Origin of the sequence: Azospirillum sp. TSH20, assembly GCF_003115935.1 — a bacterium.
GTDB lineage: Bacteria > Pseudomonadota > Alphaproteobacteria > Azospirillales > Azospirillaceae > Azospirillum.
In genome coordinates this window covers 1-57671 of the sequence record NZ_LGQU01000069.1, presented here as the reverse complement: position 1 = coordinate 57671, position 57671 = coordinate 1, and the positions used below count along the sequence as shown (strand labels likewise).

General features: G+C 69.3%; 46 protein-coding genes (1 of these 46 running past the window's edge). 28 read left to right on the top strand and 18 right to left on the bottom strand.

What is annotated here, in order from left to right:
* On the bottom strand, positions 1 to 3508 hold the 5' portion of the coding sequence (locus TSH20_RS19195; RefSeq protein ID WP_109076208.1) for a NahK/ErcS family hybrid sensor histidine kinase/response regulator. 35 nt of this gene lie to the left of the window's left edge; only the first 3508 of its 3543 coding nucleotides appear in the window; the start codon lies at positions 3506 to 3508; its stop codon lies beyond the left edge, outside the window.
* A 506-nt stretch (positions 3509 to 4014) separates the two neighbouring features.
* Between TSH20_RS19195 and TSH20_RS19190 the strand changes: the two genes are divergently transcribed.
* On the top strand, positions 4015 to 4266 hold the full coding sequence (locus TSH20_RS19190; protein WP_109076207.1) for a hypothetical protein: 252 nt from the start codon (positions 4015 to 4017) through the stop codon (positions 4264 to 4266).
* A gap of 95 nt (positions 4267 to 4361) precedes the next feature.
* Here the strand turns inward: TSH20_RS19190 and TSH20_RS19185 are convergent, their stop codons facing one another.
* The 3 genes from TSH20_RS19185 to TSH20_RS19175 all read right to left on the bottom strand — a co-directional run bounded on the left by TSH20_RS19185 (position 4362) and on the right by TSH20_RS19175 (position 5827).
* The gene (locus tag TSH20_RS19185) at positions 4362 to 4652 is read right to left on the bottom strand and encodes a hypothetical protein (RefSeq protein WP_109076206.1); all 291 of its coding nucleotides are present in this window, start codon (positions 4650 to 4652) and stop codon (positions 4362 to 4364) included.
* Between the two features lie 92 nt (positions 4653 to 4744).
* Positions 4745 to 4993: a hypothetical protein gene (locus tag TSH20_RS19180; protein ID WP_109076205.1), complete on the bottom strand. Its 249-nt coding sequence runs from the start codon at positions 4991 to 4993 to the stop codon at positions 4745 to 4747.
* A 330-nt stretch (positions 4994 to 5323) separates the two neighbouring features.
* Positions 5324 to 5827, bottom strand: a complete 504-nt coding sequence (locus TSH20_RS19175) for a hypothetical protein (RefSeq protein WP_247871703.1) — start codon at positions 5825 to 5827, stop codon at positions 5324 to 5326.
* Positions 5828 to 6131: 304 nt separating this feature from the next.
* Here TSH20_RS19175 and TSH20_RS19170 point away from each other — a divergent pair, with 304 nt between their 5' ends.
* The 3 genes from TSH20_RS19170 (at position 6132) to TSH20_RS19160 (ending at position 8267) form a co-directional block, all read left to right on the top strand.
* Complete coding sequence (locus TSH20_RS19170; RefSeq protein ID WP_109076203.1) at positions 6132 to 6776, top strand: DUF47 family protein; 645 nt, start codon at positions 6132 to 6134, stop codon at positions 6774 to 6776.
* A gap of 10 nt (positions 6777 to 6786) precedes the next feature.
* The gene (locus tag TSH20_RS19165; RefSeq protein ID WP_109076202.1) at positions 6787 to 7800 is read left to right on the top strand and encodes an inorganic phosphate transporter; all 1014 of its coding nucleotides are present in this window, start codon (positions 6787 to 6789) and stop codon (positions 7798 to 7800) included.
* A gap of 131 nt (positions 7801 to 7931) precedes the next feature.
* A complete protein-coding gene (locus tag TSH20_RS19160) occupies positions 7932 to 8267 on the top strand; it encodes a hypothetical protein (protein ID WP_109076201.1) in 336 nt (111 codons plus the stop codon).
* Positions 8268 to 8304: 37 nt separating this feature from the next.
* On the opposite strand, the gene TSH20_RS19155 is transcribed toward TSH20_RS19160, so the two are convergent.
* The 5 genes from TSH20_RS19155 to rimO form a co-directional block, all read right to left on the bottom strand.
* The gene (locus TSH20_RS19155) at positions 8305 to 11115 is read right to left on the bottom strand and encodes a response regulator (protein ID WP_109076200.1); all 2811 of its coding nucleotides are present in this window, start codon (positions 11113 to 11115) and stop codon (positions 8305 to 8307) included.
* A gap of 174 nt (positions 11116 to 11289) precedes the next feature.
* Positions 11290 to 11541: a hypothetical protein gene (locus tag TSH20_RS19150; protein WP_109076199.1), complete on the bottom strand. Its 252-nt coding sequence runs from the start codon at positions 11539 to 11541 to the stop codon at positions 11290 to 11292.
* A gap of 121 nt (positions 11542 to 11662) precedes the next feature.
* A complete protein-coding gene (locus tag TSH20_RS35320; RefSeq protein ID WP_167393469.1) occupies positions 11663 to 11830 on the bottom strand; it encodes a hypothetical protein in 168 nt (55 codons plus the stop codon).
* A gap of 79 nt (positions 11831 to 11909) precedes the next feature.
* On the bottom strand, positions 11910 to 12257 hold the full coding sequence (locus TSH20_RS19145; RefSeq protein ID WP_109076198.1) for an HNH endonuclease: 348 nt from the start codon (positions 12255 to 12257) through the stop codon (positions 11910 to 11912).
* A 39-nt stretch (positions 12258 to 12296) separates the two neighbouring features.
* Positions 12297 to 13616, bottom strand: coding sequence for a 30S ribosomal protein S12 methylthiotransferase RimO (gene rimO, locus TSH20_RS19140; RefSeq protein ID WP_109076221.1), 1320 nt, complete (start codon positions 13614 to 13616; stop codon positions 12297 to 12299).
* A gap of 466 nt (positions 13617 to 14082) precedes the next feature.
* Here rimO and TSH20_RS19135 point away from each other — a divergent pair, with 466 nt between their 5' ends.
* Positions 14083 to 14535: a MarR family winged helix-turn-helix transcriptional regulator gene (locus tag TSH20_RS19135; protein ID WP_109076220.1), complete on the top strand. Its 453-nt coding sequence runs from the start codon at positions 14083 to 14085 to the stop codon at positions 14533 to 14535.
* A 55-nt stretch (positions 14536 to 14590) separates the two neighbouring features.
* On the opposite strand, the gene TSH20_RS19130 is transcribed toward TSH20_RS19135, so the two are convergent.
* Genes TSH20_RS19130 through dnaE form a run of 3 tightly spaced genes read right to left on the bottom strand, consistent with a single transcriptional unit; the run spans position 14591 to position 19922 of the window.
* Positions 14591 to 15550: a heparan-alpha-glucosaminide N-acetyltransferase gene (locus TSH20_RS19130; RefSeq protein WP_109076197.1), complete on the bottom strand. Its 960-nt coding sequence runs from the start codon at positions 15548 to 15550 to the stop codon at positions 14591 to 14593.
* Positions 15547 to 16434, bottom strand: a complete 888-nt coding sequence (locus tag TSH20_RS19125; protein WP_109076196.1) for a hypothetical protein — start codon at positions 16432 to 16434, stop codon at positions 15547 to 15549. The genes TSH20_RS19130 and TSH20_RS19125 overlap by 4 nt, the downstream gene beginning before the upstream one ends.
* On the bottom strand, positions 16431 to 19922 hold the full coding sequence (gene dnaE / locus TSH20_RS19120; protein WP_109076195.1) for a DNA polymerase III subunit alpha: 3492 nt from the start codon (positions 19920 to 19922) through the stop codon (positions 16431 to 16433). Before dnaE ends, TSH20_RS19125 begins: the two co-directional genes overlap by 4 nt.
* Before the next feature lie 109 nt (positions 19923 to 20031).
* Between dnaE and TSH20_RS19115 the strand changes: the two genes are divergently transcribed.
* The 7 genes from TSH20_RS19115 (at position 20032) to TSH20_RS19085 (ending at position 27628) form a co-directional block, all read left to right on the top strand.
* Entirely contained in the window at positions 20032 to 20700 is a 669-nt protein-coding gene (locus TSH20_RS19115) for a hypothetical protein (RefSeq protein ID WP_247871701.1), read from the top strand.
* A 96-nt stretch (positions 20701 to 20796) separates the two neighbouring features.
* Positions 20797 to 21678, top strand: a complete 882-nt coding sequence (locus TSH20_RS19110) for an EamA family transporter (protein WP_109076193.1) — start codon at positions 20797 to 20799, stop codon at positions 21676 to 21678.
* Between the two features lie 203 nt (positions 21679 to 21881).
* On the top strand, positions 21882 to 24068 hold the full coding sequence (locus TSH20_RS19105; protein ID WP_158282019.1) for a hybrid sensor histidine kinase/response regulator: 2187 nt from the start codon (positions 21882 to 21884) through the stop codon (positions 24066 to 24068).
* A gap of 90 nt (positions 24069 to 24158) precedes the next feature.
* Positions 24159 to 24479: a DUF2892 domain-containing protein gene (locus TSH20_RS19100; RefSeq protein WP_109076191.1), complete on the top strand. Its 321-nt coding sequence runs from the start codon at positions 24159 to 24161 to the stop codon at positions 24477 to 24479.
* Between the two features lie 195 nt (positions 24480 to 24674).
* Positions 24675 to 26444, top strand: coding sequence for a gamma-glutamyltransferase (gene ggt, locus TSH20_RS19095; RefSeq protein ID WP_109076190.1), 1770 nt, complete (start codon positions 24675 to 24677; stop codon positions 26442 to 26444).
* A 236-nt stretch (positions 26445 to 26680) separates the two neighbouring features.
* Positions 26681 to 27076 (top strand): hypothetical protein, encoded by a 396-nt coding sequence (locus tag TSH20_RS19090; protein WP_085092067.1) that lies wholly within the window; start codon positions 26681 to 26683, stop codon positions 27074 to 27076.
* A gap of 129 nt (positions 27077 to 27205) precedes the next feature.
* Positions 27206 to 27628, top strand: a complete 423-nt coding sequence (locus tag TSH20_RS19085; protein WP_247871700.1) for a hypothetical protein — start codon at positions 27206 to 27208, stop codon at positions 27626 to 27628.
* A 31-nt stretch (positions 27629 to 27659) separates the two neighbouring features.
* Here TSH20_RS19085 and TSH20_RS19080 read toward each other — a convergent pair whose 3' ends face one another.
* Entirely contained in the window at positions 27660 to 28721 is a 1062-nt protein-coding gene (locus TSH20_RS19080) for an HD domain-containing phosphohydrolase (RefSeq protein WP_109076188.1), read from the bottom strand.
* Positions 28718 to 29218, bottom strand: a complete 501-nt coding sequence (locus tag TSH20_RS19075; RefSeq protein WP_109076187.1) for a response regulator — start codon at positions 29216 to 29218, stop codon at positions 28718 to 28720. The genes TSH20_RS19080 and TSH20_RS19075 overlap by 4 nt, the downstream gene beginning before the upstream one ends.
* Before the next feature lie 297 nt (positions 29219 to 29515).
* On the opposite strand from TSH20_RS19075, the gene TSH20_RS19070 reads away from it, so the two are divergent.
* The 5 genes from TSH20_RS19070 to TSH20_RS19050 all read left to right on the top strand — a co-directional run bounded on the left by TSH20_RS19070 (position 29516) and on the right by TSH20_RS19050 (position 39397).
* A complete protein-coding gene (locus tag TSH20_RS19070; protein WP_109076186.1) occupies positions 29516 to 30238 on the top strand; it encodes a response regulator transcription factor in 723 nt (240 codons plus the stop codon).
* Positions 30239 to 30456: 218 nt separating this feature from the next.
* Positions 30457 to 32154 carry a response regulator gene (locus TSH20_RS19065; protein WP_109076219.1) on the top strand — a complete coding sequence of 566 codons (1698 nt, stop codon included), beginning with the start codon at positions 30457 to 30459 and terminating at the stop codon, positions 32152 to 32154.
* Positions 32154 to 35657 carry a PAS domain S-box protein gene (locus TSH20_RS19060; protein WP_109076185.1) on the top strand — a complete coding sequence of 1168 codons (3504 nt, stop codon included), beginning with the start codon at positions 32154 to 32156 and terminating at the stop codon, positions 35655 to 35657. The genes TSH20_RS19065 and TSH20_RS19060 overlap by 1 nt, the downstream gene beginning before the upstream one ends.
* A gap of 198 nt (positions 35658 to 35855) precedes the next feature.
* Positions 35856 to 37937 (top strand): methyl-accepting chemotaxis protein, encoded by a 2082-nt coding sequence (locus tag TSH20_RS19055; RefSeq protein ID WP_247871392.1) that lies wholly within the window; start codon positions 35856 to 35858, stop codon positions 37935 to 37937.
* Between the two features lie 218 nt (positions 37938 to 38155).
* A complete protein-coding gene (locus TSH20_RS19050; protein WP_199232013.1) occupies positions 38156 to 39397 on the top strand; it encodes an MFS transporter in 1242 nt (413 codons plus the stop codon).
* A gap of 8 nt (positions 39398 to 39405) precedes the next feature.
* Here the strand turns inward: TSH20_RS19050 and TSH20_RS19045 are convergent, their stop codons facing one another.
* Positions 39406 to 41286, bottom strand: a complete 1881-nt coding sequence (locus tag TSH20_RS19045) for an FHA domain-containing protein (RefSeq protein WP_109076184.1) — start codon at positions 41284 to 41286, stop codon at positions 39406 to 39408.
* Between the two features lie 183 nt (positions 41287 to 41469).
* Here TSH20_RS19045 and TSH20_RS19040 point away from each other — a divergent pair, with 183 nt between their 5' ends.
* The 3 genes from TSH20_RS19040 to TSH20_RS19030 all read left to right on the top strand — a co-directional run bounded on the left by TSH20_RS19040 (position 41470) and on the right by TSH20_RS19030 (position 44727).
* Positions 41470 to 42885, top strand: coding sequence for a D-alanyl-D-alanine carboxypeptidase (locus tag TSH20_RS19040; RefSeq protein ID WP_247871391.1), 1416 nt, complete (start codon positions 41470 to 41472; stop codon positions 42883 to 42885).
* A 145-nt stretch (positions 42886 to 43030) separates the two neighbouring features.
* Complete coding sequence (locus tag TSH20_RS19035; protein ID WP_085092076.1) at positions 43031 to 43681, top strand: chemotaxis protein; 651 nt, start codon at positions 43031 to 43033, stop codon at positions 43679 to 43681.
* A gap of 74 nt (positions 43682 to 43755) precedes the next feature.
* Entirely contained in the window at positions 43756 to 44727 is a 972-nt protein-coding gene (locus tag TSH20_RS19030) for an endonuclease/exonuclease/phosphatase family protein (RefSeq protein WP_085092355.1), read from the top strand.
* Between the two features lie 26 nt (positions 44728 to 44753).
* Here TSH20_RS19030 and TSH20_RS19025 read toward each other — a convergent pair whose 3' ends face one another.
* The 3 genes from TSH20_RS19025 to hyi all read right to left on the bottom strand — a co-directional run bounded on the left by TSH20_RS19025 (position 44754) and on the right by hyi (position 47985).
* Complete coding sequence (locus tag TSH20_RS19025) at positions 44754 to 46031, bottom strand: glycerate kinase (RefSeq protein WP_109076182.1); 1278 nt, start codon at positions 46029 to 46031, stop codon at positions 44754 to 44756.
* A gap of 238 nt (positions 46032 to 46269) precedes the next feature.
* Positions 46270 to 47154 carry a 2-hydroxy-3-oxopropionate reductase gene (glxR, locus tag TSH20_RS19020; RefSeq protein ID WP_109076181.1) on the bottom strand — a complete coding sequence of 295 codons (885 nt, stop codon included), beginning with the start codon at positions 47152 to 47154 and terminating at the stop codon, positions 46270 to 46272.
* Positions 47155 to 47190: 36 nt separating this feature from the next.
* The gene (gene hyi / locus TSH20_RS19015) at positions 47191 to 47985 is read right to left on the bottom strand and encodes a hydroxypyruvate isomerase (protein WP_109076180.1); all 795 of its coding nucleotides are present in this window, start codon (positions 47983 to 47985) and stop codon (positions 47191 to 47193) included.
* A 285-nt stretch (positions 47986 to 48270) separates the two neighbouring features.
* Here hyi and TSH20_RS19010 point away from each other — a divergent pair, with 285 nt between their 5' ends.
* From TSH20_RS19010 to TSH20_RS18975, 8 genes are all read left to right on the top strand, one after another.
* Positions 48271 to 50316 (top strand): NADPH-dependent 2,4-dienoyl-CoA reductase, encoded by a 2046-nt coding sequence (locus TSH20_RS19010; protein ID WP_109076216.1) that lies wholly within the window; start codon positions 48271 to 48273, stop codon positions 50314 to 50316.
* A gap of 148 nt (positions 50317 to 50464) precedes the next feature.
* A complete protein-coding gene (locus TSH20_RS19005; protein ID WP_109076179.1) occupies positions 50465 to 51289 on the top strand; it encodes a GntR family transcriptional regulator in 825 nt (274 codons plus the stop codon).
* On the top strand, positions 51289 to 52341 hold the full coding sequence (locus tag TSH20_RS19000; RefSeq protein ID WP_109076178.1) for a Gfo/Idh/MocA family oxidoreductase: 1053 nt from the start codon (positions 51289 to 51291) through the stop codon (positions 52339 to 52341). Before TSH20_RS19005 ends, TSH20_RS19000 begins: the two co-directional genes overlap by 1 nt.
* Positions 52342 to 52607: 266 nt before the next feature.
* Positions 52608 to 53249 carry a TerC family protein gene (locus TSH20_RS18995; protein ID WP_109076177.1) on the top strand — a complete coding sequence of 214 codons (642 nt, stop codon included), beginning with the start codon at positions 52608 to 52610 and terminating at the stop codon, positions 53247 to 53249.
* A 514-nt stretch (positions 53250 to 53763) separates the two neighbouring features.
* A complete protein-coding gene (locus tag TSH20_RS18990; RefSeq protein WP_109076176.1) occupies positions 53764 to 54768 on the top strand; it encodes a TRAP transporter substrate-binding protein in 1005 nt (334 codons plus the stop codon).
* Between the two features lie 83 nt (positions 54769 to 54851).
* A complete protein-coding gene (locus TSH20_RS18985; RefSeq protein ID WP_109076175.1) occupies positions 54852 to 55391 on the top strand; it encodes a TRAP transporter small permease in 540 nt (179 codons plus the stop codon).
* Positions 55382 to 56665 (top strand): TRAP transporter large permease, encoded by a 1284-nt coding sequence (locus tag TSH20_RS18980; protein WP_109076174.1) that lies wholly within the window; start codon positions 55382 to 55384, stop codon positions 56663 to 56665. The genes TSH20_RS18985 and TSH20_RS18980 overlap by 10 nt, the downstream gene beginning before the upstream one ends.
* 365 nt (positions 56666 to 57030) lie before the next feature.
* A partial coding sequence (locus TSH20_RS18975; RefSeq protein ID WP_146207487.1) for a DUF4347 domain-containing protein occupies positions 57031 to 57671 on the top strand: 641 nt, incomplete at its 3' end.

The following is a 57671-nucleotide window of genomic DNA, read 5'->3' as shown; positions in this document are numbered from 1 at the left end:
CCCCGTTCAGGAAGCGGCGCAAGGACGCCGGCTTCACCGGTTTGTAGAGCACGCCGCAGCCGCAACGCTCCGCCTCGGCCCGCACCGCTTCGGAACGGTCGGCGGTCAGCAGCAGCCCCTTGACCGGACGGTCCCACAATTCCCGCAACCGCTCCAGAACCGCAAGCCCCGTCTGGCCGTCACCGACGTGATAATCGACGCAGACCACGTCGGGAAGCGCCCCGTCGAAGGGAGCGAGCGCCGCCAGCGCCCCGGTGACGTCCGACGCCGTCGCCACCCGGCAGCCCCATTGGCCGAGCAGGGCGCGCAGGCCGGCGAGGATCGGCTCCTCATTGTCGATGCACAGGACCAGCAGCCCGGCGGACAGGGCGGCGGGGGTGGAGACCGGGCGGTCGACCGGGGTGGCGCGGGCCTGCTCCAACGGCACCTCCACCGCGAAGCCGGTGCCGCGCCCAACGGTGGAGCGCAGGGTGACGGGATGGCCGAGCAGCCGGGCGATGCGGTCGACGATGGCGAGGCCGAGGCCAAGACCCTTGTCGGCCGGGTTGCCGCCGCCATTCTCGCCGCCCAGCCGGCGGAACTCCTCGAACACCTCGCGGCGCTTGGCCTCGGGGATGCCGGGGCCGGTGTCCCACACCTCGATGCGCAGGCGGTCGCCATGAACAGGGTCGCGGCGCCGCCGGCAGCCGAGCAGCACCCGACCCTTCGGCGTGTAACGGATGGCGTTGGACAGGAAGTTCTGCAGGATGCGGCGCAGAAGCTGCGGGTCCGACCGCACCACGGCGCCGCATCCCACCACCTTCAGTCTCAACCCGCGTTCCTGCGCCAGGGCGGAGAACTCCACCCCCAGCCCGCCCAGCAGCTCGTCGATGGCGAAGCTGCGCATCTGCACCCGGACATTGCCGGCGTCCAGCGAGGAGATGTCGAGCAGCCCGCCCAGCAGCATCTCGGTCGAGCGCAAAGAAGCGGCGGCGTTGTCGATCATGCCGCATTCGGCCGACCGCTGCTCGGGCGTCGGCAGGGCCCCTCGCATGCTCTCCTCCAGCGCCGAGACGAACAGGCGGGCGGCGTTCAACGGCTGCAGCAGGTCGTGGCTGGCGGCGGCGAGGAAACGGGTCTTGCTGGCGTTGGCCGTCTCGGCCTCCGCCTTCGCCTGCTGGAGGGCGTCGGTGCGCTCCTGCACGCGCTGCTCCAGGCTTTCGTTGGCCTCGCGCAGGGCCTCGGCGGCGCGGTAGCGCTCGGTCACGTCGGTGTAGGTGGAGACGTAGCCGCCTTCCGGCAGCGGGTTGGCGACAATCTCCAGAACCGTGCCGTCGGGGCGGCGGCGCTCGTAACGGTAGGGCCATTGCTGGTTGGCGGTGTCGCGGTTGGTCAGCAGCGCCTTCATGTCGTGGGCGCTGTATTCGCCGCGCCGCTCGTTGAAGCGGACGAGGTCGGCGAAGGGCACGCCCACCCGCACCATGTCGGCCGGCAGGTCGAGCAGTTGCAGATAGCGCTGGTTCCAGGCGGCGATGCGGTAATCGGCGTCGATCACGCAGATGCCCTGGCCGATGTTCTCCAGCGTCGCCTGCAGCAGTTTCCGGTTGAAGCGCAGCGCCTCCGACGCCTCGTCCAGCATCGCCATGGCGTCGCCGCGCGACAACGAGCGGCCCTGCAGCGAGGCGGCCATCACCACCCGCGCCGACGCGGCGCCGATGGCGCCGGCGATCAGCGTCTCGGTGAAGCGGACGGCGTCGAGGTCGGCCGGGCCAGCCTCGCCCTTGCGGCCGGCGGCATAAGCGTCGAAGGCGGCGTTGCCGCGCTCCGCCCCGACGAAGCGGATGGCGAGCGCGCGCAGGTCGGCCAGCTTGGCGAGAGCCTGCGGGGTGTCGTCCTCGTCCCGGTCGGCGGTGGCGGTGGTGTAGAAGACGGCCTGGGTGCGCTCCACCGCGCTGGGGCGGGCCAGCAGCGATCCGGCGACGAAGGCGACCAGGTTGGCGAGCAGGCTCCACAGGCTGGCGTGGGAGATGGGGTCCAGCCCGTCGATCCCGAACAGCGCCTGCGGGCGCAGCCAGCCGATGCCCCAGGGACCGAAATCCAGGAAATCGGCCGACACCGGGATGATGCCGCCCATCGACGGCACCAGCAGCGTGTAGACCCACAGCAGGAAGCCAGCGCCCAGCCCCGCCAGCGCCCCCACCCGGTTGGCGCGCGGCCAGTAGAGCCCGCCGAAATAGGCCGGCCCGAACTGCGCCACCGCGACGAAGGACAGGAGGCCGATGACGGTCAGCGGGTAATCGCGGTCGACCAGCCGGTGCATGATATAGGCGAGCAGCAGGATCCCCAGCACCGACAGCCGCCGCACCAGCAGCAGCGTGCCGACCATGTCGCGCCGGCCGACGCGGGCGGCGAAGCGGGGACGGCTGAGCAGCAGCGGCATCACCACGTCGTTGCACAGCATGGTGCTGAGCGACACCGCCGCGACGATGACCATGCCGGTTGCCGCCGACAGGCCGCCGATGAAGGACAGCAGGCTGAAGCCGCCGGCCCCCGCCGCGATGGGCAGGGTGATCATGAAGGTGTCGGGGTTGATGCCATCTCCGAAGGTGATCAGACCGGCCACCGCGATGGGGATCATCAGGGCGCTGAGCGCCAGCAGGTAGGTCGGGTACATCCAGGCGGCGGCGCGCAGATGGCGGGGGCTGTCGTTCTCGACCGTCATCACATGGTACATCTGCGGCAGGCAGAGGAAGGCGATGATCGAGATCGCCGTGTTCGACCACCAGGTCGGGTCGGTGAAGTCGGGCGACAGCAGCGGGTCGGCCTGCGGCCGGGCGAGCAGGTCGGTGTAACCGTCGAACATGCCCCAGACGATGAAGGCCGCCACCGCCACGAAGACGGTCAGCTTCACCAGACTCTCGAAGGCGATGGCCAGCATCAGACCGCGGTGATGCTCGCTGGCGTTGATGTGGCGGACGCCGAACAGGATGGTGAAGACCGCCATCGACAGCGCCACAGCGAAGGCGGTGTCGCCCCAGATCGGCGGCGGCAGGGCGGCCGGGGCGGCCAGCGAGGGCGCCGTCAGCACGTCGAAGCTGGCGGCCACCGCCTTCAGCTGAAGCGCGATGTAGGGCAGCACGCCGACCAGCGCGGTCAGCGTCACCAGCGCCGCCACCGCCTGGCTCTTGCCATAGCGGGCACCGATGAAGTCAGCGATGGAAGTGACGTTCTGCGCCTTGGTGATGGCGATGGTCTTGGTCAGCACCGGCCGCGCCGCCAGCAGCAGGATCATCGGCGCCAGATAGATCGGCAGGAAATCGAAGCCGCTGGCCGACGCCCGCCCGACCGAGCCGTAGAAGCTCCAACTGGTGTTGTAGATGCACAGAGTCAGCGCATAGAGGATGGCGGCCGTCCGCGGCGACGCCGACAGCAGCCCACCCCCGGCGGTGCGGCGGTCGCCCCACCAGGCGATGGCGAACAGCACCCCCAGATAGGCCGCCGAAACGGCCAGCACCAGCCAACTCTGCACGACCGACGGACCTGTTGTGGGAGGGAAGGAATCTCCCTCTCCCGTCCCGGGAGAGGGCATGGGAGCGAGCCTATCTCAATGCTCCAGCCGCCAACAACGGCCGGGCTCGATGTTGCCCAAAAACTGTGCAGCGCTGAACGAAGGTAGGGGGCGCACATGGTTCGGCGTTCGAACTATTCTGCGCCTGCCGGACGCCGCCGTCCCGGTCGCCGCTGGTGCGACGGCCGGCGTTCCTGCTCCCGGCCTTGGGCATCCGCTCAGGGTCGGGATCGCTGAAGCGGCCGTTTCCGTCTCCTCCCTCGTACGGGGACGGCCGCTTCCGCGCTTCCCGTTTTGGACCGGAAGCGTGGGGCAAACGGGGGTCCCGGTCGGTTTACTGCGTCGTCCTCGCTGGGAAAGCGCCACGAACGGTCCAATCTATGGCAAGATGGTCCATCGTGAGGGAGACCGGCCGTCGGTGCCGGACCCGGTGCGTGGCCTGAAACGGAAGACGGACGCCCAACAGAATGCTGATCGACGCCTATTTGGGATTCCGGGTCGGGGACGTGGTCCTTGACCGTGCGGAACTGGCGGCCGGCACCGCCACCATCAAGGAAATCCACGTCGTTCCCTGTGACTGGGCGCATGGCCTGACCGGCATCGCCGTCATGGAGAATGGTGCCGAGCGTTTCATCGTCCAGTTGAAGAAGGTGCGCCCAGCCGAGGAAGAGGTCGAGACCGAAAGCAACGTCCGGCCGCTGCGGCATCGCGCACGCTGAACGGCTCCCGCAATCGCCGAAAACGAACAGGCCCGCCGCCCCGGATCGGAGCGGCGGGCCTTCGTTTTCTCGGCGCCGGCGGAGTCGCCGGCCGCTCAGTGGCGAAGCTGGACGCGCCCGCCGTTCCTGCGCGCGTCGTCGACGCTGGCGATGACGGGAAGGCCGCGCAGGAAGGCGGCGCCGGTGTCGGTCGCCTCGAACAGGACATGGCCCTGGCGGTCCTGGCCGCGGAAACGGGCCTCGGTCGCCATGCCGGCATTGCGGACGGCGGCCGACAGTTCGGACACGGCCCTCCAGATGCGGGCGCGGTGTTCGGCGGCGCTGGCGCAACCGGTCGCATCCGCGACGGCCAGCGTTACGGTGAAGGAATGAAGCTCGATCGCCATGGTGGCACCACGGAACTTGGAGTGCGGGATTGGAAAACCCGGATCGTTCCGGCCATCGCCGGATACGGTGCCGGCCCTAGGGATCGAGAAACTCAGTCGTAACGGGGAAGCTTCGACAGGACGATGTCGCTGATGAGGCCGCGGAGCTGGCTGACCGGGAGCTGTTCGACCGGAATGCAGACGGCGCGGGCGTAGGTCTCGCACACGTGCCAGGCGTGGTCGGGTTCGACCAGGATGTGCCGGGCAAGATCTTGGTCATCGGCGTTCGCCCGACCGGGGAGCGCCTTTTCACAAGCCAGGACGGTTTGAACCATGTCGCTGGCCAGACTGTGCAGATTCATGGATGGCACCTTCCCATGTTCGGGAATTTGTTGGGAACACGAACAGACTAGACCTTCGGACCGGTTTCCACAACGGTGCCTATGACGTTCGGCTGTGACAATTCAACGATGGTGCCACATCGCACGTCCCGGCGCCCGTTTCGGCGAAAACGCTTTGACGATGCCGCCGCAGGCCGGCCGATACCAGCATGAACATAGGTCGGGGCGAATTATTCCGCCTGTGACCGTTTCGCGGGTCTGACGCGGCAAATTCCGGCCCGATCCTTCGGCAATCCCCTCTTGCGCCGGGAGCGGTTTTGCCCATGGGGTGGAGGCGGCGATTGCCGCCGGTCAGGTCCGGATCAGGCCGTCCTGCTTCGGCGGGGCCGGGGCCGGGGTTGGAACCGGAGCCGGGGTGGCGGGCGGCGAAAGCTGCCAAGTGTCCAGCGCGCGCCTCAGCGCGTCCAGCCCGGCGCCGGCGGAGGATTTCGCCTCGTCGGCGGCGCGGGTGATGGCGGCGCAGAGCGCGGCGCGGCGTTGCGGGTCGTCGCGGCTTTCCTCCAGCGCACGGCCGAGATCATCGGTCGTGTCGCCGCCCCTGGCATCGGGCTGCGCCGTTTTCGGGTCGATGCCCAGCAGCGGCAGCAGATATTCCCGCCCCTTCTCGCGCGCCACCGCCACCGCCTTGTCGCCGAACCGCTCCGCCGCCGCCAGACCGGTGTCCCAGGCGCCGAGCGCGGCCGAGACGGTGGGGCTGCAGCGGCCGGCCGGTTCCTCCGCGGGAGGTGCCGCGGGAGGTGCCGTCTGGGCGTGCAGCGGCGCGGCGCTCAGCAGCAGGGCGATGATTGCTGGCAACGCAAGGTATCGGAATTGATTGGTCGGGCACGTCATGCGGGAGGACCTGCGGTCGAAGAGGGGGCTTCGGGAGATTTGGGGAGGCGGCGGGCGGCTTTCCATGGCCCCCCTCATGGCGCGCGGTCCGGCCGGTGCGGTGGCGGGAAAAGCGGCGAAATGCCGCGACCTGTGGCGATTTTGCTACCGAATGACGTTTTCATGGCGTTTACATGACATGCCGCCGCTGCACCGCACCGCGAAGCGTGGTAAGAGCAGCCCGAAATCTCACCAGTCCCCTATCCAGATACAGGCGAGTCACCGTCCCATGCTGCTGCGCGCATTCCGTTCGCTGATGCCGAAGGAGGAACGCTTCGTCGACCAGTTCGTCGAGCAGGCCCGTCACATCGTGGCCGCCGCTGCTGCCCTGGAAGCGGTGATGGACGCAGGACCGGACGACCGCACGCAGAAGATCGCGGCGCTGAAGCGGGTGGAGAAGGACGCCGACCGCGTCGCCAAGGATGCGGGGCGCGACCTGCACCGCGCCTTCATCACGCCGTTCGACCGGTCGGACATCCTGTCGCTGATCAACGCGCTGGACGACGCCATCGACCTGATGGACGAGGTGCCGCGCCATGCCGGCCTGTACGGCGTCGAGGTGTTCGACGAGCCGATGCGCCGCTTCGTCGCCCTGATCCGCCAGCAGGCCGACGTGCTGCTGGAACTGATGCCGCTCCTGGGCGCCATCGCCCGCAACGCCGAACGGATCGACCATCTCTGCGGCCGGCTGTCCGATCTGGAGGACGAGGCCGACGACGTGCTGCGCGAGGCGCTGAAGGCGCTGATCGCGGAGAAGCCGGACATGATCGCCTTCCTCGGCCGGCGCGAGTTGTACGAGATGCTGGAGGCGGTGACCGACCGCTGCGACGACGTCGGCGACCTTGTCGCGGGCATCACGCTCGATCAGGTCTGAGGCCGCGTCGATGGAGGCCCTGCAACTCGGTCTGCCGGCGATCGTCCTCATCATTCTGGTGGCGCTCGCCTTCGACTTCATCAACGGCCTGCACGACGCGGCGAACTCCATCGCCACCGTGGTGTCGACCCGCGTGCTGTCGCCCAAGCTGGCGGTCCTGTGGGCGGCCTTCTTCAACTTCATCGCCTTCCTGTTCTTCGGCCTGCATGTCGCCACCACCATCGGCACCGGGCTGGTCGATCCGCTGGTGATGGACCCGGCGGTGATCCTGGCGGCGCTGATCGGCGCCATCGGCTGGAACCTGATCACCTGGTATCTCGGGCTGCCGTCCTCCTCGTCGCACGCGCTGGTCGGCGGCATCGCCGGGGCCGGCATCGCCAAGGCGGGATTCGGCGCCATCGTCGCCAGCGGCTTCACCAAGACGGCGGTCGCCATCGTGCTGTCGCCCGGCATCGGCCTGCTGCTGGCGCTGTTCCTGATGCTGGTGGCGTCCTGGGCGCTGCGCCGGGCCGCTCCCTTCACGGTCGACCGCCAGTTCCGCCATCTGCAACTGGTGTCGGCGGCGCTCTACAGCCTGGGCCATGGCGGCAACGACGCGCAGAAGACGATGGGCATCATCGCCGTGCTGCTGTTCAGCCAGGGCATGCTGGGCGATACCTTCCACGTCCCCTTCTGGGTCATCATCGCCTGCCAGCTGGCGATGGGGATGGGCACGATGATGGGCGGCTGGCGCATCGTCCGCACCATGGGCTCGCGCATCACCGACCTGAAGCCCTATCAGGGCTTCTGCGCCGAGACGGCGGGCGCCATCACCCTGTTCGGCGCGACGTGGCTGGGCATTCCGGTGTCGACCACCCACACCATCACCGGCGCGATCGTCGGCGTCGGCTCCGCCCGCCGCACCTCGGCGGTGCGCTGGGGGCTGGCGGGCCGAATCGTCTGGGCCTGGGTGCTGACGATTCCCGCCTCCGGCATCGTCGCCTGGCTGTCCTACCTGCTGGTCGCCGCCCTGCTGCGCCCGTAAGGGCGCCTTTCCGGGGGGAGAACGCCCGCAGAACGATGGGGCGAACGGATAAGCCCTTCGTGATGCAGCGCGGCCTTGACCCGCAAGGGCGGGAACGGCAGGATCGGTGCGGTGGAGACAGGATACCGGTCATGCCGCATATCGAACGCACCGATCAAGGTGAGCAGTATGTGTTTCCCGGCACCGAACGCCGGACGGTCCCCGGCTTGCCCTATGCGGCGGAAGCCGACGGCCAGCTGACCCTGCATTTCTACGCCCCGCCCGAGAAGTCCGAACGCCGCCCCCGCCCGACCTCGGCGCGCGCGTTGTCGTCCACGCCCCTGCCGGTGACGGCGCTTCCGGCCAACGCGGCGATGCCCCCCGCGATGGCGCAGGCGCAGACGGCGCCGGCGGCGACCGACTCCGCGCCGCAGAGCCTGTTCGGCCGCCGGCTCGCCCATTTCCCGCGGGTGTTCGACCAGCCCTGAGCGGTTTCAGGCTGAGCGGCTTCAGGCTGCGCCGACCTCAGGCGGTGCCGGTGCGGCTCCGCGTGGCGTCCAGCATGCGGGCGACCTGACGCAGCAGGACCTCGCGATCATAGGGCTTGCCGACATGCCCGTTCATCCCGGCCTCGCGGCATTCGCGCCGTTCCTCCTGGGACGAACCGGCGGTCAGCGCCAGGATCGGCAGGTCGCCGCGCGGCGGCGGCATCGCGCGGATGGCGCGGCTCGCCTCCAGCCCATCCATGCCCGGCATCTGCACGTCCATCAGCACGAGGTCGTAGTCGCCGGCTTCCACCGCCTCCACCGCCGCGGCTCCGTCGGCCACCAGATCGATGGCGTAACCGCTGTCGCGGAACAGGGCGGCCAGCAGTTCGCGGTTGATCGGCAGATCCTCGGCGATCAGCAGGCGCGGCGGTCCGGGGGAGCGTTCTTCGGTGGCAGGGGCGGTCGGATGGGCGGCGGGACGGGCCGCGGGGGACGGGGAGGGCCGACCGGTGGCCGTTGCCGGACGTGCGGCGCCGCCTTGCCGGGCGGCGATGCGGGCGAGCTGTCGGTGCAGGTCGTCGATGGCGAAGGGCTTGGCGATCATCGCGACGTCGGGGCCGAAGGCGGACGGGGTGCCGGCGGCATGGGCGGCGAAGCCGGAGGCCAGCAGCACCGGCAGGCCGGGGCGCATGCGGGCGGCGTGCCGCGCCAGTTCCGTCCCGTCCATGCCCGGCGGCATGACGACGTCGCTCAGCAGCAGGTCCAGCGGCTCAGGCCCGTCCAGCACCACCAGCGCTTCGTTGGCGTTGGCCGCCGCGATCACCCGATGCCCCCAGCCGCGCAGCAGCCCGGCCACCATGTCGCGCACCGTCGGGTCGTCATCCACCAGCAGGACCGACAGCGGCCCGGAGGACGGCGCCCAGGACGGAACGGAGGCCGGACCGGGAGGCGGCGCGGCAGAGTCCAGGGTGGTATTCAGGGCAGTATCCAGGGCGGTCTTCGGGGCAATGTCCGGGACGGAATCCGGGGCGGGGGGCCTGACCGGCGGCGTCCCTGTCTCCCTGGGGGCCGGCTCCGCCGGAAGCAGGCGGCTCGCCGGCAGGCGCACCGTCACCGTGGTGCCGACGCCCAGCGTGCTGCGCAGAGAGAGGGTGCCGCCATGCAGTTCGACCAGCCGTTTGGTCAGGGGCAGGCCCAGCCCGGCGCCCTCCACCTCGCGGTTGGCGGCGTTCCCGGCACGGGCGAAGGGCTCCAGTACGCGGTCGAGATCCTCGGCCGGGATGCCAAGCCCGGTGTCGATGACGCGGATCACCGGCGCGCCGTCGTCCAGCGCGGCGGACAGCGTCACCGACCCGCCCGACGGCGTGTATTTCACCGCGTTGGCGATCAGGTTCAGCAGGATCTGGCGGATGCGGCGGTCGTCGCCGTGCAGGTTGCGCACCGCCGGTTCCACCACCGCCGACAGAAGCACGCCGGCGTGCTCGGCCCGCGGGGTCAGCATGCGCACGGCGAAATCGGCGGCATCCTCCAGGTCGCAAGGTCCTTCCTCGAGCGTCAGCGCCCCGGCTTCCGCCCGCGCGTGGTCGAGGATCTCGTTGATCAGTTCCAGCACATGCTGGCCGGAATCGCGGACATTGGCGGCATATTGCCGGTAGGAGGGCGTGCCGACCGGCCCTTCCGCCTCGCGGGCGATCAGGTCGGAGAAGCCGATCACCGCGTTCAGCGGCGTGCGCAACTCGTGGCTCAGGCCGGCCAGGAACTCGCTCTTGTCATGGTTGGCGGCCTCGGCGGCCCGGCGCGCGGTCTCCGCCATGTCGCGGGCCTTGTCCAGCTCGGCGGCGAGTCGCGCGGTCTCGTCGCGCTCGGCGCTGGTCCGCTCCACGGCGCTGTGCGCCTCGGCCAGCGCCACCTGCGCCTTGCGCTCGCGGTCGAGGTAGCGCAGGCCCCAGCCCAGCATCGCCAGGATCGCCAGCAACCCGACGATCGTCTCCAACACCGTGTGCAGGGTACGGGTGCGCCAGTCGGCCATCGCCTCGTCCCGGCCGATGCCGGTCAGCACCACCAGACCATAATCGCGCACCGTCCGGTAGGCGGCGATGCGCGACACCCCGTCCAGCACCGATTGCAGCAGGAACTGCCCTTCCGGCGCCTCACGCAGCTTGGATTGGAACAGCAGCCCGCCGGCCACCGATTTGCCTGCCGACTCCAGGGTGGCCGGGCGGCGGGCGATGACCTCGCCGGCCGGGCCGTAGACGCCGATCAGCGGATCGAACTCGACACCCAGCAGGGCGTAGAAATCTGTCAGCGAGTCCACCCGGATCGTTGCCGACGCCATCCCGACGAAACGCCCTTCATCGTCATACAGGGGACGCGAGACCGGGAAGACCGGAGGCTGGCCGCCGCTGCGGACGGTCTGCGCCGCACCGACATGCAGGCGCGCGCCGCCGCGCAGGGCCTCCAGCCCGGACGGATCGGCGAAGTCGGCGATGCGGTTGGGAAAGCTGGCCGATTCGAGGACGGCCCGGCCGTCGGCGTCATAGATCCAGATGGCGTCGGCGCCCTCGACCTGGGCGGCATATTCGCGCAGCCGGGTCCAATGTTTCAGGTCGCGGACCTTCTGCGGGCCGCCGGCTTCCGCCACCATCGCAGCGGTCTGGTCGAGCGCAACGTCGGCGGTGCGCACCGTGCGGTGGACATGGTCGTCGACCAGCCGGGCCATGTCCCGGACCATGGCGAAGCGGCGCTGCAGCGTGTCCTGGTAATCGTGGTAGATCCGGTGGCCCGCATTGCCCGCCAACGCGGCCAGCACCACGACCATCACCAGCGCGCCCCGTAGGAAGCGTCCCACGAATCCCCCTTCTTATGCGGCCCTTATGTGCCGCCCTCATGTCCCAATGCGCGGTGCGGCCCGAACAATGCTTCAGGCTCAAACTATCACGAATCCGGGCGGTCGGATGCCGGATTCGACCGGGCGGACCCTTGGGGTTTGTCCTGATGGCCCGCCGATTTTCGGAAGGATCGGTCAGGCTTCCTGAACGGTTTCGATCTCCGACAGGTCGGACAGGCGGCGGGCCAGACGTTCGGTGCAGCGGATTTCGAGGATGCCGAAGCCGGCGTTGGGGGCGATGGTGTGCAGGTCGCCGGCCATGCCGTTCTCGCTGGCCAGCCGCCGCACCCGCTCCACCATCGCGTCGCGTTCCGGCCGTCCCGGACGCAAACCCGGCAGCGGGCGGGTGAAGTGGAGCTTGTAGCGCTTGAAGATCGAAGGGGCCATCAGGTCACGGGTGCGAAGTGGGGGCGGTCACGAGGGAGAATTGGGTCCCTGGATGCCGTCCCCCGGATCTCGCACAGGCCGGCGGTGCGATGCCAGCCCGAAAAGGCCCTATTCCGGCCGCTTACTTTTTGGGTTCGACGTTTTCGGCACCGGCGCGGGTGCCGCCGAAGCGGTCGGCGCCCTTGGCGTCGGGGGCGTCCGGCTTCTTGTGGTTGCCGGTGTTCTGCTCGCCCTCGGTGTGGCGGACGGTCTGTTCGGTGTGGGGTTGCTTGTTCTGCTGGCCGGTCATCCGGGAATCTCCCTTATATAAGGTGTCCCCCCTTAACCGGATCGGCCGGCATTGGTTTCGGTCGTGGTTGCGGTTGACCTCAGCTTTGCCGGGCAATCGCCTGCGCCACCGCCATCCACCGCTCCTCCTCCGCCGCCCACTCGTCCGCATCGCGCAGCGCGCGCAAGGGAGGCCAGATGCCGAGCCGGCTGGAGCGGCGCAGCGCGAAGAAGCGGTCGAGTTCCTCCCCGGTCGGCAGCCGGTCTTCCTTGCGCTGGTTGCAGCGGCGGTGCGCCAGCACGACGTTGGCCGGATCGTCGATCCCGCCATAGGCCTGGGGGATCAGATGGTCGAAGGTGGCCTTCGCCCCCACCGGCCCGTCGCAGAAGAAGCAGCGCCCGCCCTGCTGGACGTCCATCAGTCTGGTATCGTCCGGCGTCACGGGCATGGCGCTCTCCATCAGCGTGTCATTGGCGGTTGGCCAGGGTTACAGGTCGCGCTCGACGCTGCCCCACAGGTCGTATTCGTCGGCATGCTCGATGGTGACGTCGACCATGTCGCCCGGCTTCAGGCCGGTCTCGCCGTTCAGGAAGACGTTGCCGTCGATCTCCGGCGCGTCGGCGTAGGAGCGGCCGATGGCGCCCTCCTCGTCGACCTCGTCGATCAGCACGCCCAGCGTATAGCCGACCTTCTGCTGGAGCCGCTCGGCGCTGATCGCCTTCTGCGTCTCCATGAAGCGCTCCCAACGCTCCTGCTTGACCTCTTCCGGGACGGCGCCGGGCAGATCGTTGGCGGTCGCGCCCTCAACCGGCTCGTACTTGAAGCAGCCGACGCGGTCGAGCTGGGCCTCCTTCAGCCAGTCCAGCATGAACTGGAAGTCCTCCTCCGTCTCGCCGGGGAAGCCGGTGATGAAGGTGGAGCGCAGGACCAGATGCGGGCACTCGTCACGCCACTTGCGGATGCGGTCCAGCTGCTTTTCCTGGGCGGCCGGGCGGCGCATCGCCTTCAGCACGGTGGGCGAGGCGTGCTGGAACGGGATGTCGAGATAGGGGAGGATCTTGCCCTCCGCCATCAGCGGGATGACCTCGTCCACATGCGGATAGGGGTAGACGTAGTGCAGGCGGACCCACAGGTCGAAATTCGCCAGCTCGTTGCACAGGTCGAAGAAGCGGGTGCGGACCTCGCGGTCGTACCATTTCTCCGTCTTGTACTTCACGTCGACGCCGTAGGCGCTGGTGTCCTGGGAGATGACCAGCAGTTCCTTGACGCCGGCGACCGCCAGCTTCTCCGCCTCGCGCAGGACCGAATGGATCGGCCGGCTGACCAGATCGCCGCGAAGGCTGGGGATGATGCAGAAGCTGCAGCGGTTGTTGCAGCCCTCGGAAATCTTCAGGTACGCGTAGTGGCGCGGGGTCAGCCGCAGCCCTTCCGGCGGCACCAGATCGGTGAAGGGGTTGTGCGTCGGCGGCACGGCGTCATGCACCGCGCTGACCACCTGTTCATACTGGTGCGGACCGGTGACGGCCAGCACGTCGGGGTGGATTTGCCGGATCATGTCCGATTCCACGCCCATGCAGCCGGTGACGATGACCCGCCCGTTCTCCTTGATCGCCTCGCCGATGGCGTCCAGCGACTCCTTCTTGGCGCTGTCGAGGAAGCCGCAGGTGTTGACCAGAACGACGTCCGCGCCGTCGTAGCTGGGGGAGATCTCGTACCCCTCCGCGCGCAGGCGCGTGAGGATGCGCTCTGAATCGACGAGCGCCTTGGGGCAGCCGAGGCTGACGATGCCGACCTTCGGGGCGCCCATGGTCTGGGCGGCGGCCGGCGATGCGGACTTCGGAACGGGGGATGTGGTCATCGCGCGCGTATACCGCCGAATCGAAGATTACGCCAGTGAAACATGGCGACGAAGCGAGTCGGCATGGCCGATATGCCGATTCCGCCTGCGTTTGCCTGGGGTCCGGGAACTCAGCTTCTCTTGCCGGGCTCAAAGCGATGCGACAATTTGCAACAAAAAGATGAAGTGTTCGATGTTCCGTTTTTCGTTTGAACGCGCTAATATATGTGCTGGTGTCATGATCGACGTGGCTGCCGCCTTACAGCGATAGCTGCCTGCCTTTTGATACGCCCATCGTATAGCCACTAAACCTTATAGAGTGGAACAAATGGACTTTGCAAAAGTGCGCGGCGTTGCTGCGGGCCGGATGGCGACGCGGAACAACGCGGCATCCATCGGCGCCGGCGTCACGGGAGCCGGATCCATCGGAGCGGCCATGGACTTCACCGAACCGGATCATGCCGGCGGCGCGTCGCCGCAGGCCATCGCCGACGTCATGCTTCAGATCGCCCACATCGCCGACAGCCTGGGTTATACCCACGGATTGAAGCCGTCGCAGTGGACGGCGCTGCGCTATTTCGCCGGCGCCAACAACAGCCAGCGCACGGTGTCGGCCTTCGCCGACTTCCACGCCACCACCCGCGGGGCCGCCTCGCAGATGGTGGAGGTGCTGGTGGGCAAGGAGCTGCTGGTCCGCGTGCCGGTTCCGGAGGACCGCCGCGTCACCCAACTGCACCCGACGCCGAAGGCGCTGGAACTGCTGCGCCACGACCCGCTGAACGACTTCGCCGGCGTCATCGCCGAACTGGCGGGCGACGACCAGTACAAGCTGGCCGAGACGCTGACCAGCCTGCTGCGCGGCCTGCTGGAAAAGCGGCAGTCTGTCTGACTCAGGGCAGTCCGATTCCGGGCCGTCTTAACCGGGGCCGCTCCGATCGCAGCCGTCAGGGCTTGCGGCAGGCGGCGACCGCGGCCTCCAGCCCGCGCTGATCGCGCTCGCTGAGGCGGTTGGCGACGAACCCCTCCCACACCCCGATCCGCGCCAGTTCCGACTGCACGCAGCGGCAATTGGCGGTGCAGGTCGCCGACGCCACCCCGGCGCGCTCGCAACTCGACACGCAGGCCGCCTGGAAATCGCGTGCGGCAGGCGTCTCCACCGGCGACAGCTGCGCCGCGGCCCAGGCGATGCCGAACAGCAGCGGCTGGTGCAGCAGATAGACCGCGAGGCTGTGCCGCCCGGCCAGGGCCAGCAGCCGCCCGGCGCCGCTGGTCACCTCGACGCCCTCGCCCATCGCCGGCCACAGCCGCGCCAGCCCGATCCCGGCCAGAACGCTGCCGATCCAGGGCAGCAGCGGCACGAAGTCGTTGGAGTCCGGCGCCACCGTGGTCAGCCCGATCCAGCGCAGCCAAGGGCTGTCGAACAGCGGGAGGCCTTGCGTCGTCCCGATCAGCACCGCGGCAGCCGCCGTCGCCAGGGTCATGGCGGCCGGCAGGCGGACGAAGGCGAGGCCGATGACGCTCGCCACCGCGATGTGATGCAGCACGCCGAAGAAGATCGGGCTGTCGGGGAACAGGGCATAGGACGCCGCCGACACCGCCGCGGCTCCCGCCGCCACCCGTCCCAGACGACGCAGGAAGCGCCCCGGATCGAGCCCGTCGCGGGTCGCCAGCACCAGCCCGATGCCGGCCAGCAGCAGGAAGCTCGACAGGATCACGGCGCGCGCCGCCAGCCACAGCGGGTCGCCCAGCAGGTCGAAGCGGGCGAACCCGAAATAGGTGGCGTCCCAGCTGCCGTGATAGGCCGCCATCGCAACCAGCGCCAGCCCGCGCGCCACGTCGATGGCCGGCCGGCGGGAGCTGCGCGCGAGGTCCTGTTGTGCCGGCGCAATACCGATTGCCGTCATGATCCGGTCGTCCCCACCCCGAAAATCCACCCTTCTTGCCGCCTTGCGGTTTCGTCCAGTCCCGGCGGCGTCCAGGCCGACGCCTTGGCCGCGAGCCAGCGCAGGCCGGCGGCCGACACCAGCGCGTCGCTGTCATGGTCGCTGACCATACCGGAGCGCCGCAAAGGGTGCGAGCCCAGCCGGCGCAGTGCCTCGTCCATTTCGGCGGCGTCGCGGATCTTGCGCTGGCCGAAGCCGGTATGCTTGAGGAACAGGCGCGGGTAGATCTCCACCATCACGCTTTGCCCCGGCGCCGGATCCTCGAAGGGCCAAACCGCCAGCCGGCCGGGCAGGGCGGCGCGCAGGGCGCGCAGCACCCGCATGCCGGCCAGGGCGCCCTTGCCGACCTGCCGCGAGCCGATCAGCTTGTAGGGGCTCTGCGGGTGGCCCAGCCCGTCGGCGCGGCAGGCCCATTCGGTGGCGCGGTGCGGGTCCTCGTACCAGTCCGGCTGCGGCCCGCCATGCCAGAAACCTTGCCCATGCAGCGGATGGCTGGCGAAGGGGCCGCCGCCGAAGTCGGGCTCGCCGGAGCAGATCTCCTCCACCGCGTCCCACAAGTCGAACGCCGTCGCTTCCCGGCCGGGAAAGCCGCGCGCCGCCACCGCGAAGGGCAGGGAGAAGGCGCAGTCGATCCCCACCAAGGCGGGTTCTCGTGGCAGTTCCGCGCGCAGCCAGTCGAACACCGCCGTCCGCGACCACCAGCCGCCGGGCCCCTCGACCAGCCGGGGTGCTGAATCGCCCACCACGCACTCCGCCACCGCGATGCCGGCGTAGCGCTTGCCGCGGGCGCCGGACCAGTCGATGGCGATGAAGCGGCCGAAGGCGGGCGCCGCCGTCCCGGTCAAAGCTCCGCCACCTCCACCACGCCCGGCACCGCCTTCAGGGCCGAGCGGCTCTGGGCGGTGATGGTGTAGCTGCCGGGCAACTCGATCTCGATCTCCTTCAGCGGGTCGACCTCCACCAGCACGTTGATGCGGCTCTTGCCGCGCGACAGCCGGTCGAGCGTGGCGCGCAGATGCTCGATCGGGCCGGGGTCGCGCAGGACGACGCGCAGGCCGGCGCTGACCGAGGCGACGGCCTCCTCCAGCGGCTTGATCTCCTGGCAGGTCAGGCGGACCTCCTCGCCGTTCAGCTGGGCGTCCACCGTCATCAGCACCGGGCGGCCGGGCTCCAGCAGGTCGCGGTTGGCGGCCAGCACCTCGGAGAACAGCGTCACCTCATAGCCGCCGGTGGCGTCCGACAGTTCGACGAAGGCGAAGCGGTTGCCGGACTTGGCGGTCTTCTCCTTCTTCGAGACGACGATGCCCGCCATCTTGTAGCGGGTGGAGCCGCCCTTCGCGATGGCGGTCTGCAGTTCGGCGGAGCGCACCACCTTCATGCGGCCGAGCGGGCCGGAATAGGCGTCGAGCGGGTGGGCCGACAGGTAGAAGCCGATGGCACCGAACTCGTGCTTCAGCTTTTCCAGCGGTTCCCAATCCTTGACCTTGGGCATTTCGGGTTCGGGCAGGCCGCCGCCACCGCCGCCGAACAGGTTGCCGATGCCGCTGTCGCGCTCCGCCGCCTCCGCCTGGGCGTAGCGGATGATGGTCTCCAGCGCGGCATGGACCTGGGCGCGGTTGGGGTTCAGCCCGTCGAAGGCACCGGCGCAGGCGAGATTCTCCAGCTGGCGCTTGTTGATGGTCTTGAGGTCCAGGCGGCGGGCGAAGTCGAACAGGCTCTTGAAGGGGCCATTCTTCCGCCGCTCCTCCACCACCGCCCGCATGGCGGGCTGGCCGACGCCCTTGACGGCGGCCAGCGCGTAGCGCACCGCCTTGGTGCCGTCGGGCAGCTGTTCCACCCCGAAGATGGAGTCGGATTTGTTGATGTCCGGCGTCAGCAGCTTGATGCGCAGCCGGGCCAGCTCCTGCCGGAAGACGTTCAGCTTGTCGGTGTTGCCGAGGTCGAGCGTCATCGACGCCGCCATGAACTCCACCGGGTGGTTCGCCTTGAGATAGGCGGTGTGGTAGGCGACCAGGGCATAGGCGGCGGCGTGGGACTTGTTGAAGCCGTAGCCGGCGAACTTCATGACCTGATCGAAGATCATGCTGGCCAGATCGGCCTTCACGCCGCGCGCCTCGGCGCCGTCGCAGAAGATCTTGCGCTGGTTGTCCATCTCCTCCTTGATCTTCTTGCCCATGGCGCGGCGCAGAAGATCGGCGCCGCCCAGCGAATAGCCGGACAGCACCTGGGCGATCTGCATGACCTGTTCCTGGTAGATCATGATCCCGAAGGTTTCCTTCAGGATGCCTTCCAGGCTGTCATGCATGTAGTCGGCTTTTTCCTCGCCGTTCTTCACCCGGATGTATTTCGGGATGTTGTCCATCGGGCCGGGACGGTAGAGCGACACCAGCGCGATGATGTCCTCCAGCCGGTTCGGCTTCAGCCGGCGCAGAACGTCGCGCATGCCGGAGCTTTCCAACTGGAACACGCCGGTCGCCTCGGCACGGCTGAGCAGCTGGTAGCTCTTCTCGTCGTCCAGCGGGACGGTGGTCAGGTCGGGTTTCTCGGGGATCAGGTCGACCGCCGTCTTCAGCACGGTCAGCGTCTTCAGGCCGAGGAAGTCGAACTTCACCAGACCGGCCTGTTCGACATACTTCATGTTGAACTGGGTGACCGGCATGTCGGAGCGCGGGTCTCGGTAGAGCGGCACCAGCTCCTGCAGGGGCCGGTCGCCGATCACCACGCCGGCGGCGTGGGTCGAGGCGTGGCGGTAGAGACCCTCCAGCTTCAGCGCGATGTCGATCAAGTGGCGCACGGTGTCGTCGCCGTCGCGCGCCTGCCGCAGCATCTCCTCGCTGTCCAGCGCCTGCTGCAAGGTTACCGGGTTGGCCGGGTTGTTCGGCACCATCTTGCAGATCTTGTCGACCTGCCCGTAGGGCATCTGCAGCACGCGGCCGACGTCGCGCAGCACGGCGCGGGCCTGGAGCTTACCGAAGGTGATGATCTGGGCGACGCGGTCGTAGCCGTACTTGTTCTGGACGTAGCGGATGACCTCTTCGCGGCGGTCCTGGCAGAAATCGATGTCGAAGTCGGGCATCGACACGCGTTCGGGGTTCAGGAAGCGCTCGAACAGCAGGCCGAAGCGCAGCGGGTCGAGGTCGGTGATGGTCAGCGCCCAGGCGACGACGGAGCCGGCGCCCGACCCGCGGCCCGGACCGACGGGGATGTCCTGGTTCTTCGCCCATTTGATGAAGTCCGACACGATCAGGAAGTAGCCGGGGAACTTCATCTTGACGATGACATCCAGCTCGAACTCCAGCCGCTCGAAATAGGTCTTGCGGGTCTCCTCGCGCTGTTCCGGCGTCATGTCGGGCGTGAAGACGACCTTCTCCAGCCGCATCTCCAGGCCGGCGCGCGACTGGGCGCGCAGCTCGTCATCCTCGGTCCGGCCGCCTTCGCAGGCAAAGGGCGGCAGGATCGGCTTGATCGGCTTCAGCAGGAAGGAGCAGCGCCGGGCGATCGCCACCGTGTTGTCCACCGCCTCCGGCAAATCGGCGAACAGCAGCCGCATCTCCTCCGCCGACTTGAAGCGGTGGTCGGGGGTCAGGCGGCGGCGGTCCTCCTGGCTGAGATAGGCGCCCTCGGCGATGCAGAGCAGCGCGTCGTGCGCCTCGTACATGTCCTCGGTGGCGAAATAGCAGTCGTTGGTGGCGACCAGCGGCAGGTCGTGGGCATAGGCGAGGTCGATCAGCGCCGGCTCGACGGCGTTCTCCACCGCGGCGAAATGGCCGCGCCCGCCCTCGTGCCGCTGCAGCTCGACATAGAGGCGGCCGGGGAAGAGGCGCTTCAAACGTTCCAGGACGTCGAGCGCCAGATCCTTCTGCCCCTCGTGCAGAAGCCGGCCGACCGAGCCGCCGGGGCCGCCGGTCAGCGCGATCAGCCCGGCGGACCGCCCCTCCAGCGCGTCGAGCGTCACCTGCGGGCCGGCCAGCGGGTCCGACTCCAGGAAGGCCTTGGACACCAGCGCCGTCAGGTTGCGGTAACCCTCCTCGTTCTGGCAGAGCAGGACCAGCTGGTCGGGGGTGGCCGCCGCCTTGCCGGGCAGGCCGGGCTTGGTCTGGGCCGGGCCGACACGGGTGATGCCCAGCACGGTGCCGATGATCGGCTGCACGCCGGCATCCGACGCCGCCAGCGCGAATTCCAGCGCGCCGAACAGGTTGCCGGTGTCGGTGACCGCGACGGCCGGCATCTGCTGTTTCAGGCAGAGCTTGACCAGCTCCTTCACCTTGATCGCACCTTCCGACAGCGAATAGGCGGAATGGACGCGCAGGTGGATGAAGTCGGCGTGGGGCATGGCAACCGGAGATTTGCTGCGAGAGGGGCCCCTGGTTCTAGCACAGGCCGGAGGCTTCCCGCGACCGTCGCGCTGGCGCATGCGAACGTGGTATGGAAGTCGCCGCATCATGACCAGGGATGGGGAGGACGCCGCGATGGATCGGCCGCACCTTGCACCCGTCGCCCGACTGCGGCCGGCCTTCATGGACCGCCGCGCCGTCCGGGCGGCGACGCCGTTTGCCCTGCTGGCCGGCTTGACGCTGGCGCTCGCCGCCTGCGAGACCGTGCCGCCGCCGCCGGCCTCGCCGCCGCCCGCCGCCGGGCTGGAGGATGGGCCGGCGAAGCCCTTCGGTTCCGGCAAGGGCTGGACCGTCACCGTCCACTCGCCGCCGAGCGGCAAGCGCTTCTGCGTCGCCGAGCGCGGAATTCCGGTCGGGCAGAACGCCGCGCCGCGCCTGAGCTTCCGCACCGCCTCCGTCGAATCGGGCTTCATCCTGTCGGGCTTCACCCCGTCGGACAGCGGGGCCGTGGTGAAGCCCGGCGAACGCTATGACCTGACGGTCAGCGCCGACATGGGACCGCGCCTGTCGCTGAGCGCCCGCGGCCTGCCCAACGGCAGCCTCTATGTCGCCGTGCCGACCAAAGGCTTTCTGGAGGAGATGGAGCCGCTGGCCCGCGCCCACCGCGTCAGCTTCCGCAGCAGCGGGCTGGGGGAACTCGGCACGATGCTGCTGGGTGGATCGTCCTGGGCGATCAACGCGTCGGACGAATGCCGGATCCTGCACGCGGATTCGTGATGCCTGCCCGTGGTTGCGGGGCGCAGGTCAGCCACGCGGCAGGCGCGCCCTGCCGCCGATTGACCGCCGCCGCGGCGCCCGTTTAGCCTCCCAATCATGCGTGCTTCCCACATCCTGCTCGCCGTGGCGGTCGCCGCCGTCTGGGGCTTCAACTTCGTCGCGATCAAGGTCGGATTGCGCGATTTCCCGCCGCTGCTCTTCTCCTGCCTGCGCTTCGCGCTGGCGGCGCTGCCGGTGGTGGTGCTGGGCTGGGGCAAGGGGCCGCCGGTGGCGTGGCGCTATGTGATCGGCATCGGCGTGATGCTGGGGGTGGTGAAGTTCCCGCTGCTGTTCCTCGGTATCGACGTCGGCATGCCGGCGGGGCTCGCCTCACTGGTGCTGCAGGCGCAGGCCTTCTTCACCGCCATCTTCGCCGCCTTCGTGCTGGGCGACCGGCCGGGGCCTCGGCAGATCGGCGGCATGGTGGTCGCCTTCGCCGGCGTCGGGTTGATCGCGCTGGAGATGCCGGCGGGCGATTCGCTGCTCGGCCTCGGCCTGACGCTGGCGGCGGCGGCGGCCTGGGGCGTGTCGAACATCGTCATGAAGCAGGCCAAGGCGCCCGACCTGTTCAGCCTGATGGTCTGGGTCAGCCTGATCCCGCCCTTGCCGCTGCTGGCGATGTCGCTGGCGCTGGAAGGGCCGGACCGCATCGTCCATGCCTTCACCACCCTGACGCCGGTCGGGGTCGGCTCGCTGGTCTACATCGCGGCGGCGGCGACGCTGTTCGGCTTCGCCGCCTGGGGCTTCCTGATGCGGCATTACCCGGCCAGCCTGGTCGCCCCCTTCTCGCTGCTGGTGCCGATCTTCGGCATGAGTTCCAGCGCGCTGCTGCTGGGCGAGACCTTCACCGCGGCGAAGCTGGCCGGCGGGCTGCTGGTCTTCGCCGGGCTGGCGTTGTCGGTTCTGAAGCTGCCGTCCCCGGTGCGGGCGCGGGCCTGACCGCTCGTACCCGCCGCGGGGCAGCGGTCTGGAGTCTGAAATCGTCAAGGTCCTATTAACCTTGACAAGCTTGACGCGGCGTTATGGCCTTTGGATCATTCCGGTCGATCGGTGCGTCACCAAACCATAGGCAAGCTTTGATCTCTCCCGAAAGGACCGCGCAGCCGGACGGTGGCACGCCGGTTCCGCCGGCCTATCATTGGTTGGCCCATCTGCGCGCCAGCCGGCCGTTGCGCATCCTGCTGCTGATCGGCGGGCTGTCGGTCGCCGTGCTGCTGACGGCGACGATCCACTACATCGTCAGCATGCGCGAGCGCGAACTGGCGGGGGCGGAGCGCGAGCTGTCCACCCTGAACCTGTCGCTGGCGGAACAGACGGCCAGCGCGACGCAGAGCGTCGATCTGGTGCTGACCACGATCATCGATCAACTGAAGACCGACGGCATCGCCACGCCCGAAGACTATGTCCGCCGGATGGGCGGGCGCGACACCTACCAGATGCTGCGGGCGCGGATCTCCGGACTGCCGCAACTGGACGCGGTGACGATGATCGCCGCCGACGGCCACCTGATCAACTTCTCGCGCTATTACCCGATTCCGCCGGTCAACGTGTCCGACCGGGATTATTTCGCCTATCTGCGCGACCACGATACCGACGAGCCCTTCATCAGCGAACCGGTGCGCAACCGCGGCAACGGCAGCTGGACCATCTATCTGGCCCGCCGGATCAGCGGCCCGGACGGCGGTTTCGTCGGGCTGGTGCTGGGCGCCATCGAACTGAGCTATTTCGAGCGGATCTACAAGGCGCTGCAGCCGGACGGCGACGGCAGCATCAGCCTGTGGCGGCGCGACGGCATCCTGCTGGCCCGCCATCCGATGATGCCGGACATCGGCCGGGCGGTGGGCCAGCGCCAGTTCCTGACGGTGCTGGAGCGCGCGAAGTCCGGCGTCTTCCTGTCCGCCAAGGGGCTGAACGACGGCGCCCGTCTGGTGGCGACGCGGGCGCTGGCCGACTATCCGCTGGTCGTCAACGTCACCCGCAGGCTGGACGCGGTGCTGAGCGAGTGGCGCATCCAGGCCTGGACCATCGGCGCCGCCGGAACCGCCGGCATCGCGGCGCTGCTGCTGTCGTTGTGGGCGCTGGCCCGCCAGTTCAGCGCGTACGAGGCGGCGACCTGGGCGATGGACGCCGCCCGCCGCGCCGTGGAAGGCCGGGAGCAGGCCGAACACGCCCTGCGCCAGAGCCAGAAGATGGAGGCGATCGGCCAGCTGACCGGCGGCGTCGCCCATGATTTCAACAACCTGCTGCAGGCCATCGGCATCAACCTGCATGTCATCGACAGCCGCACCGAAGACGAGCGCATCGCCGGACCGGCGCGGCTGGCCCTGCAGGCGGTGGAGCGGGGGGCAACCCTGACCCAGCATCTGCTGGCCTTCTCGCGCCGGCAGCAGCTTCGCCCGGTCCCGGTCGACGTCGCGGCGCTGGTGGAGCGGGTCAGCCGCCTGCTCGGCCGCACGCTGGGCCAGTCGGTGCGGATCGAGACGGAGGTCGCACCCGACCTGTGGCCGGCGATGATCGACCCGACCCAGCTGGAAATGGCGGTGCTGAACCTGGCGCTGAACGCCCGCGACGCCATGCCCGGCGGCGGCACGCTGTGGATCCTGGCCGGCAACCGGTCGGTCGGCGCCGGGCCCGTGCTCGGGATGGCGGCCGGCGACTATGTCGTGCTGCGGGTGCGCGACACCGGCACCGGCATGCCGGCCGAGGTGCAGGCCCGCGCCTTCGAACCCTTCTTCACCACCAAGGAGGTCGGGCGCGGCACCGGGCTAGGCCTCAGCATGGTGCACGGGCTGGCGACCCAGTCCGGCGGCGGGGTGGAGCTGGACAGCCGGCAGGGGCTGGGCACCACGGTGACGCTCTATCTGCCGCGTGCGCGTCAGGAGGCGGATGCTCCTTCCGTCGGATCCGCGGCTCCTCCGGCGCCGGAGACGGCGAGGCCGGACGCGGCCGGCATCGGCGAGGGCTGCGCCGTCCTGCTGGTGGATGACGAGGAGCTGGTGCGCAGCGCCACCGCCGGCTATCTGGAACAGGCGGGTTTCGCGGTGCGTGAGGCGGCCGACGCGGCGGCGGCCCTCTCCCTGCTCGACCACGGCTTCCGGCCGGACGTGATCGTCACCGACCACATGATGCCGGGGATGACCGGGCTGGAGATGGCCCGCACCCTGCGCGCCCGTCGCGATGCGACGCCGATCCTGATGGTCACCGGCTATGCCGAGGATCTGACCTCCACCGCCGCGGCGCAGGAGGTGGAGCTGACCGTGCTGTCCAAGCCGATCGAGCCGTCCCGGCTGGTCCGCTCCATCCGCGACATGGCGGCGGTGGAGGGCTGAGCGCGGCCCCGTATGGTCTCCTAAGGGAACAGGAAGGGGCGTCACGGCGTTGGAAGGGCGGTCCCAGTCCATTTCAGCCCCGGAGCAGCCATGAACGCCCAATCCACGATCCGCGACGCTTATGACAGCGTGTTCGAAGGCAACACCAACTTGGGCATGGGCGAGCGCATCGTCTCGACCGGTCTCGGCCTCGCCGTCGCGGCGGGCGGCCTGCGCAAGGGCGCCAGCATTCCCGGCGCCATCATGGGGCTGGTCGGCGCCGCCCTGGTCGCCCGCGGCATGAGCGGCCACTGCCCGGTCAAGGAACGCCTGTCCGGCCACCAGCATGACCGGCTGGGCCATGACGGCCCCCAGGGCTCCTATGGCGAGTCGGGTCATGTCGGCCATTCGCGCATGGCGGAGACCTACTGACCGGCGCCACGCCGGATCGGATCCGTTCACCGTCTGTCGCATTCCATTCACGGGAATGCGCGACGCCATTAACCCTGATGGTGAATTGTTGGGCAGACCAGCGACGGGGTGAAGACCGGGGAAGGCGGGTGTGACATCCTGCCTTCCCCCGGGCTGCGGCCCCCGACCTGACGTCCCGCTCAGGAGATTCACCGCATGTGGTTCCCCGCTATTCGATCCCGTTCCGCCGTTGCGGCGTTGGCGGCGCTCTGCGTCGGTTCGGCACTCGTGCTGCCGGTGCCGGCGCTCGCCCAGAAGGCCACCTCCGCACCGGCCTCGGTCCGCTACGACATCGGCTACGACATCTTCTATCCGGTTCGCGGCCAGAACGGGATGGTCGCCTCCGAACACCGGCTGGCGACCGAGATCGGCGTCGACATCCTCAAGCGCGGCGGCAATGCGGTCGATGCGGCGGTGGCCGTCGGCTTCGCCCTGGCGGTGGTGCTGCCGAACGCCGGCAATGTCGGCGGCGGCGGATTCATGGTCGTCCATGACGCCAAGAGCGGCAAGGACGTCGCCATCGACTTCCGCGAGATGGCCCCGGCCAAGGCCTTCCGCGACATGTATCTCGACCAGCAGGGCAAGGTGGTCCCCGACCGCTCGCTCTACACCCATCTGGCGGTCGGCATCCCCGGCACCGTCGCCGGGCTGGCCCATGCGCTGGAAAAATACGGCACGATGAAGCTGGCCGACGTGATGGCCCCGGCGATCAAGCTGGCGCGGGAAGGCTACACCGTCACCCCGCAGCTGGCCGGCCTGCTGGAGGTCGAGCGCGACCATCTGGCGGCGTGGGACGCCACCAAATCCATCTTCTTCAAGGACGGCCGGCCGCTGACCGCCGGCGAGACGCTGGCCAACCCCGACCTCGCCAACTCGCTGGAGATGATCGCCCAGCAGGGGGCGAAGGCCTTCTATGAAGGCGCCATCGCCGACAAGATCGCGGCGGAAATGGCGAAACATGGCGGCTATATCACCAAGGAGGACCTGAAGGCCTACAAGGTGGTGGAACGCGAGCCGGTCAGCGGCACCTACCGCGGCTATACGGTCAAGTCGATGCCGCCGCCCAGCTCCGGCGGGACGCACATCATCCAGATGCTGAACATCCTGGAACGCTGGCCGCTGAAGGACTACGGCCCCGACAGCGCCAAGGCGATCCACCTGATGGCGGAGGCGATGAAGCTCGCCTATGCCGACCGCTCCGAATATCTGGGCGATCCCGACTTCACCAAGGTGCCGGTGAAGGGCCTGACCTCGCGCAAATACGCCGACGAGCTGGCGGCGAAGATCGATCCGGAGAAGGCGACGCCGGCGAGCAGCATCAAGCCCGGCAAGCCGGCGCCCTACGAGAGCGACCAGACCACCCATTTCTCGGTGGCGGACAGCCAGGGCAACGTGGTCAGCACCACCTACACGCTGAACCTCAATTTCGGCAGCGGCATCGTCGCCGAGGGCACCGGCATCCTGCTGAACAACGAGATGGACGATTTCTCGGCCAAGCCGGGCGTGCCCAACGCCTTCGGCCTGGTCGGCGGCGACGCCAACGCCGTCCAGCCCTACAAGCGGCCGCTCAGCTCGATGTCGCCGACCATCGTGCTGAAGGACGGCAAGCCCTGGCTGGTCACCGGCAGCCCCGGCGGCAGCCGCATCATCACCACCACGATGGAGACGGTGATCGACCACATCGACTTCAACATGAACCCGGCCGAGGCCGCCGCCCTGCCGCGCGTCCATCACCAGTGGACCCCCGACGAGCTGCGGGTGGAGAAGGGTCTCAGCCCCGACACCGTGCGTCTGCTGGAGCAGATGGGCCACAAGGTGGCGGTGAAGCCGACGATGGGCCGCACCCAGACCATCCAGCTGCGCGACGACGGGCTGTACGGCTATTCCGACCCGCGCAACCCCGACGGCATGACGCTTGGATATTGATGGCGGCTACTGAGGACGGATACTGAGGGAGAGGAGCGACGAGGCGCCCGGCGCAGGTCGGGCGTCACAATTCCCGTATACAAAGAAAAAACAGCGTGCTTTGGTAACCTGCGATCTGCCTTGCCGGACGGCACGCGGCTGCGATGCGCCGTGCCTGTTCGGATAAGGCAACGGAACAGTTGGCTTAAGGCGGGCCGGTCGGTTAGCCTTTGCAGGAGTAAACCGGAGCATTTGCCGTGGACAAGGCCTTGGTCGAGAAGAACCGCGAGTGGACCTATCAGCGTGAAGGAAAGCAGCCCGTCACCATCCGGGTCGCCGATTTCGAGCGCGAGGGGAAGCGCATCGTCGCTTTCCTGGAACAGACCGACATCGCCAAGGCGGCCGGGTCGCCCCAGCCGGCCGTGAATGACTGGCCCCGCATTGCCGAGGCCTATGCGCAGGAACAGGGCGTGTCGCTGAGCGACATCTATTGGTACGAGCTGCACCCGCGCCGCTTCGCCAACGGCCGGCCCAACGTGTCGGAATACCGCCCCGGCATGGCCGAATGGCGGTTCGAGACCAGCATCCCGCTCGCCCGCGCCATCGTGGAGCAGCTGGGCTTCGACCCCGACAATCTGCCGCTCGACATCTGATCGTCCTGCATACCGCCCTCGACCGGGTCTCGCGCGCAGCCCCTGTGATGCGCCGCGGGACCGGTGTATGATGCCTGCCGGAGCCATGCGATCGGCGGGACAGCGGCCTCGCGTCGTGGCGGGAGAGAGATGATGAAGACGGTGCGGAGGGCGGTCGCCCTGGGTGCTGTGATGCTGGCGGCCGTGGCCGCCGCCGCGGTGATGTCGGTTCCGGGAGCGGCGCAGGCGCGCACGTCGGTGTCGGTCGGCATCGGCATCGGGCCGGTTTTCCCGGGCTACGGCTATTACCGCCCCTACCATTATTATGCTCCGCCCCCGCCGGTGGTGCAGTATTACGCGCCGCCGCCGGTCGTCTATGCGCCTCCGCCGGTCCGATACTACGAGCCGCCGCCGGCCGCGCTCGGCGTCGATCCGGCAGGTCCGGTCTATTATTCGCGCAGCGGTCAGCAATGCCGCGAATACCAGAGCCGTGCCATGGTCGGCGGCCGGTCGCAGCCGGTCTACGGCACCGCCTGTCTCCAACCCGACGGCACCTGGCGCATCGTCAACTGAGGGCGTGCCGTCGAGCGGTCCTGCCGGGGCCTCACGCCTCTTCGGGGATGAGCGCCGGCAGCTCGTCGGCGTTCTCGTGGTGGATCCTGCAGACATCGTCCCAGCGCGACAGGAAGGCGTCGAGCAGGGACGGGTCGAAATGCAGGCCACGGTTCTGGACCAGATAGGCGCGCGCCTCCTCCAGCGTCCATGACCGCTTGTAGGGGCGGGTGGAGGTCAGGGCATCGAACACGTCGGCGATGGCGACGATGCGGCCGGACAGCGGGATCGCGGTCCCGGCCACGCCGTTGGGATAGCCCGTTCCGTCAAATTTCTCATGGTGGCTGAGCGCGATTTCCGCCGCCAGACGCAGAAGCGGGATGTCGCTGTTGGCCAGGATGCGATGACCCATGGCGGCATGCTGGCGCATCACTGTCATCTCTTCCGGGGTCAGGCGACCCGGCTTCAGCAGGATCATGTCGGGAATGCCGATCTTGCCGATGTCGTGCATCGGCGCCGCCTTCATCAGCTCCTGGGCATAGGCGCCGCCGCAGCCGGCCGCTTCGGCGATCAGCCGCGAATAGAGCGCCATCCGTTCGATATGGGCGCCGGTTTCGGGATCACGGTATTCGGACGCGCGCGACAGGCGTTTGACCAGCTCCTCCCCCTGGCGCTGGAGCACGGCGGTCACCCGCTCCACCTCGTCGGCCAGCAGGGCGGCGCGGTCGCGCAGCAGGGCGCGGCTCTGGCGCAGGGCCAGCAGGTTGCGCAGCCGCGCCTGCACCTCCGGCACGACGACCGGCTTGGTCAGGAAATCGTTGCAACCCTCGTCCAGCGCCCGCACGCGGATGTCGACCGCCGTGTTGGCGGTGACCATCACCACCGGGACATTGTCCAGCCGCCCATCGTCGCGGATGTGGCGCAGCAGTTCCATGCCGTCCATGTCCGGCATCATCTGGTCCAAAAGGATCAGGTCAGGCTCGTTCCCGCGCAGCCACTCGACGGCGTCGAGCGGGCTTTCCATCGAGACCGGTTCGGCATCGTCCAGCCGCCGGACGATGGCGGCCATGATGAACAGGTTGGTGCGGTCGTCATCGACGATGAGGATGTTCACCCTGCGGCCTCCGCCTCGTGTTCGCCGCTCTTGTGTTCGGCAATCCTGCCTTCCGCCGCCTTGCGGGCGGCGATCAGCCGGCCGGCTTCGGCCAGCAGGGCCTTCAGGTCGACCGGCTTTTCGAAGGCCGCCTCGGCACCCAGCAGCCGGGCCATCCCCGGCAGTTCCATCCGCAGGCGCAGGCTGCCGCCGGTCACCGCGATCAGGGGCGGGCGCGATTTCTGCTCCTTCAGCCGCAGGATCACCTCGTACCCGTCTGCCTCCGGCATGATGATGTCGGTCACCACCAGATCGACCGGATGGACGGCCATGATGGCCAGCGCGGCATTGCCGTTCTCCGCCTCCAGCACGCGGTAGCCGGCGCGGAGGAAGGCGATGCGCGCCATCTCGCGGAAATCGGGATCGTCGTCGACCAGCAGGACGGAACCGGCGGAAGCGGCGGCGGGCGCGGGTTTGGGAGCGGATTTGGGCCGCAGCTCGTAAAGGGTCATGTCCATGGTCGCCGCTTCCGTCTTCCGCCGCACACCGGCTGGTCGTGCCGGATGGAATTCGCTAAGCCTCACCATAGACGTCCACCGGCGCGCGCACCCGCTGTGTCTGGGATAGCGGAGGCGGGAAATGGGATAGTGGGGATATTATCCCGCGATCGGGGAAATAACCGTGCCGGCCGCGGCCGCGGAATATGACTGACGTGAAATATGGCAAAGCCACGAAAACTTAAGATTTCGGACGGCATAACAGGGAGTATTGATACCTTGGGATGAGCGTTGGCCGAGGGCGGCGGAGGCTGGTTGATGAAGATCTTGGTGGCAGACGACCATCCCCTGTTCCGGGACGCGCTCGAGCTGTCGATCCGTCAGGCGTGGCCGGATGCGGAAGTCGGCTGCATCGGTTCGTTATTGGAACTGCCCGTCTTGCGGAACCCGGACGACGATGCCCCCGCCGCGGTCTTCCGGTACGACCTCATCGTTCTCGACTGGCGCATGCCGGGTGCGGAGGGGAGCGACCCGATCAGCGTGCTGCGCCGGTCGGGGGTCCAGGGGCCGGTCGCCGTCGTGACCGGGGCGGAGGATGCGCTGACCGCGCTGGAGGTGCTGCGCTGCGGCGCCGAAGCCTTCCTGCCGAAGACCACGCCGCGCCGCATCCTGGCCCAGGCCCTGCGTCTGGTGGCGGAAGGCGGCAGCTTCGTGCCGAAATGCGTGGCGCTCGACCTGATGCAGATGACCGACCTGTCGCTCGACATCGACGAGGCGGAGGAGGGCGAGGGCCCCTCCCCGGAGGGGGAGGGGGCGCCGTCGTCCCCCCTGACCGACCGGGAACAGCAGGTGCTGTCGATGCTCGCCACCGGTGCCACCAACAAGGAGATCGGGCGGCACCTCAGCCTTCAGGAGGTGACGGTCAAGCTGCACACCCGCCGCATCCTGCGCAAGCTGGGGGCACGCAACCGCACCGACGCCGTGCGCCGCGCCCAGCAGGCCGGCCTGCTGTCGCGCAGCCTGAACGAAGCGTCGACCTGACCCGCCGCCCGTCCGGGCTGCGGTGGATGAGCGGCATGGTCGCATGTGGGGTCGCATAGGGGGCCGTATAGGGGTGGTCCCAGCAGCATGATCCCATCCTTTCTGCTATGGTCACCTCCTGTTCGCTCTGCCCTGGTCGTCCATTTTCGTTCGGCGCCGCAGGGGCGGGCACAACCGCAATGCGGCCGCATTCCGAGTCGCTGCAACCCGAGTCGCTGATGAGCCCATCCGACCATTCCCTGTCCGGGCCGCGAGCGGGCCGAACCGTTCCGGCGGTTCCGGCCGGCGTTTCCGGCAGCGGCATGGCGGCGCCCGCGCCCGCACTCGCCGCGCTGGCCGGAGCGGCGGTGCTTCTGCTGTCCGCGCTCGACCCTGTGCGCGAGGCGTTGCCCTGGCTGCTTCCCCTGATGGCGGCCGGCAGCGGTGCGGCGGGCGGGCTGACGCTTCTGTCGATCCGGAGCGCGCGCCGCCTTGCGGTCGGAGACGAAAGGCCGCAGGCCCATCCCGAACCGCTTCCCTCCGCATCGGCCGACAGGCAGGACGTGCCGGTGGCGGATAGCTCCGCCGCGATTGCGGCACTCGAGGAGGAACTGCGGGAGTGCGGCCGACAGGCCAACCAGCGGCTGCGCAGCCAGCAGATCGCGGCGATGGATGCCCGGGCCGACCTTGCCGGCGCCATCGTCCATGACATGAACAACGCGCTGGGCGCGGTTGCCGGCTATGCCGACTTCCTCGTCTGCGACCTGCCGGAGGGCTCGGCCCAGGCCAACTATGCGGGCCGCGTCGTCGTCGCCGTCGACCGCACCCGCTCCGGCCTCCGCCGGCTGGTGGCGGAAGCCAGGACGGAGCCGGTCAACCTGAAGCCCGAACCGGCCGGGATGGTCCTGGACGAGGCCGCGACGCTCCTGCGCTCGGTGCCGGCGCCGCCGGGCAGCCTTTCCATCCGTCATGACGCCGGTACGCCCGACCCCATCTGCAACGCCGGCCTGCTGGCGCGGACGCTGGCCGGACTGGCGGTGGAGATCCTCGCCGCCACCGGCAGGGGCGGCGACGCCCGGCTCTGCCTGCGCGCTTTCTTCCCGGCGGACGCGGACGATCCGGATGCCGACGCCGCCGTGGCCGGCTGGACCGTCCGCCCGCTGCTGACGCCGCTGCCGGGGCCGCACGCCCTGTTCGAGCTGCGGATCGACGGCCCGCCGCTGGCGGACGAGGTTCTGGCGGGGCTGGCCGATCCCCTGCTGGCCGTCCGCAGCTGCTATCGCCGTGGCCAGACGGCCGGGAAGGAGGATGCCCATTGGCCGGCGGCCCTGCAGACGGCGCGGCGCCACGACGGCGGCCTCAGCCTGCTGACCCACCCGGCGGAGGGCATGGCGGTGCGGCTCCACATCCCCGCCGCATCGCCGGCTCAGTCCCAGTTACCGGCCCCGGCGGCGTCCTTCCCGCGCGCGGCGAAAGCCCCGGCGCGGCACCTTGTCGCGCCGACATACAAGATCCTGGTGGTGGATGCCGATCCGGCATCCGGCGACCGGTTCCAGGCCGGGCTGGAGCGGCAGGGGTTCGAGGTTTCGGTCTGCGAGGATCTCCGCGAAGCGCTGGAGGTCGTCACCGACGAGCCGGGCTTCTTCGATGCGGTGGTGATCGGGCCGGGACTGAGCGCGCTTCCGGCTGGCCGGGCGCTGGCCGGCCGCCTGAAAGCGCTGCGGGCGGATCTGCCCTGCGTCCTCTATGCCGCGGCTGGCCCCGCTTCGGCGGGGCTGGGGGCCGAGGCCGGCGGTCCGGCCGACCTGCTGCTGCCGCTGCCGGTCGATCTGCCGCGGCTGGCGCGCGGGGTGGCGGCGCTCGCCGCGGGCGGTCCGCGGCACGCGGACGATGCAGGCGGTCCGCGGCACGCGGACGATGTGGGAGAGCGGCGCTGATGGGCGGGCGCTTTCATCTGCATGGCTTCATCGCCGCCATCTGGACGGCGACCCTGGTGATCGCCGCCGGGCTGTGGGCGACCGCCCTTGCGCTCGCCCATTACGACAATGCCGAGGCGATGGCGCGGGCGGAGCGCGACAGCGGCAACCTCGCCCGAGTCGTCGCCGAGCAGGCGACCCGGACCATGGCCGAAGCCGACCAGATCCTGCTGTTCCTGATCGACGACTTCCACGAGCATGGCGACAGCTGGAACCCCGGCCTGACCCGCATGCTGCGCCAGGCGGTGGAGCGGTCGGGCATCCTGCTCCAGCTGGCGGTGATCGACGGGCATGGCGACCTCATCCACACCAGCGTGGAGGATGCGCCGGCCCGCGTCCGTCTGGCCGACCGCGAGCATTTCCGCGTCCACGTCAACAACCCGAATGCCGGGCTGTTCATCGGCAAGCCGGTGTTCGGCCGGGCGTCCGGCAAATGGTCGATCCAGCTGACGCGGCGCGTCGAAAACGGCGACGGAAGCTTCGCCGGGGTGCTGGTCGCGTCGATCGACCCCTTCTATTTCAGCCGCTCGCTGGAGGAGCTGGACGTCGGCCCCAACGGGGCGGTGGCGATCATCGGCACCGACGGCATCCTGCGCGCCCGTTTGCAGATGAACGACCGCATCGTCGGCCGGGATGTCGGCGAATCGCCGGTCCTGCTGATGGCGCGCCGCCAGCCCACCGGGTTCCTGCGCGTCGCCAGCGTGATCGACGGCATTCCGCGCCTCCAGTCCTTCCGGACCCTGACGACCTATCCGCTGATCGTCATCGCCGCCTTCGACGAGGCGTCCTTCCTGGCCGACACCAGAACGCGGCAGCGGCTCTATCTGCTGGCGGCGGCGGCCTGCAGCCTCGTGCTGGTCGGCATGGCGCTGCTGGCGACGCGGCAGACGGCGCGGCTCGCCGCACTGGCCCGCCGGTTGGCCCAGAGCGAGGAACGCTTCCGCGATCAGGCGGAGACCGCCTCCGACTGGTTCTGGGAGATGGACGCCGACCTGCGATTCTCCCATCTGGCGGGGCCGCTGGTGCCGCACGTCGCCAACGGCACGCTGCCCATCGGATTGCGGCGGGAGGATGTCGCCCTGCGCGAGCCGGGGGATTCCGCCAGGTGGGAGCGGCACCGCCAGCTGATGGAGCGGCGGGAGCCGTTCCGCAATTTCCGCTACCGGGTGATGACGGCGGCCGGCTTGCGCTATTTCAGCGTCAGCGGCCGTCCGATCTTCGACCAGGACGGCCATTTCCGCGGCTATCGCGGCTCCGCCACCGACGTCACCGAGCGGGAGATGGCCGCCAACCGGCTGGCCTCCAGCGAAGCGCGCTATCGCGCCATGTTCGAGGCGGTCGGCCAGCCGATCGTCACCATCGACGAGCATGGGACCGTCGACGCCTTCAACCGCGCGGCGGAGCGGCTGTTCGGCTACCGCGCCGCCGACGTGGTGGGCGGGCCGATGACCCGGCTGATGCCGAGCGCGGTCGGCGCGGTGCATGACGGGCTGCTGGCCACCTACCGCGGGAGCGACGCCGCGGTCCCGCGGTCGGAAGTGCGGGAGCTGACCGGCCGCCGCAAGGACGGCAGCGAGTTCGCGCTGGAGGTGACGCTGGCCGGCTGGCGCGAGGGCGACCGCCGCTATGTCACCGGCGCTTTGCGCGACGTCACCGCACAGCGCGAGATCGAGGCCAGCCTGCGCCGCGCCAAGGAGGCGGCCGATCAGGCCAACCGCGCCAAGGGCGAGTTCCTGGCGACGATGAGCCACGAGATCCGCACGCCGATGAACGGGGTTCTGGGCGCGCTCGCCCTGGTGGACGGGCCGAACCTGAACGACGACCAGCGCCAGCTGCTGGACGTCGCCAACCGGTCGGGCAACGCGCTGCTGCAGATCATCGACGACATCCTCGACCTGTCCAAGCTGGAGGCCGGCAAGGCGGAGGTCGAGCCGGTCGATTTCGAACTGCGCGCCGTGCTGGGCGACAGCATCGACCTGCTGGAGCCGGCCGCCTGCGGGCGCGGCCTGATCCTGACGCGGGAGGTGGCGCCCGCCGTGCCCGACCGTGTGCGCGCCGACCTGCGCCGCATCCGGCAGGTGCTGGTCAATCTGGTCGGCAACGCGCTGAAATTCACCCACCGCGGCGGCGTCGCCGTGCGGGTCGGGCAGGAGGGGGAGGTGTCGGCGGACGGCACCTTCTTCCTGCGGTTCGAGGTGGCCGACACCGGGATCGGCATCCCGGAGGACGTGCAGCCGACCCTGTTCCGCCGCTTCACCCAGGCCGACAGCTCCACCACCCGGCGCTTCGGCGGCACCGGCCTGGGGCTGGCGATCAGCCGCGAGCTGGTGACGCTGATGGGCGGGCAAATCGGCGTGACCAGCGCCGAGGGCAAGGGCAGCACCTTCTGGTTCACCGTCCGCTGCGAACCCGCCGCCGATCCGTCGGCCGGCGTGCTCTCCGTGCCCTGCGGGCCGGAACCGGTGCCGGCGGAGGGCGGGGCGGCCCCGTTGCCGTCGGCAGCGTCGGCGAGCCTGCATGTGCTGGTGGCCGAGGACAACGAGATCAACCGCGACATCGTCGTCACCATGCTGCGCCGCGCCGGCCATCGCGTGACCGCGGTGGAGGACGGGCTGCAGGCGGTGCGGCTGGTGGAGGAGGGCGGCTTCGACCTCGTCCTGATGGACGTGCAGATGCCGGTGATGGACGGCGTCACCGCCACCCGGCACATCCGTGCCATGCCGGGCGAGGTGTCCCGCCTGCCGATCGTCGCGCTGACCGGCAATGTCATGCCCGGCCACCGCGCCGAATATCTCGCCGCCGGCATGACCGCCTATCTGACGAAGCCCATCGTGTCGGCCGACTTGTATGACGTGCTGAGGACGGCCGCCGCGCCGCGGGCGCAGGAGGATGGGGCGGAGGATGGGGCGGGCGCCGGACCGGACCGGACTGCGCCGCCGCAAGGGGAGCCGGAGCAGTCCTCCCCGGCGCGGACCGCCACCCTGCCGCCGCCCGTCCCGCCACCTGCACCATCCTCCGCGTCATCGCCCGGTGCCTCATCGCCCGGCGCCCCATCGTCCGGCGTTAGGGACCCGGAGCATTGGCGCACGGCGCCGCTGCTGGATGCCCAACAGGCCGACTCGCTGCGCTCGGTGATCGGCGACGAGGCCTGGATCCAGACGGTGACCGCCTTCCGGCGGACGGTGGACGACAGCGTGGCCGCGATTCGCGATGGGGCGGGACGGGGTGGGGCGCCCCTGGTCCGTATGGCCCACACGCTGAAGGGAACCGCGGCCAACGTCGGCGCCGTGCGGCTCAGCCGTCTGGCCTCGCTGCTGGAACAGCGGGTGCAGAGCCTTGGCGGCTGCCCCGACGGCGATCCGCTGGCCGAAGCGCTCGGCACCGTCGCCGATGCCACGCTGGACGCGCTGTCGTCCCATAACCAGCCGGCGGCCGGCAGGGAAGCCGAACATGCGACGGTATGAGGAAATGAAACATCCTGCCGGCGATTACTTTGTTTCAGGATGTGGATGAGGTAATTTCTCAAGGAAAAGCAGCGACCTGCGGTCGCAGATCTTTAGTATTATCAGTGTTATCGGTGACGGGATGGCCTGGAAGGTCTAGAGTGCGTGGTGGTTGGCCGCTGCCGATCATTCGTACTCTTAACCAGTGAAGTCCTCAACATGATCGCTGCCGGCAACATTCTCCACGTCATTTCCATCCGGGCGAAGGTTGTGGCGGTCGCGCTGTTCGTCTTCGCCGCGGTCGGCCTGTCCTCGGTCCTCACCATGCGCGACATGGGGCGGCAGACCGATCGCCTGTCCGACGTCCAGCGCGAGACGCACGAGGTGGTCGGCAGCATCATTCCCCTGGTGTCGCTGGTGGGCGAGATCCGGTTCGACGTGGCGCAGACGCAGCAGTGGCTGACCGACGTGTCGGCCACCCGCGGGCTGGACGGGATGAACGACGGGCCGGAAAAGGCGGCGGATTACGCCCGCCGGTTCGCGGAGCACACGGGCAAGGCCACCGAACTGGCGCGGTCGCTGAAGCTGCCGCAGGTGGTGGCGGAGATCGAGCGCACCCACAAGGCCTTCGGCCCCTATTACGAGATGGGCCGGCGCATGGCGCAGGCCTATGTCGACGGCGGCCCGGCGGCCGGCAACCCGATCATGAGCCAGTTCGATCAGGTCGCCGACGCGATGGGCGACAGCCTGGAGGCGCTGGGCGCCAGCGTGGTCGCCGTCAGTTCGGACCGGCTGACGGAACTGACCGCGGACATCGAGGCGGTGCACGAGTCGGCGGACGGGCTGCGCCGGACCCTGATCGGCGCCGGGCTGGCCATCCTGCTGATGGCCGCGACCTGCGTCGTCTTCCTGGAAGCGGCGATGATCCGCCCGATGGAGCGGCTGCGCCGCGCCATGGTGGCGCTGGCCGGCGGCAACCTGGAGGTCGAGGTCGGCCTGACCGAGCGCCGGGACGAGATCGGTCACATGGCCGACACCGTCCGCGTGTTCCAGCAGGGCGCGCAGGAGAATGCGCGCCTGCGTGCCGCGCAGGAGGAGACCCGCCGCCGCGCCGAGGAGGAGCGGCGCCAGGCGCTGGAGTCGATGGCGGAGAAGGTGGAGCGCGAGACCCGCGTCGCCGTCGACCATGTGGCCGAACGCACCAGCCGCATGAGCAGCAATGCCGGTGCCATGGCGGAATCGGCGGTGCAGGTCAGCGACAACGCCCAGAACGTCGCCGCCGCCGCCCAGCAGGCGCTGAGCAATGCCGAGACCGTCGCCGCCGCGACGGAGGAGCTGTCGGCGTCCATCGGCGACATCGGCATGCAGGTGTCCGCCGCCACGCGGGTGACCGGCCGCGCGGTGGAACGGGCCGGGCTGGCGCGGTCCACCATCGAACGGCTGTCGGCCTCGGTCGAGCGGATCGGCGCGGTCGCCCGTCTGATCGGCGACATCGCCAGCCAGACCAACCTTTTGGCGCTGAACGCCACCATCGAGGCGGCGCGGGCCGGCGAGGCCGGGCGCGGATTCGCCGTCGTGGCGAACGAGGTGAAGAACCTCGCCAGCCAGACCGCGCGGTCGACCGAGGAGATCGGATCGCTGATCGCCGAGGTGGAGTCGGTGACGGCATCGGCCGTCGGCGCCGTCGGCGAGGTGTCGGAAACCATCGACGAGGTGGCCGGAATCTCGTCCTCCATCGCTGCGGCGGTGGAGGAGCAGGCGGCGGCGACCCAGGAGATCGCCCGCTCCGTCAGCCAGACCAGCGACGCGGCGAAGGAGGTGTCGGTGCGCATCGGCCGCGTCTCCACCGAGGCCGACGCGACCCAGAGCCGCGCCGGAGAGGTGCGGACGGTCGCCGTCGACGTGGCCGGCGGCATCGACGCCCTGCGCAACGTGCTGATCCGCGTCGTCCGCACCGCCACCGCCGATGTCGACCGCCGCCAGCGCCCGCGCTTCGCCCTGTCGGTCGGCTGCGTGCTGGAGGGGGCCGGCGCCGGCCCGATGCGCGCCACCATCGCCAACCTGTCGGCGGGCGGCGCCATGCTGACCGGCGTGCCGGACCAGACGATCGGTGGCGTGACCGGCCGGATGCTGAGCTTGCGCATCGACGGGGTGGCCCGCCCGCTGACCGCCCGGATCAAGTCCAGCGAGCACGACCGGCTGCACGTGAAGTTCGACCTGTCCGAGGCCGATCAGGAGGCGTTCGATCGCGAGGTGGAGCGCCTGACGCGCGGCCTGACGCCGATGGCGGCAGTGGCCTGACTGGCAAGGCCGGGCGGCCCGGACAGGCCGCTTCGCCGGGACGAACCGGCCGCCAGCCATGCCCGCCGCTCATTTCGCACCTGCGGAAATGACGGCCTGCGGCGGATTGCCTCAGCGGGGGTCCGGCAAATATCCTGACCTCGCCCCGGTCGCTTTCCGTCCCTCCCTGCCGCCGGGCCATTCCCGTCCCCATCCTGCGCGACAGCGGAGTAACGACCATGGCTTCTGCCGGCCATAACGGCGACATGCGTGCCGGGGCACAGCTGGCCTCGGCCCATCCCGGGCTGGTGCTGCTGGCGCTCGCCATGGGCGGCTTCGCCATCGGAACGACCGAATTCGCGACGATGAGCCTGCTGCCCTATTTCGCCCAGGGCCTGGGCATCGACGAGCCGACCGCCGGCCACGTCATCAGCGCCTATGCGCTGGGCGTGGTGGTGGGGGCGCCGGTGATCGCGGTGCTGGCGGCGCGGATCGCGCGGCGGACCCTGCTGATCGGGCTGATGGCGGTTTTCGCCGCCGCCAACGTGGCCAGCGCCTTTTCGCCCTCCTATGGCTGGATGCTGGTCTTCCGCTTCCTGAGCGGGCTGCCGCACGGCGCCTATTTCGGCGTCGCGGCCCTGGTCGCCGCCTCGCTGGTGCCGCCGCAGCGCCGGGCGCAGGCGGTGGCGCGGACCATGCTGGGGCTGACGGTGGCGACCATCGTCGGCGTGCCGATGGCCAACTGGATCGGGCAGGCGCTGGGCTGGCGCTGGGGCTTCGGCGTCGTCGGGCTGCTCGCCCTGCTGACGGTGCTGCTGGTCTGGATCTTCGCCCCCAACGACCGGCCGCATCCGGAGTCGAGCCCGCTGCGGGAACTGGGGGCGTTGAAGCGGCGGCAGGTCTGGCTGACGCTGGGCATCGGCGCCATCGGCTTCGGCGGCATGTTCGCGGTCTACACCTATGTCGCCTCGACCCTGATGGAGGTGACGCAGGTGTCGCCGGCGGTGGTGCCGGTGGTGCTGGCGGTGTTCGGCGCCGGCATGACCGTCGGCACGCTGGTCAGCGCCTGGGCCGCCGACCGCGCCCTGATGCCGACCGTCGCCTTCGTCCTGCTGTGGAGCGCCGGGTCGCTGGCGCTCTATCCCTTCGCCGCCGGCAATATCTGGCTGGTGTCGGTGGTCGTCTTCATGATCGGCTGCGGCGGCGGGCTGGGCACGCCCCTGCAGGCCCGGCTGATGGATGTGGCGGAGGATGCGCAGACGCTGGCCGCCGCGCTGAACCACAGCGCCTTCAACGCCGCCAACGCGCTGGGCCCCTGGCTGGGCGGCATGGCGATCGCCGCCGGGCTGGGCTGGACCTCCACCGGCTGGGTCGGTGCGGCGCTGGCGCTGGGCGGTCTGGCGGTGTGGGCGGTGGCGATGCTGGACGCCCGGATGACCGCCAATACCGAACTTGCGGCAGAAGCCTGCGCCGGCGACTGAGCGGCCTTTCAGCGTCCGGACAAATCCCAGGCGATGCGCGCCGGATGTTCGCCGAGGTCGAGGGAACCGATGACGATCTCCCCCCGGCCGGACAGCGGCGCCACGTCGCCCAGCTTCAGCAGCCGCTGTTCGCCGTCCTGCGGCACCAGACGGGTGCCGTTGCGGCTGAGATCCTCCAGCGTGAAGGCGCCGTCGCGCAGCCGCACCACCGCATGGCGGCGCGAGGCGGAGGCATGGTCCAGCACGATCCCGCATTCGGCGGCACGGCCGATCACGACGTCTTCGCCGGCGTCGCGCAGGGCCACCGTCCGGCCCTGGTAGCTGAGCGTCAGGCGGGCGGCCGGCATCGGCGGCGCCTGCATGTCGACGGTCATGTCCGTCGGCCGGGCAGCCGGCAGGGCCGCCATGCGCTGGCCCGCCACGACGCCGCTGCCGGTCACCGACACGCGCCGGTCGTCGGGGATGGCGGCTATCTTGGCGATCAGCCCGTCCGCCAGGGCCCGAGGGATGCCGGCGGCGCGCAGGCGGCGGCCCAGCCCTTCGCGCACCTCCTGGATGGAGGCGCCGGGGGCCGCCAGCTCCGCCGCCGACTTCACCCGGTTGAACTCGTCGGCGACGCGCTGGATGACGACGCTGATCTTCTTGTGGCCGTAGGGGCTGGCGCCGAGGTCGAGCAGATAGCCGAGCCGCCCCGCCGCCGTGTTGAAGCGGCCGGCCAGCCGCGTCATCGTCTCCTCGAAGGGCAGGTCGCTGCCGCCGGTCGCCCAGACGGTCTTGCCGCGGCGGGTCAGCGACTCCGCCATCCCCGGCCCGCCCATGTAGCCGTCGAAGGCGATCATGCCGTCGACGATGGTGGAGAAGGCGCGGGCGTCGCTGGCCGCCCCGGTGCGGGTCAGCGGGGTCAGCCCGTCCAGCCCGCCGCGGATGCGATTCAGCAGCGCCTCGCGCGTGCGGGCGAAGCCGAGCCCGGTCCCGTCGGAGGCCAGGGCGTTGGACAGCGCCAGCAGCGGTTCGGTGTGGGGCAGCCGGTCGTCCAGGTCGCCGCGCAACGCCGCCAGCAGCGCCAGGATGGCGGAGGCGAGGTCGGGCGAATAGCCGATCAGGGCGCGGATCGGCTCCCGCCCGTCGGTGATCTCCGCCGCGAATTCATCGACCAGCCGGGTGCTTTCGCCGTCCTCTTCATTGTGCAGGCGCAGGACGGCGGTCAGCTTGGCCCCCCATTCGCGGTGCGGTTCCAACAGAGTGCCGAAGGCGTGGGTGACGATGCGGTCGCGCTCCTCCGCCGGGCGGTCGACGGCGGCCAGCAGCAGGCCGGAAACCCCGCCGCGCATCAGCGCCTGATCGAAGGGGGCCAGCGTGTCCGATTTCTGGGCAAGGTCCTTCAGCGTCGCGAACAGGCGGCTGAGCTGGTCGTAGCGCTCATGCGGCTTCACCCCCAGCATCGGCGCCTGGAGGGTGGCGAGCCGGCTGATCGAGGGGTTGAACAGCAGCGCCTCGCGCTCGAAATAGCGCAACGGATAGTAGCGGTGGAGCTGTTCGGACGGAATGACGCCCTGGTCGTCCCAATAACCGCGCAGCAACCGCAGCAGGGTCATCCGGCTGTCGAAGGAGAAGACCTGCAGCACGTCGGTGCAGAGGTTGGCGCTGTCGATCGGCGAAATGTTCGTCAGCTTGGCGCCGCCGGAGGAGGTCTTCTGGAAGATCGTCTCCTCCCGTCCGGTGCCGGTGACCTTCACCACGCGCACCACCGGGAACTTGGCAAGGCGCAACAGAAAGTTGGCGCGTTCCGTCGCCGACTTCTCGTCGTCGAAGACACCGTCGATGTTGGGCTTGCCGCCCTGTTCGACCACCACCTCGAAGCGCGCTTCGCGCCGTTTGGACATCGCCATAGCGTCCCCCCTTGACCATGCCCCCACCCGGCATGGTGTCCGGCTACGTCCCCACCCGCTATTTCCAGCGATTTTTCACCAAAATACTTTATGAACCTTAACATCAGAAGCGGAAAGACCCTGACCTTGACCGCAAACCGACAATCGGACAGCAACCCGTCCTGTCCCACATCGCGGCTGTCCATGGGCCGCCGACCGCTTCTCGGTCTGCTTGGGGCGCTTGCCCTACCGGCGCGTGTCGCCTGGGCTACGGGACCGCAGAATGCCACCAATGGTTTAGAAAGTGGTTCGATCGGATATTTCCTGTTCGATCCCGACAGCGGACGGGCCCTGGAGGAGCGGGCGGCGGACACCGCCTTCATCCCGGCGTCGGTGGCGAAGCTGCCGACGGTGGCGGCGGCGCTGGCGCTGCTGGGGCCGGACCACCGCTTCGCCACCCGCCTGCTGGGGACCGGGCCGCTGGAGGGCGGGGTGCTGCGCGGCGATCTGATCCTGCAGGGCGGCGGCGATCCGGCCCTGGCGACCGAAGGGCTGCTGCAGCTGCTGGCCGGCCTCGGTGCCGCCGGTTTGCGGCAGGTGGCGGGGCGGTTCCTGTACGACACCGCGCTGCTGCCCGAACTGGCGGAGATCGATTCCGGACAGCCCTGGGCCGCGCCTTACAACACTGGGGTCGGGGCGCTGTCGCTGAACTACAACCGGGCCCTGCTGAGCTGGCGGCGCGGCGGCACTCCTGCCGGGCCGGACGCGCTGACGGTGGCCGATGCCGGGCGGCTGCCGCTGGACAGCGTCGCGGTCCGGCCGATGGCGGCGGGCGGAGGGTTTCCGCTGCTGCCGGACGGGGTAGACCGCTGGCTGATGGCCCCGCCCGCCTCCGGCGAGGCGGGGGCCGCCTGGGTGCCGGTGGCGCGGCCGGGGCTGGCCGCCGCCACGCTGTTCCGCCGGCTGGCCGCCGATGCCGGCATCGCCCTGCCGGCGCCCGTGGCCGGAAGGGCGGCCGGTGGGGCGCCATCCGGAGCACCGGCGCTGGCGGTGCTGGACAGCCTGCCGCTGGCGGAGCTGGCGCGCGGGCTGCTGCGCCATTCCAACAATTTGTCGGCCGAGGTGATCGGGCTCGCCGCGTCGCGCCGGCTGGATCCGTCGGCCACCACCCTGCAGCGGTCGGCGGGACTGCTGCAAGGCTGGCTGACGCGGCAGCCGATTGGAGCGGCGAACTGGAACGGTCTGCAACTGGCCAACCATTCCGGGCTGGGCACCGGGTCGCGCGCCACGCCGCGGCAGATGGCGGCGCTGCTGCGGGCCGGCGGACCCGCCCTGTGGGACCTGCTGCCGGGGGAGGAGGACGGCAAGGCGCTGCCCCCCGGCGTCCATGCCAAATCGGGCACGCTGGCCTACGTCAAGGGGCTGGCCGGGCTGCTGACGGTGGCCAGCGGCCGGAGGCTGGGCTTCGTCCTGTTCATCGCCGATCCCGCGCGCCGGGCGGCGATGGATGCCGCGCTCGACCGCCGGGTGACCGCGACGCCGGCGGAGGCGCGCGCCTGGGCCGCCGGTGCCCGCCGGCTGCAGGGCGAAATCCTGGAGCGGTGGGCTTCCACCTATTGACTGACATAAGTCATAGGAACGAAGATAGTGTCCTCGCTAAAATGCAGGTCAAAGTTGAAGCGGCCGTAATCGACCTGTAACGGATTGATCGCCGGCCCGGCCGCCCCATATCCGTGCACACCCTGCAGAGAGAACCCCAGATCCGATGATGACAGACCGTTCCTGCACCTCTACCGCGCGCAGCGTCCTGCGCCGCCGGCTGGAACGTCAGGATGTTGCCGCCAACCGCTATCACGACCGGCGGCTGGGGGCGGAGGTCGTCAACATCGTCGTCGGCGGCTGCGTCGTCACCGACGACCCGAACGTCGTCATCACCACCACGCTGGGCTCCTGCGTCGCCGCCTGCCTGTATGATCCGGTGGCGGAGATCGGCGGGATGAACCATTTCCTGCTGCCCGACGCCGGAAGCGACACGCTGTCGCTGTCGTCGCGCTACGGCGCCACGGCGATGGAGCAACTGATCAACCGGCTGCTGAAGGTCACCGGCCGGCGCGACCGGCTGCGCGCCAAGCTGTTCGGCGGCGCCAACGTCAACCTGACCACGCTGCGCAGCGCCAACATCGGCCAGCGCAACGTCGAATTCGTGATGGAGTACCTGGCGACGGAGGGCATCCCCACCGTCAGCTGGGATGTCGGCGGCGCCAGCCCGCGCGCCGTGCGCTTCTTCCCCACCACCGGGCGCAGCCAGCGCCGGCTGATCGGCGACGAGACGCTGCACGACATTGCCCGCAACGAATCGTCCTACATCGAGCATCTGCGTAAGTCGCGGATCGAAGGCGACGTCGAGCTGTTCTGATAAGCTCGACCGGCGGCGTTTCGTCAGCTATGGGCTGCGCCGCCGACACCCGCCGTCCTTCCGCGGAGCGCTTCATGGCCGACACGCTGTTCCGGATCGCCACCTTCAACCTGGAAAACCTGGACGACGATGCCGACGAGCCGCCCTTCGAGGCGCGGATCGCCACGCTGCGCCCGCAGCTGGAGCGTCTGGAGGCCGATATCCTCTGCCTGCAGGAGGTCGACGCCCAGCATCCGGTGAAGAGCGAGCCGCGGACCCTGCGTGCGCTGACCCGCCTGCTGGAGGGCACGCGCTATGCCGGTTACCACGTCACCGCCGGCGATGGCCCGTCGCCGGCCGACCGCCACAATCCGGTGATCGTCAGCCGCTGGCCGATCCGGGCGGCGCGGCTGCTGCGCCATCATCTGGTGCCGCCGGCCCGCGTGCGCCTCGCCACCGCCGACCCGGTGGCGGAGGGGGAGACGGAGGTCGGCTGGGACCGGCCGGTGCTGCATGCCGAGGTGGAGATGCCGGACGGGCGCATCCTGCATGTCTTCGACCTGCATCTGCGCGCGCCCATCGCCGCGCCGGTGCCCGGGCAGAAGGCCGGGGCCCAGACCTGGAAGACGGCGTCCGGCTGGGCCGAGGGCTTCTATCTCGCCTCGATCAAGCGGGCGGGGCAGGCGCTGGAGACACGGATGGCGGTGGACCGGCTGTTCGACGCCGATCCCGATGCGCTGATCGTGGTGGCCGGCGACTGCAACGCCGATCTGGAGCAGACCGCCGTCCGCATCATCCGCGCCGCCTCCGACTTCACCGGCAATCCAGACCTCGCGGGCCGCGTGCTGGAGCCGTTGGAGGAGGCGATCCCGGAAGAGCGGCGCTACACCGTGCTGCATGCCGGCACGGCGGTGCTGCTGGACCATCTGATGACCTCGCCGCGCCTGACCGAGCGGCTGCGCGACATCGCCATCCACAACGAGGACCTGACCGACGAGGTCGACCATGCCGACGAGCCGTCGCCGGTCAGCTACCACGCGCCGGTGGTGGCGACCTTCTCGCTGTAAGCCGCCCCGCCGTCAGCTGCGGTCGATCATGTCCGGTCGATGACGATCACCCGGAAATCGTTGACGTTGGTGCGGGTCGGGCCGGTGACGACCAGATCGCCCAGCGCCTTGAAGAAGCTGTAGCCGTCGTTGTTGGCGAGGAAGGCCTTGGCGTCGAGGCCCATCTCCTCCGCACGGGCCAGCGTGTTGGGGCGCAGGATGGCGCCGGCATTGTCCTCCGTCCCGTCGATGCCGTCGGTGTCGAAGGCGGCGGCCCAGATGCCGGGCTGGCCGTCCAGCGCCACGGCGAGTGCCAGCAGGAATTCGACGTTGCGGCCGCCGCGGCCCTGGCCGCGCACCGTCACCGTGGTCTCGCCGCCGGACAGGATCACGGCGGGGACCGGGGCCGGCTGGCCATGGCGGGCGACCTGCCGGGCGATGCCGGCATGGACCTTGGCGACCTCGCGCGACTCGCCCTCGATGGCGTCGCCGAGGATGACCGGGGTGTAGCCGCGGTCGCGGGCGAGCGCCGCCGCCGCTTCCAGCGCGTCCTGCGGGGTGGCGATGATGGTGGTCTCGGCGCCGGACAGCCGTGGGTCGCCGGGCTTCGGCGTCTCGTCCCCGGCGGCCTCCAGGAAGGCGGCGACGGCGGGCGGCGGGGTGATACCGTATTTGGTCAGGATGGCGCGGGCGTCGGCGAAGCTGGTCGGGTCGGGCACGGTCGGGCCGCTGGCGATCACCGACGGATCGTCGCCCGGCACGTCGGAGACCAGCAGCGAGACGACGCGGGCCGGGTGGGCCATGGCGGCGAGCCGGCCGCCTTTCACCGCCGACAGATGCTTGCGCACGCAGTTCATCTCGCCGATGTCGGCGCCGCTCTTCAGCAGCGCCTTGGCGACAGCGCGCTTGTCCTCCAGCGTGATGCCGGGCGCCGGCAGCGCCAGCAGGGCGGAACCGCCGCCGGAAATCAGGCAGAGCACGAGATCGTCGGCGGTCAGCCCCTGCACCATCTCGACGATGCGGCGGGCGGCCTCCTGCCCGGCGGCGTCGGGCACCGGGTGGCTGGCCTGCACCACCTCGATCCGCTCGGTCGGCAGGTCATGGTCATAGCGGGTGACGACGAGGCCGGTGAGCGGCCCCGGCCAATTGTCCTCCACCGTCTTCGCCATGGCCGCCGCCGCCTTGCCGGCGCCGATGACCACCGTGCGGCCCTTCGGCGGCTGCGGCAGGGCCGCCGGCAGCCGGGTCTCGGCGGTCACCGCGGTGAGGGCCGCCTGGAACAGGTCGTGGAGCAGGGCGTCGGCATTCGTGGCGGTGGTGGTCATGGTCGCTCGGGCGTCGTGGGGTGCGGGGCGGTTAGAATGCACACAAATGAGGGGTGGGCCAATGGTTTGGGTGGGGATTGGTAAGGTGTCGGCTTGCGATGCCCCCACCCCAACCCTCCCCCGCTGGGCGGGGGAGGGGGCTGGTGCTGAGGCGGGAGAGTGGCGGCAGTCCCTCCCCTGCGAAGCGGGGGAGGTTAGGTGGGGGCAATCGAGGCCGACACCCACACCGACAGTGCCCTCACTTCGACCCGACCTCGTGCCCCGCCAGCAGTTCCAGCGCGCGGAGCATGCCGGAGTGATCCCAGGCCGAGCCGCCCTGCGCGGCGCAGGCGTTGAACAGCTGCTGGCAGCTGGCGGTGTGCGGCAGCGACAGGTTCAGCGCCTTGGCGCCGCTCAGCGCCAGGTTCAGGTCCTTCTGGTGCAGCTCGATGCGGAAGCCGGGGGTGAAGTTGCGGTTGATCATCCGCTCGCCATGGACCTCCAGGATGCGCGAGGAGGCGAAGCCGCCCATCAGCGCCTGACGGACCTTGGCCGGATCGGCGCCGGCCTTCGACGCGAACAGCAGGGCCTCGGCCACCGCCTCGATGGTGAGCGCGACGATGATCTGGTTGGCGACCTTGGTGGTCTGGCCGTCGCCGTTGCCGCCGACCAGCGTGACGTTCTTGCCCATCTTGTCGAACAGCGGCTTGACCGTGTCGAAGGCCTCCTGCGGGCCGCCGACCATGATGGTCAGCGAGGCGGCCTTGGCCCCGACCTCGCCGCCTGACACCGGGGCGTCGAGATAGGCGCAGCCCAGGTCATTGATGCGCTTGGCGTATTCCTTGGTCTCGATCGGCGAGATCGAGGACATGTCGACCACGATCTTGCCCGACGACAGACCGGCGGCGACGCCGTTCTCGCCGAACAGGGCGGCGCCGACATGGGGGGTGTCCGGCACCATGGTGATGATGACCTCGGCCGCCGCCGCGACCTCCGCGCCGCTCGGGCAGGGAATGGCGCCCTTGTCGGTCAGCTCGGCCGGGACCGGCTTGAGGTCGTGGACGTAGAGGGTGTGACCGGCGTCCAGCAGGTGCCCCACCATCGGGGTGCCCATGATGCCGAGACCGATGAATCCGACCTTCATTGTTCTGGTCCTTTCTCGCGTGATGTTGGGGGCGTTTCAGGCGGTCGCCGGTTCGGTCTTGTAGGGGGCGAACCAGCCTAGCCCCTCGTCCGTCGTCGTCTTCGGCTTGTATTCGCAGCCGACCCAGCCGCGGTAGCCGATGGCGTCCAGATGCTTGAACAGGAAGGGATAATTGATCTCGCCGGTGCCGGGCTCATTGCGGCCGGGGTTGTCGGCCAGCTGGACATGGGCGATGCGGGCGAGGTTGGCCTCGATGGTGCGGGCCAGATCGCCTTCCATGATCTGCATGTGGTAGATGTCGTACTGCACGTACAGATTGTTGGAGCCGACCTTGTCGATCAGATCCAGCGCCTGTTTCGTGCGGGTCAGGTAGAAGCCGGGGATGTCGCGGGTGTTGATCGGCTCGACCAGCAGCTTGATCCCGGCGCCGGCCAGCGCATCGGCGGCATAGGCGAGGTTGCCGACCAGCGTGCTTTCGGCCGCGGCGGCGTCGCCGTCCTGCGGCAGGATGCCGACGAGGCAGTTGACCTGCTTGCAGCCCAGCGTGCCGGCATAGTCGATGGCGCGGGCGACGCCGTCGCGGAATTCCTGCACGCGGTCGGGCATGATGGCGATGCCGCGCTCGCCGCCGCCCCAATTGCCGGCCGGCAGATTGTGCAGGACCTGGGTCAGCCCATGCTGGCGCAGCTTCTCGGCCAGCGCGTCGGCGGGGAAATCATAGGGAAACAGGTACTCGACCCCACGGAAGCCGGCATCGGCCGCCGCGGCGAATCGGTCGAGGAAGGGACGCTCGTTGTAGAGCATCGTCAGGTTGGCGGCGAATTGCACCATGACCGAACTCCCGGTTACGCGAATTGGCCGCCGCGGATGGAGGGGCGGCCCTTGGGAAGGGAGCTTGACCGCCGCGCAGGCCCTTGAGCCAGTTCGCCGGACGGCTTTTTCACACAGCGGAAAGCGGGGTGCGCGAACGATCGCGCTGAGGGAGACCACGGAACTCAGTTGACGCTTACGTCACCCTGAACTAGGCTTCGCGACATCAATCATCCGTCTGCCTAGCGCCGCAAGAAGCGCGGGTTCCATAACCGGAGGAAGCGTCCCGTGACCCAGCCCGAGACCATGCCCGGCTCCCAGCCCTATCCGCATCTGCTGGCCCCGCTCGATCTCGGCTTCACGGTGCTGAAGAACCGGGTGCTGATGGGGTCGATGCACACCGGGCTGGAGGATCGGCGCCGCCATTTCCCGCGGCTGGCCGCCTATTTCGCCGAGCGGGCGCGCGGCGGGGTCGGGCTGATGGTGACCGGCGGCTTCTCGCCGAATGTGGAGGGGTGGCTGTCGCCCTTCGGCTCCACCCTGGCCCGGCATGGCGCGGCGCGGGCGCATCGGGTCATCACCGACGCGGTGCATGCCGAAGATGGCAAGATCGCGCTGCAGATCCTGCATGCCGGCCGCTATGCCTACAGCCCGCTGTCGGTGGCGCCGTCGCGCATCAAGTCGCCGATCACCCCCTTCACGCCGCGAGCCCTGACCGCGCGGGGGGTGGAGCGCCAGATCCGCGCCTATGTCCGCTGCGCCGAGCTGGCGCGCGAGGCCGGCTATGACGGGGTGGAGGTGATGGGGTCGGAAGGCTACCTGATCAACCAGTTCCTGGTGACCCACACCAACCAGCGCACCGACAAATGGGGCGGGCCTTACGAGAACCGCATGCGGTTTCCGGTGGAGATCGTGTCGCGCATGCGCGAGGCGGTCGGGCGCGACTTCATCATCATCTACCGCCTGTCGATGCTGGACCTGATCCCCGACGGCAGCAATTGGGAGGAGGTGGTGCAGCTTGCCCAGGCCATCGAGCGGGCCGGCGCCACCATCATCAACACCGGCATCGGCTGGCACGAGGCGCGGGTGCCGACCATCGCCACCAGCGTGCCGCGCGCCAACTTCGCCTGGGTGACGGGCAAGCTGAAGGGGGCGGTATCGATCCCGCTCTGCACCACCAACCGCATCAACACGCCCGAGGTCGGCGACGCGGTGATCGGCGAGGGGCTGGCCGACATGGTGTCGATGGCGCGGCCCTTCCTGGCCGATCCGGACTTCGTCGCCAAGGCGGCGGCGGGCCGGCCGGAGGCGATCAACACCTGCATCGCCTGCAACCAGGCCTGCCTGGATCACATCTTCTCCGGCAGGACGGCCAGCTGTCTGGTCAACCCGCGCGCCTGCCACGAGACGGAGCTGGTGATCGCCCCCGCCGTGAAGCGCAAGCGAGTCGCCGTGGTTGGTGCCGGCCCGGCCGGCCTCGCCTGCGCCACCACGGCGGCGGAGCGTGGGCATGAGGTGCATCTGTTCGACGCGGCCGAGGAGATCGGCGGCCAGTTCAACATGGCCAAGCTGATCCCCGGCAAGGAGGAGTTCCACGAGACCCTGCGCTATTTCCGCAACCGGCTGGCGGAGACCGGCGTGGCGCTGCATCTGGGGCGGCGGGTGACGGCAGAGGATCTGACGGGCGCCGGCTTCGACGAGGTGGTGCTGGCGACCGGGGTGGTGCCGCGCGACCCGAAGATCCCCGGCCAGGACCATCCCAAGGTGCTGACCTATGTCGACGTGCTGCGCGGCGCCAAGCCGGTCGGCCGGCGCGTCGCGGTGGTGGGGGCCGGCGGCATCGGCTTCGACGTCAGCGAATTCCTGGCGCAGGAGGAACCGTCGCCCAGCCTCGACCCGGCGCTGTGGCGTGCCGAATGGGGGGTGGCCGATCCGGCCGAGGCGCGCGGCGGCGTCGCCGGCATCCGCCCCCACCTGACGCCGCCGGCGCGCGAGATCGTGCTGCTCCAGCGCAAGGCGACCAAGCCCGGCGCCGGCCTGGGCAAGACCACCGGCTGGATCCACCGGGCGCAGCTGAAGATGAAGACCATCAAGGCGCTGTCCGGCGTGAACTACGAACGCATCGACGACGAGGGGCTGACCGTCAGCTTCGGCGAAAAGCGCGAGAAGGTGCAGACGCTGGCGGTCGATACCATCGTTCTGTGCACCGGGCAGGAGCCGCTGCGCGAGCTGCACGCCCCGCTGGAGGCCGCCGGCATCGCCGTCCACCTGATCGGCGGCGCCGACGTGGCGGCGGAGCTGGACGCCAAGCGCGCCATCGCCCAGGGGACGCGGCTGGCCGCCGGCCTGTAACGGCAACGCGCCCTCTCTCCACAGCCATGGCGGGAGTGAGGGCGCCTTTGTCACACCCATGGGCGGACGCATCACGAGCGAAACTGCTTGCCGTTCCAGCTGATATATTAGTATTCTGAGGCATGTGCTTCTGAGGAGGCTGGACGCCATGCCATCGGGCAACCCGCCGGCCAAAACCGGTTCCATCGCGGTCCCCCCGCCATCAACGACGCCGACCCTGTCGGCCAAGGCCGCTCCGCTCTTGAGCCGCCCGCCGGCGCGCCGGGACATGCGGCGCGGTCCGACCGCCGCCGACGCCATCCACCGCGACCTGCGGGCGGAGATCGTGTCGCTGAAGCGCAAGCCGGGCGAACCCATCGCCGAGAAGCAGATCGCCGAGGCCTATGGCGTCAGCCGCACGCCGGTGCGCGAAGCGGTGCTGCGTCTGGCGGACGAGGGGCTGATCGAGATTTTCCCGCAGTCCGGCACCTTCGTCGCCCGCATTCCGCTGGGCGCCCTGCCGGAAGCCGGCGTGATCCGCAAGGTGCTGGAGCGGGCCACCGTTCGCTTCGCCGCCGAACGCGCCACCCGCAGCCAGATCGCAGCACTCCACGCCTGCCTGGAACAGCAGCGCGAGGTCGATGCGGAGGGCGACGCCGACGGCTTCCATCAGGCCGACGAGGCTTTCCACGCCCAGATCACCGAGATGGCGGGCTATCCCGGCTTCTGGGGCATCATCCAGCAGGCGAAGGTCCAGCTCGACCGCTGCCGCCGCCTGACCCTGCCGGTCCCCGGCCGCATGCGCACGGTGATCGCCGAGCATGAGGCCATCGTCGAGGCCATCGCCGGCCACGACCCCGACCGCGCCGAACAGAGCCTGATCCGGCATCTGGACAATTTGCAGATCACGGTGGACGACGTGCGCAACGCCGCCCCGCTCTATTTCTCCGGCAGCCTGACCGACGGGGCCGCCCTTCCCGATGGAGCACCCTGATGACGAACGAAACCCGCCGCCGCGTCGGCGTCATCGGTCTGGGCATGGCCTCGGCCCCGCATGCGCAGAGCCTGATCGATCTGGCCGGCCGGGTGGAGGTGGCGGGCTGCTTCAGCCCCTCGGTCGAGCGCCGCGCCGCCTTCTCTGCCCGCCACGGCCTGCCGGTGGTCGACCGGTTGGAGACGCTGCTGGAGGATCCGGCGCTGTCGGCCGTCCTGCTGCTGACCCCGCCCGACACCCATGCCGATCTGGTGGCGCGCTGCGCCGCCGCCGGCAAGCATGTGCTGCTGGAAAAGCCGCTGGACGCCACGCCGGAGGGGGCGCGGGCGGTGGTCGCCGCGATGGAGGCGGCCGGGCTGACGCTGGGCGTCATGCTGCAGCACCGCTTCCGGGCGTCGGTGGAACGGCTGGCGGCGCTGATGCGCGACGGCGTGCTGGGCCGGCCGCTGACGGCGGCGGTTTCGGTGCGCTGGTGGCGCGACGCCGCCTATTACGCCCAGCCCGGCCGCGGCAAGAAGACGCGCGACGGCGGCGGCGTGCTGCTGACCCAGGCGATCCACACGCTCGACGCCTTCGTCAGCCTGCTCGGCCTGCCGGATCAGGTCGCGGGATTTGCCGCGACGAGCGTCTTGCGCAGCCGGGACACGGGCATGGACACGGAGGATGTGGTCGCCGCCGCGCTCCGCTACGGCAACGGCCTGCTGGCGACCGTCGATGCGACGACCGCCGCCTATCCCGGCTATCCGGAGCGGATCGAGATCGCCGGCACCGGCGGCTCGGCGGTGCTGGCCGGCGACCGGCTTGAGGTGCAGCTGGTCACGGGCGAGCGCATCGTCGCGGGTCAGGACGGCGCCACGCTGGGCGGCGGGGCCGACCCGATGGCCTTTTCCCACCAGCACCACCGCGCCGTGCTGTCCGACTTCCTCGACGCGCTCGACCAGGGGCGCCGGCCGCGGGTGGACGGGCGCGAAGCGCTGAAGGTCCACCGGCTGATCGAGGCGCTGCTGGAGGCCGCAGGCAGCGGCAGAATCGTGGAGGTCGGCACTCCCTGATCCCCACTTCTCCCAGCGATTCCGGCGGTCGTAAGCGCGGCCTTGCGGAATCCACCACTTTGGCGTAAAGCGCCAGAACCAGGCCGGGCCCCTCTGGCAACCGTCACCGGTTGCGATGTCGGACTGGGAAGACAAGGAGCGGCCCGCGCCCCGTGCCCCTGACCGGCGCCTCCCGTCCGATGGTCTCGGCGTGACCCGACCGGTCGGCACGGACTTCGCGCGGCTTCTCCTCCCACATTCATCGTGATGCGAGGATTTCCGCTCAAATGACGGAACTATTCACCACAGAGGCGCTCTTTGCGCTGCTCCAGGTCATCATGATCGACCTGGTGCTGGCCGGCGACAATGCCATCGTCATCGGTCTGGCCGCCGCCGGATTGCCGCGGGAACAGCGCGGCAAGGCAATCCTGATCGGCATCCTGGCGGCCACCGTGCTGCGCATCGCCTTCGCGGCCGTCACCACCCAGCTTCTCCAGATCATCGGGCTGCTGCTGGCCGGCGGTGTGCTGCTGCTGTGGGTCTGCTGGAAGATGTGGCGCGAACTGCGCCAGTCGCACGAGGAGGACGAGGCGGTCGAGGCGCTGGAAGACGATGGCGGCGCCGAAGCCGCCGGGCCGCGCAAGACCCTCGGTCAGGCGGTCTGGCAGATCGTGGTCGCCGACGTGTCGATGTCGCTCGACAATGTTCTGGCCGTCGCAGGTGCGGCGCGCGAGCATCTGGGGGTGCTGGTCATCGGCCTGACACTGTCCATCGCCCTGATGGGCCTTGCCGCCAGCGTCATCGCCCGCGTCCTGCACAAGCACCGCTGGCTGGCCTATGTCGGCCTCTCCATCATCCTCTACGTCGCTCTGCACATGATCTACCGCGGCGCCATCGAGGTGTGGCCCCTGGTGAACGGCCACGCCTGATCGGCCAGGGCGACCGGGTGCCGCTTTCCAGCGGTCGGGGGGAGGTGCGTGAAGAGCGCTGAGGCTGAATGTCGCACTCGCCCCCCTGCGAGGATTTGTGATCTGGCTGAAACCCGCTCCTGCAGTCACTTTGTCCCTCTCCGCGCCAATCCGATTCTGTTTAATGTCCAAACGGTAGTTGCCTCTTTGAACTTTCAGGGTTGCGCGCAGATTGATATACTAATATCCTAAGAAACGAGAACAGGGCGCCGCAGCCAAGCGGCGGCTGGATATGGAGGGGGCGAGGGCAGGGCCGGCGGCGGCCAAGTGCGACTTCCCGGTCGCACGGTCCGGTCGCAGCGCTGCGAAAGCCGAGCGTCGCAATGGCCTCTCACCCGTGCTCCGCCTGCCGCCGGTCCCCAATTCGTCCAGTCACGTGCGGGCGGCCCGCCGCCCACCAGGTAAACCGGAAACACCAGAACAAGAGAGGCCGGATCGCGTAAGGCTCCGGCTCCGTAATCAGGAGGAGATCCTAATGAAGTTTGGTCTGACTTCGGTCCGCACTGCGATGCTGACCGCCTGTGCGATCTGCGGCATCCTGGCCGCTCCGATGCTGTCGGCGCCGGCCGATGCGCGTGACTTCCGATCCGCCGACATCCACCCGACCGACTACCCGACCGTCGAGGCGGTGCGCTATGTCGGCAAGCTGGTGGCCGAGCGCAGCAACGGCAAGCTGGGCGTCAAGGTGTTTCCGAACGGCGCCCTGGGGACCGAGAAGGACACCATCGAGCAGCTGAAGATCGGTGCGCTGGAGATGATGCGCATCAACGTGGCGCCGCTGAACAACGTGGTGCCGGAGACGATGGTCACCGCGCTGCCGTTCATCTTCCGCGACACCGGCCACATGCGCCGTGTCCTGGACGGCCCGATCGGTGATGAAATCCTGGCGGCGATGGAAAGCCAGGGCATGATCGGTCTGGCCTTCTACGACAGCGGCTCGCGCAGCATGTATTCGGCCGCCAAGCCCTACAAGACGCTGGCCGACATGAAGGGCGCCAAGATCCGCGTCCAGCAGTCGGACCTGTTCGTCGCCATGATCCAGGCGCTGGGCGCCAACGCCACGCCGATGCCCTTCGGCGAGGTCTACACCGCGCTGAAGACCGGCATCGTCGATGCCGCCGAGAACAACTATCCGTCCTATGAATCCTCGCGCCACTTCGAGGCGGCCAAGTACTTCACCCTGACCGAACACGCGATGGCTCCGGAAGTGCTGGTCTTCTCCAAGATCGCCTGGGACCGCCTGTCGAAGGACGATCAGGCCCTGATCCGCAAGGCCGCCAAGGACTCGGTGCCCTACATGCGCAAGCTGTGGGACGAGCGTGAGATGAAGTCCAAGGAGATCGTCACCCAGGCCGGCGCCCAGATCGTCGAGGTGACGAACAAGCAGGAATTCATCGACGCGATGAAGCCGGTCTACGCCCAGTTCGCGAACACGCCGAAGCTGCAGAGCCTCGTCCAGCGCGTCCAGGAAACCAAGTAACGACCTTCCGGTAACGTTAAAGAAGGGGTGACGCGGCTTCGTCCCAGGCAGGACGGGCCGCGCCTCGCCAGGGGAGCAGCGGCATGGATATCGAGCTGCAGGCAATGGACGTCAGTCCGCCATATAGCGGCGGCTGGCTGACCCGGATGAACGCGACGCTGGCCAGGACCGGCATGTATGTCGCCATCCTCGGCCTGATGATGATCGTCGGCGTCGTCTTTTATCAGGTGTTCGGCCGCTATGTGCTGAACAACTCACCGACCTGGGCGGAAAGCATGGCGATCCTGCTGGTGCTTTACGTCACGCTGATCGGCGCAGCCGTCGGCGTCCGCGACGCCGGGCATATCGGGCTGGAGTCGCTGCTGGTGATGCTGTCGGACAATGCGCGCCGCAAGATGGACATGCTGATCTACACGCTGGTCGGCATCTTCGGCGCCTGCATGGCCTACAATGGCTGGGTGCTCGGCAGTTCGGTGGCCCATTACACCATTCCCAACCTGCACATCTCCGAAGCCTTCCGCTATGTGCCTCTGGTGCTGTCGGGCGTGCTGATCGTGCTGTTTTCCATCGAGCATGTCGTCGCCATCGTGCGCGGCGAGGAGGTCAAGCCGTCATGGAACTGACCATCCTTTCAATCACCTTCTTCGGCTTCCTCATTCTCGGCATTCCGGTCGCCTTCGCCATCGGACTGTCGGCGCTCTGCACCATCCTCTATGAAGGCCTGCCCGTCGCGGTCGTCTTCCAGCAGATGATGTCGGGCATGAACGTCTTCTCGTTCCTGGCCATTCCCTTCTTCGTCTTCAGCGGCGAGTTGATGCTGCACGGCGGCGTCGCCGACAAGATCGTCGCCGCGGCCAAGAGCATGGTCGGCCATATCCGTGGTGGCCTGGGCATGTCCAACGTCGTCGCCTGCACGCTGTTCGGCGGCGTCGCCGGCTCGCCGGTCGCCGACGTGTCGGCCATGGGTGCGGTGATGATCCCGATGATGAAGCGGGAAGGCTACCACGCCGACTACGCGGTCAACGTCACCACCCACGCCGCGCTCGTCGGCGCGCTGATGCCGACCAGCCACAACATGATCATCTACGCGCTGGCCGCCGGCGGAAAGGCGTCCATCGGCGCGCTGATCGCCGCGGGGCTGATGCCGGCGCTGTTGCTGATGGTCTGCAACCTGGGTGCGGCCTATTACGTCGCGGTGAAGCGCGGCTATCCCAAGGGGACCTTCCCCGGCTGGGACATCCTGCTGCACAGCTTCGCCGCCGCGCTGCCCGGTCTGCTGATCGTCGTCATCATCCTGGCCGGCATCACCACCGGCGTGTTCACCGCCACCGAGTCGGCCTCGGTCGCCGTGATCTACGCGCTGCTGCTGACCACCTTCGTCTACCGCACGCTGAGCTGGGAGAAGTTCCTGGCCGCCGCCGCCAAGACGGTGAAGACCACCGGCGTGGTGCTGCTGCTGATCGGCGTGTCGACGATGTTCCAGTACCTCATGGGGCTCTATGAGGTGGCGGACATGACCGGCGAGCTGCTGGCCGGTGTGTCGACCAATCCGCTGATGATCTTCCTGCTGATCAACATCATCCTGTTCCTGCTGGGCACCTTCATGGACATGGCCAGCACCATCCTGATCTGCACGCCGATCTTCCTGCCGATCGCCATGCAGTACGGAATGGACCCGGTGCAGTTCGGCATCGTCATGCTGATCAATTGCGCCCTTGGCCTGAACACCCCGCCGGTCGGCACCACCCAGTTCATCGGCTGCGCCATCGGCGGCGTGTCGGTGGGCGAGGTGATGCGCTCCATCACGCCCTTCTACGGGGCGCTGTTCGTGGCGCTGCTTCTGGTCACCTATGTCCCGGCCTTCTCACTGTGGCTGCCGCGCATGCTGATGCATTGAGACGGAGCGGGTTTAGGCCCTCCTGAACGACTTCTCTCCTGGACTGGGCCATCGGGATCTTCCCGGTGGCCCTATTTTTATGCCCGCTCGGTCCTGTGCTAATCCCGAATTGGAGGTAATTGAGCGGGAGACTCCCCAATTCGGGAAAAAGAGTGGCAAGCCGCCGCAACAGGCTGAGCCAGCCGTATGGCGTCGAAATCGATCGTGGCTGTACTGCTTGCGCTTCCGGGGAGAAAAAGGTCGCCCGGCCGGAGCTGATGCTTCCCAAGGAATGATCGGCTTATTGGACGTTGTTCTGTGGACATGATCCCGTACATCACAGACGAGCAAAACGATTTCCAACAACTCCCCAGAAAGGGGTTTTCATGCACGGGATCATTCTTGCCGACGCCGGTCTGTCCGACATCGATGCGCTGATCGGCCGCCACGCGCCGGACATGACGGTGGTCCGGGTCGCCGCCGACGAGGACGCCGTCGCCCTGCTTGCCGAGGCGCTGGAAGCGGCATCGGCGACGGGTTCCACCGCGGTCCACCTGATCGCCCATGGCGCGCCGGGCGTGGTGAAGCTGGGGGCGATGCCGCTCGACACCAGCGCCCTGTTCGACCGCCGCTGGCCCGATGCGTCCGGCTGCGAGATCCTGATCCATGCCTGCGACGTCGGCGCCGGCAGCAACGGCCGCCGCTTCGTCGAGCGTCTGGCCGCCGTCACCGGCGCCCGCGTCGCCGCCGCCAGCCATCCGGTCGGCCATGCCGACCAGGGCGGTTCGTGGGATCTCGACGTGGTGACCGGCCCGATCCTGGCCGCCCGCCCGTTCGCGGGGGCGGAAGCCTGGCCGCACACTCTCGCCTACAGCGGCACGGCGACCAGCGGCAACGACACGCTGATCGGCGACAATGGCGGCAACACCATCAACGGGCTGGCCGGCAACGACAGCATCACCGGCGGCACCGGCAACGACAGCCTGATCGGCGGGATCGGCGACGACACGCTGGTCGGCGGCGGCAA

Coding starts and splice junctions, on each gene's coding strand:
- TSH20_RS19190 (WP_109076207.1), top strand. CDS start 4,015: ATGCTGATCGACGCCTATTTGGGATTCCGGGTCGGGGACGTGGTCCTT.
- TSH20_RS19185 (WP_109076206.1), bottom strand. CDS start 4,652: ATGGCGATCGAGCTTCATTCCTTCACCGTAACGCTGGCCGTCGCGGAT.
- TSH20_RS19180 (WP_109076205.1), bottom strand. CDS start 4,993: ATGAATCTGCACAGTCTGGCCAGCGACATGGTTCAAACCGTCCTGGCT.
- TSH20_RS19170 (WP_109076203.1), top strand. CDS start 6,132: ATGCTGCTGCGCGCATTCCGTTCGCTGATGCCGAAGGAGGAACGCTTC.
- TSH20_RS19165 (WP_109076202.1), top strand. CDS start 6,787: ATGGAGGCCCTGCAACTCGGTCTGCCGGCGATCGTCCTCATCATTCTG.
- TSH20_RS19160 (WP_109076201.1), top strand. CDS start 7,932: ATGCCGCATATCGAACGCACCGATCAAGGTGAGCAGTATGTGTTTCCC.
- TSH20_RS19150 (WP_109076199.1), bottom strand. CDS start 11,541: ATGGCCCCTTCGATCTTCAAGCGCTACAAGCTCCACTTCACCCGCCCG.
- TSH20_RS35320 (WP_167393469.1), bottom strand. CDS start 11,830: ATGACCGGCCAGCAGAACAAGCAACCCCACACCGAACAGACCGTCCGC.
- TSH20_RS19145 (WP_109076198.1), bottom strand. CDS start 12,257: ATGCCCGTGACGCCGGACGATACCAGACTGATGGACGTCCAGCAGGGC.
- rimO (WP_109076221.1), bottom strand. CDS start 13,616: ATGGGCGCCCCGAAGGTCGGCATCGTCAGCCTCGGCTGCCCCAAGGCG.
- TSH20_RS19135 (WP_109076220.1), top strand. CDS start 14,083: ATGGACTTCACCGAACCGGATCATGCCGGCGGCGCGTCGCCGCAGGCC.
- TSH20_RS19130 (WP_109076197.1), bottom strand. CDS start 15,550: ATGACGGCAATCGGTATTGCGCCGGCACAACAGGACCTCGCGCGCAGC.
- dnaE (WP_109076195.1), bottom strand. CDS start 19,922: ATGCCCCACGCCGACTTCATCCACCTGCGCGTCCATTCCGCCTATTCG.
- TSH20_RS19115 (WP_247871701.1), top strand. CDS start 20,032: ATGACCAGGGATGGGGAGGACGCCGCGATGGATCGGCCGCACCTTGCA.
- TSH20_RS19110 (WP_109076193.1), top strand. CDS start 20,797: ATGCGTGCTTCCCACATCCTGCTCGCCGTGGCGGTCGCCGCCGTCTGG.
- TSH20_RS19100 (WP_109076191.1), top strand. CDS start 24,159: ATGAACGCCCAATCCACGATCCGCGACGCTTATGACAGCGTGTTCGAA.
- ggt (WP_109076190.1), top strand. CDS start 24,675: ATGTGGTTCCCCGCTATTCGATCCCGTTCCGCCGTTGCGGCGTTGGCG.
- TSH20_RS19085 (WP_247871700.1), top strand. CDS start 27,206: ATGATGAAGACGGTGCGGAGGGCGGTCGCCCTGGGTGCTGTGATGCTG.
- TSH20_RS19075 (WP_109076187.1), bottom strand. CDS start 29,218: ATGGACATGACCCTTTACGAGCTGCGGCCCAAATCCGCTCCCAAACCC.
- TSH20_RS19070 (WP_109076186.1), top strand. CDS start 29,516: ATGAAGATCTTGGTGGCAGACGACCATCCCCTGTTCCGGGACGCGCTC.
- TSH20_RS19065 (WP_109076219.1), top strand. CDS start 30,457: ATGAGCCCATCCGACCATTCCCTGTCCGGGCCGCGAGCGGGCCGAACC.
- TSH20_RS19060 (WP_109076185.1), top strand. CDS start 32,154: ATGGGCGGGCGCTTTCATCTGCATGGCTTCATCGCCGCCATCTGGACG.
- TSH20_RS19055 (WP_247871392.1), top strand. CDS start 35,856: ATGATCGCTGCCGGCAACATTCTCCACGTCATTTCCATCCGGGCGAAG.
- TSH20_RS19050 (WP_199232013.1), top strand. CDS start 38,156: ATGGCTTCTGCCGGCCATAACGGCGACATGCGTGCCGGGGCACAGCTG.
- TSH20_RS19045 (WP_109076184.1), bottom strand. CDS start 41,286: ATGGCGATGTCCAAACGGCGCGAAGCGCGCTTCGAGGTGGTGGTCGAA.
- TSH20_RS19040 (WP_247871391.1), top strand. CDS start 41,470: ATGGGCCGCCGACCGCTTCTCGGTCTGCTTGGGGCGCTTGCCCTACCG.
- TSH20_RS19035 (WP_085092076.1), top strand. CDS start 43,031: ATGATGACAGACCGTTCCTGCACCTCTACCGCGCGCAGCGTCCTGCGC.
- TSH20_RS19030 (WP_085092355.1), top strand. CDS start 43,756: ATGGCCGACACGCTGTTCCGGATCGCCACCTTCAACCTGGAAAACCTG.
- TSH20_RS19025 (WP_109076182.1), bottom strand. CDS start 46,031: ATGACCACCACCGCCACGAATGCCGACGCCCTGCTCCACGACCTGTTC.
- glxR (WP_109076181.1), bottom strand. CDS start 47,154: ATGAAGGTCGGATTCATCGGTCTCGGCATCATGGGCACCCCGATGGTG.
- hyi (WP_109076180.1), bottom strand. CDS start 47,985: ATGGTGCAATTCGCCGCCAACCTGACGATGCTCTACAACGAGCGTCCC.
- TSH20_RS19010 (WP_109076216.1), top strand. CDS start 48,271: ATGCCCGGCTCCCAGCCCTATCCGCATCTGCTGGCCCCGCTCGATCTC.
- TSH20_RS19005 (WP_109076179.1), top strand. CDS start 50,465: ATGCCATCGGGCAACCCGCCGGCCAAAACCGGTTCCATCGCGGTCCCC.
- TSH20_RS19000 (WP_109076178.1), top strand. CDS start 51,289: ATGACGAACGAAACCCGCCGCCGCGTCGGCGTCATCGGTCTGGGCATG.
- TSH20_RS18995 (WP_109076177.1), top strand. CDS start 52,608: ATGACGGAACTATTCACCACAGAGGCGCTCTTTGCGCTGCTCCAGGTC.
- TSH20_RS18990 (WP_109076176.1), top strand. CDS start 53,764: ATGAAGTTTGGTCTGACTTCGGTCCGCACTGCGATGCTGACCGCCTGT.
- TSH20_RS18985 (WP_109076175.1), top strand. CDS start 54,852: ATGGATATCGAGCTGCAGGCAATGGACGTCAGTCCGCCATATAGCGGC.
- TSH20_RS18980 (WP_109076174.1), top strand. CDS start 55,382: ATGGAACTGACCATCCTTTCAATCACCTTCTTCGGCTTCCTCATTCTC.